Annotated in this window: 52 protein-coding genes, 1 tRNA gene and 1 riboswitch (2 of these 54 running past the window's edge); of the genes, 17 read left to right on the top strand and 36 right to left on the bottom strand. The window is 43.3% G+C overall.

Annotated features, from left to right (window positions below):
- On the bottom strand, nt 1–52 hold the 5' portion of the coding sequence (locus tag NST85_RS03260; protein ID WP_341188522.1) for a hypothetical protein. 734 nt of this gene lie to the left of the window's left edge; only the first 52 of its 786 coding nucleotides appear in the window; its start codon is at nt 50–52; its stop codon lies beyond the left edge, outside the window.
- On the bottom strand, nt 49–3,189 hold the full coding sequence (locus tag NST85_RS03255) for a DEAD/DEAH box helicase (RefSeq protein WP_307397907.1): 3,141 nt from the start codon (nt 3,187–3,189) through the stop codon (nt 49–51). The genes NST85_RS03260 and NST85_RS03255 overlap by 4 nt, the downstream gene beginning before the upstream one ends.
- Nucleotides 3,190–3,398: 209 nt before the next feature.
- On the opposite strand from NST85_RS03255, the gene NST85_RS03250 reads away from it, so the two are divergent.
- Complete coding sequence (locus tag NST85_RS03250; protein WP_127190051.1) at nt 3,399–4,154, top strand: TspO/MBR family protein; 756 nt, start codon at nt 3,399–3,401, stop codon at nt 4,152–4,154.
- A gap of 84 nt (nt 4,155–4,238) precedes the next feature.
- Here NST85_RS03250 and NST85_RS03245 read toward each other — a convergent pair whose 3' ends face one another.
- Nucleotides 4,239–4,616, bottom strand: a complete 378-nt coding sequence (locus NST85_RS03245) for a RidA family protein (protein WP_127190050.1) — start codon at nt 4,614–4,616, stop codon at nt 4,239–4,241.
- A gap of 771 nt (nt 4,617–5,387) precedes the next feature.
- On the opposite strand from NST85_RS03245, the gene NST85_RS03240 reads away from it, so the two are divergent.
- From NST85_RS03240 to NST85_RS03225, 4 genes are all read left to right on the top strand, one after another.
- Entirely contained in the window at nt 5,388–6,275 is an 888-nt protein-coding gene (locus NST85_RS03240) for an FMN-binding protein (protein WP_341188521.1), read from the top strand.
- A 55-nt stretch (nt 6,276–6,330) separates the two neighbouring features.
- Nucleotides 6,331–8,208 (top strand): NAD(P)/FAD-dependent oxidoreductase, encoded by a 1,878-nt coding sequence (locus NST85_RS03235; RefSeq protein WP_127190048.1) that lies wholly within the window; start codon nt 6,331–6,333, stop codon nt 8,206–8,208.
- Between the two features lie 273 nt (nt 8,209–8,481).
- Complete coding sequence (locus NST85_RS03230) at nt 8,482–8,928, top strand: hypothetical protein (RefSeq protein WP_127190047.1); 447 nt, start codon at nt 8,482–8,484, stop codon at nt 8,926–8,928.
- A gap of 62 nt (nt 8,929–8,990) precedes the next feature.
- The gene (locus NST85_RS03225) at nt 8,991–9,971 is read left to right on the top strand and encodes a polyprenyl synthetase family protein (protein WP_341188520.1); all 981 of its coding nucleotides are present in this window, start codon (nt 8,991–8,993) and stop codon (nt 9,969–9,971) included.
- 426 nt (nt 9,972–10,397) lie between these two features.
- On the opposite strand, the gene NST85_RS03220 is transcribed toward NST85_RS03225, so the two are convergent.
- The 8 genes from NST85_RS03220 to NST85_RS03185 form a co-directional block, all read right to left on the bottom strand.
- Nucleotides 10,398–11,273 (bottom strand): UbiA-like polyprenyltransferase, encoded by an 876-nt coding sequence (locus NST85_RS03220; protein WP_341188519.1) that lies wholly within the window; start codon nt 11,271–11,273, stop codon nt 10,398–10,400.
- Nucleotides 11,274–11,352: 79 nt separating this feature from the next.
- On the bottom strand, nt 11,353–12,639 hold the full coding sequence (locus NST85_RS03215) for an aspartate aminotransferase family protein (protein ID WP_341188518.1): 1,287 nt from the start codon (nt 12,637–12,639) through the stop codon (nt 11,353–11,355).
- A gap of 85 nt (nt 12,640–12,724) precedes the next feature.
- On the bottom strand, nt 12,725–14,719 hold the full coding sequence (locus NST85_RS03210) for a peptidase U32 family protein (RefSeq protein WP_341188517.1): 1,995 nt from the start codon (nt 14,717–14,719) through the stop codon (nt 12,725–12,727).
- Nucleotides 14,720–14,793: 74 nt separating this feature from the next.
- Entirely contained in the window at nt 14,794–15,594 is an 801-nt protein-coding gene (locus NST85_RS03205) for an energy-coupling factor transporter transmembrane component T family protein (protein WP_127190042.1), read from the bottom strand.
- Between the two features lie 3 nt (nt 15,595–15,597).
- Nucleotides 15,598–16,482, bottom strand: coding sequence for an energy-coupling factor transporter ATPase (locus NST85_RS03200; RefSeq protein ID WP_341188516.1), 885 nt, complete (start codon nt 16,480–16,482; stop codon nt 15,598–15,600).
- Nucleotides 16,458–17,300: an ATP-binding cassette domain-containing protein gene (locus NST85_RS03195; protein WP_341188515.1), complete on the bottom strand. Its 843-nt coding sequence runs from the start codon at nt 17,298–17,300 to the stop codon at nt 16,458–16,460. Before NST85_RS03195 ends, NST85_RS03200 begins: the two co-directional genes overlap by 25 nt.
- Before the next feature lie 50 nt (nt 17,301–17,350).
- On the bottom strand, nt 17,351–17,905 hold the full coding sequence (locus NST85_RS03190) for a Gx transporter family protein (RefSeq protein ID WP_211350020.1): 555 nt from the start codon (nt 17,903–17,905) through the stop codon (nt 17,351–17,353).
- Nucleotides 17,889–18,278, bottom strand: a complete 390-nt coding sequence (locus NST85_RS03185) for a NusG domain II-containing protein (RefSeq protein ID WP_127190039.1) — start codon at nt 18,276–18,278, stop codon at nt 17,889–17,891. The genes NST85_RS03190 and NST85_RS03185 overlap by 17 nt, the downstream gene beginning before the upstream one ends.
- Nucleotides 18,279–18,491: 213 nt before the next feature.
- Here NST85_RS03185 and NST85_RS03180 point away from each other — a divergent pair, with 213 nt between their 5' ends.
- Together NST85_RS03180 and NST85_RS03175 are read left to right on the top strand one after the other, a co-directional pair.
- On the top strand, nt 18,492–19,586 hold the full coding sequence (locus NST85_RS03180; RefSeq protein WP_341188514.1) for an FAD:protein FMN transferase: 1,095 nt from the start codon (nt 18,492–18,494) through the stop codon (nt 19,584–19,586).
- Nucleotides 19,587–20,148: 562 nt separating this feature from the next.
- A complete protein-coding gene (locus NST85_RS03175) occupies nt 20,149–20,307 on the top strand; it encodes an asparagine synthase (protein ID WP_127190037.1) in 159 nt (52 codons plus the stop codon).
- A gap of 117 nt (nt 20,308–20,424) precedes the next feature.
- Here the strand turns inward: NST85_RS03175 and NST85_RS03170 are convergent, their stop codons facing one another.
- Together NST85_RS03170 and NST85_RS03165 are read right to left on the bottom strand one after the other, a co-directional pair.
- A complete protein-coding gene (locus NST85_RS03170) occupies nt 20,425–20,550 on the bottom strand; it encodes a hypothetical protein (protein ID WP_341188513.1) in 126 nt (41 codons plus the stop codon).
- Between the two features lie 25 nt (nt 20,551–20,575).
- Nucleotides 20,576–20,875: a hypothetical protein gene (locus tag NST85_RS03165; RefSeq protein ID WP_127190036.1), complete on the bottom strand. Its 300-nt coding sequence runs from the start codon at nt 20,873–20,875 to the stop codon at nt 20,576–20,578.
- A gap of 187 nt (nt 20,876–21,062) precedes the next feature.
- On the opposite strand from NST85_RS03165, the gene NST85_RS03160 reads away from it, so the two are divergent.
- Nucleotides 21,063–21,524, top strand: a complete 462-nt coding sequence (locus NST85_RS03160) for a GNAT family N-acetyltransferase (RefSeq protein WP_341188512.1) — start codon at nt 21,063–21,065, stop codon at nt 21,522–21,524.
- A gap of 115 nt (nt 21,525–21,639) precedes the next feature.
- Here the strand turns inward: NST85_RS03160 and NST85_RS03155 are convergent, their stop codons facing one another.
- Entirely contained in the window at nt 21,640–22,728 is a 1,089-nt protein-coding gene (locus tag NST85_RS03155) for an FAD:protein FMN transferase (RefSeq protein ID WP_341188511.1), read from the bottom strand.
- Between the two features lie 204 nt (nt 22,729–22,932).
- Between NST85_RS03155 and NST85_RS03150 the strand changes: the two genes are divergently transcribed.
- Together NST85_RS03150 and NST85_RS03145 are read left to right on the top strand one after the other, a co-directional pair.
- Nucleotides 22,933–23,277 carry a DUF4234 domain-containing protein gene (locus NST85_RS03150; protein ID WP_127190033.1) on the top strand — a complete coding sequence of 115 codons (345 nt, stop codon included), beginning with the start codon at nt 22,933–22,935 and terminating at the stop codon, nt 23,275–23,277.
- A 9-nt stretch (nt 23,278–23,286) separates the two neighbouring features.
- Nucleotides 23,287–23,715, top strand: a complete 429-nt coding sequence (locus NST85_RS03145; RefSeq protein WP_127190032.1) for a DUF2752 domain-containing protein — start codon at nt 23,287–23,289, stop codon at nt 23,713–23,715.
- Nucleotides 23,716–24,314: 599 nt separating this feature from the next.
- Here the strand turns inward: NST85_RS03145 and NST85_RS03140 are convergent.
- Nucleotides 24,315–24,386, bottom strand: a tRNA-Thr gene (locus NST85_RS03140).
- 97 nt (nt 24,387–24,483) lie between these two features.
- Complete coding sequence (locus tag NST85_RS03135; RefSeq protein WP_127190031.1) at nt 24,484–24,783, bottom strand: MTH1187 family thiamine-binding protein; 300 nt, start codon at nt 24,781–24,783, stop codon at nt 24,484–24,486.
- Between the two features lie 200 nt (nt 24,784–24,983).
- Nucleotides 24,984–25,215: riboswitch (cobalamin riboswitch) on the top strand.
- A 171-nt stretch (nt 25,216–25,386) separates the two neighbouring features.
- On the opposite strand from NST85_RS03135, the gene NST85_RS03130 reads away from it, so the two are divergent.
- The 5 genes from NST85_RS03130 (at nt 25,387) to NST85_RS03110 (ending at nt 32,742) form a co-directional block, all read left to right on the top strand.
- On the top strand, nt 25,387–27,363 hold the full coding sequence (locus NST85_RS03130) for an anaerobic ribonucleoside triphosphate reductase (RefSeq protein WP_341188510.1): 1,977 nt from the start codon (nt 25,387–25,389) through the stop codon (nt 27,361–27,363).
- Nucleotides 27,360–27,878: an anaerobic ribonucleoside-triphosphate reductase activating protein gene (gene nrdG / locus NST85_RS03125; RefSeq protein WP_341188509.1), complete on the top strand. Its 519-nt coding sequence runs from the start codon at nt 27,360–27,362 to the stop codon at nt 27,876–27,878. Before NST85_RS03130 ends, nrdG begins: the two co-directional genes overlap by 4 nt.
- A gap of 184 nt (nt 27,879–28,062) precedes the next feature.
- Complete coding sequence (locus NST85_RS03120) at nt 28,063–30,396, top strand: ribonucleoside-diphosphate reductase subunit alpha (protein WP_307397958.1); 2,334 nt, start codon at nt 28,063–28,065, stop codon at nt 30,394–30,396.
- Nucleotides 30,397–31,031: 635 nt separating this feature from the next.
- Nucleotides 31,032–32,063, top strand: a complete 1,032-nt coding sequence (locus NST85_RS03115; RefSeq protein ID WP_127190027.1) for a ribonucleotide-diphosphate reductase subunit beta — start codon at nt 31,032–31,034, stop codon at nt 32,061–32,063.
- 175 nt (nt 32,064–32,238) lie between these two features.
- Nucleotides 32,239–32,742 (top strand): hypothetical protein, encoded by a 504-nt coding sequence (locus NST85_RS03110; protein WP_341188508.1) that lies wholly within the window; start codon nt 32,239–32,241, stop codon nt 32,740–32,742.
- A gap of 42 nt (nt 32,743–32,784) precedes the next feature.
- Here the strand turns inward: NST85_RS03110 and NST85_RS03105 are convergent, their stop codons facing one another.
- From NST85_RS03105 to ssuE, 13 genes are all read right to left on the bottom strand, one after another.
- Nucleotides 32,785–34,605, bottom strand: a complete 1,821-nt coding sequence (locus NST85_RS03105) for an ABC transporter ATP-binding protein (RefSeq protein WP_127190025.1) — start codon at nt 34,603–34,605, stop codon at nt 32,785–32,787.
- On the bottom strand, nt 34,571–36,349 hold the full coding sequence (locus NST85_RS03100) for an ABC transporter ATP-binding protein (RefSeq protein ID WP_341188507.1): 1,779 nt from the start codon (nt 36,347–36,349) through the stop codon (nt 34,571–34,573). The genes NST85_RS03105 and NST85_RS03100 overlap by 35 nt, the downstream gene beginning before the upstream one ends.
- A 20-nt stretch (nt 36,350–36,369) precedes the next feature.
- Nucleotides 36,370–39,693 carry an FtsX-like permease family protein gene (locus NST85_RS03095; protein WP_127190023.1) on the bottom strand — a complete coding sequence of 1,108 codons (3,324 nt, stop codon included), beginning with the start codon at nt 39,691–39,693 and terminating at the stop codon, nt 36,370–36,372.
- A 6-nt stretch (nt 39,694–39,699) separates the two neighbouring features.
- Nucleotides 39,700–40,401: an ABC transporter ATP-binding protein gene (locus tag NST85_RS03090; RefSeq protein ID WP_127190022.1), complete on the bottom strand. Its 702-nt coding sequence runs from the start codon at nt 40,399–40,401 to the stop codon at nt 39,700–39,702.
- A 256-nt stretch (nt 40,402–40,657) separates the two neighbouring features.
- Nucleotides 40,658–41,692, bottom strand: a complete 1,035-nt coding sequence (locus tag NST85_RS03085) for an LCP family protein (RefSeq protein ID WP_127190021.1) — start codon at nt 41,690–41,692, stop codon at nt 40,658–40,660.
- 48 nt (nt 41,693–41,740) lie between these two features.
- Entirely contained in the window at nt 41,741–42,343 is a 603-nt protein-coding gene (locus tag NST85_RS03080; RefSeq protein WP_246053929.1) for an undecaprenyl-diphosphatase, read from the bottom strand.
- Nucleotides 42,344–42,393: 50 nt separating this feature from the next.
- Nucleotides 42,394–43,518: an FtsW/RodA/SpoVE family cell cycle protein gene (locus tag NST85_RS03075; RefSeq protein WP_127190020.1), complete on the bottom strand. Its 1,125-nt coding sequence runs from the start codon at nt 43,516–43,518 to the stop codon at nt 42,394–42,396.
- Nucleotides 43,519–44,658 (bottom strand): putative lipid II flippase FtsW, encoded by a 1,140-nt coding sequence (gene ftsW, locus NST85_RS03070; RefSeq protein WP_127190019.1) that lies wholly within the window; start codon nt 44,656–44,658, stop codon nt 43,519–43,521. It lies immediately after the preceding gene.
- A gap of 45 nt (nt 44,659–44,703) precedes the next feature.
- The gene (locus tag NST85_RS03065) at nt 44,704–45,237 is read right to left on the bottom strand and encodes a hypothetical protein (RefSeq protein WP_127190018.1); all 534 of its coding nucleotides are present in this window, start codon (nt 45,235–45,237) and stop codon (nt 44,704–44,706) included.
- A 66-nt stretch (nt 45,238–45,303) separates the two neighbouring features.
- Complete coding sequence (locus tag NST85_RS03060) at nt 45,304–46,713, bottom strand: sensor histidine kinase (RefSeq protein WP_341188506.1); 1,410 nt, start codon at nt 46,711–46,713, stop codon at nt 45,304–45,306.
- Between the two features lie 4 nt (nt 46,714–46,717).
- Nucleotides 46,718–47,422 carry a response regulator transcription factor gene (locus tag NST85_RS03055; protein WP_211350018.1) on the bottom strand — a complete coding sequence of 235 codons (705 nt, stop codon included), beginning with the start codon at nt 47,420–47,422 and terminating at the stop codon, nt 46,718–46,720.
- 216 nt (nt 47,423–47,638) lie between these two features.
- A complete protein-coding gene (locus NST85_RS03050; protein WP_127190015.1) occupies nt 47,639–48,244 on the bottom strand; it encodes an AAA family ATPase in 606 nt (201 codons plus the stop codon).
- 155 nt (nt 48,245–48,399) lie between these two features.
- Nucleotides 48,400–48,957 (bottom strand): NADPH-dependent FMN reductase, encoded by a 558-nt coding sequence (ssuE, locus tag NST85_RS03045; RefSeq protein WP_127190014.1) that lies wholly within the window; start codon nt 48,955–48,957, stop codon nt 48,400–48,402.
- A 709-nt stretch (nt 48,958–49,666) separates the two neighbouring features.
- Between ssuE and NST85_RS03040 the strand changes: the two genes are divergently transcribed.
- Nucleotides 49,667–50,572 (top strand): hypothetical protein, encoded by a 906-nt coding sequence (locus NST85_RS03040; RefSeq protein WP_341188505.1) that lies wholly within the window; start codon nt 49,667–49,669, stop codon nt 50,570–50,572.
- A 98-nt stretch (nt 50,573–50,670) separates the two neighbouring features.
- Here NST85_RS03040 and NST85_RS03035 read toward each other — a convergent pair whose 3' ends face one another.
- From NST85_RS03035 to NST85_RS03010, 6 genes are all read right to left on the bottom strand, one after another.
- The gene (locus tag NST85_RS03035) at nt 50,671–50,895 is read right to left on the bottom strand and encodes a YezD family protein (protein ID WP_127190369.1); all 225 of its coding nucleotides are present in this window, start codon (nt 50,893–50,895) and stop codon (nt 50,671–50,673) included.
- Between the two features lie 45 nt (nt 50,896–50,940).
- The gene (cysW, locus tag NST85_RS03030; protein ID WP_341188504.1) at nt 50,941–51,801 is read right to left on the bottom strand and encodes a sulfate ABC transporter permease subunit CysW; all 861 of its coding nucleotides are present in this window, start codon (nt 51,799–51,801) and stop codon (nt 50,941–50,943) included.
- Nucleotides 51,802–51,834: 33 nt separating this feature from the next.
- Nucleotides 51,835–52,665 carry a sulfate ABC transporter permease subunit CysT gene (cysT, locus tag NST85_RS03025; protein WP_307397993.1) on the bottom strand — a complete coding sequence of 277 codons (831 nt, stop codon included), beginning with the start codon at nt 52,663–52,665 and terminating at the stop codon, nt 51,835–51,837.
- Nucleotides 52,666–52,735: 70 nt separating this feature from the next.
- On the bottom strand, nt 52,736–53,809 hold the full coding sequence (locus NST85_RS03020; RefSeq protein WP_127190010.1) for a sulfate ABC transporter substrate-binding protein: 1,074 nt from the start codon (nt 53,807–53,809) through the stop codon (nt 52,736–52,738).
- Nucleotides 53,810–54,220: 411 nt separating this feature from the next.
- Entirely contained in the window at nt 54,221–55,288 is a 1,068-nt protein-coding gene (locus tag NST85_RS03015; protein ID WP_341188503.1) for a lactonase family protein, read from the bottom strand.
- A 46-nt stretch (nt 55,289–55,334) separates the two neighbouring features.
- Complete coding sequence (locus NST85_RS03010) at nt 55,335–55,790, bottom strand: Rrf2 family transcriptional regulator (protein ID WP_127190008.1); 456 nt, start codon at nt 55,788–55,790, stop codon at nt 55,335–55,337.
- Between the two features lie 167 nt (nt 55,791–55,957).
- Between NST85_RS03010 and NST85_RS03005 the strand changes: the two genes are divergently transcribed.
- Nucleotides 55,958–56,446, top strand: a complete 489-nt coding sequence (locus NST85_RS03005; RefSeq protein ID WP_127190007.1) for a CcdC family protein — start codon at nt 55,958–55,960, stop codon at nt 56,444–56,446.
- Here NST85_RS03005 and NST85_RS03000 read toward each other — a convergent pair.
- Nucleotides 56,443–57,671, bottom strand: the 3' portion of a protein-coding gene (locus tag NST85_RS03000) for a sensor domain-containing diguanylate cyclase (protein WP_341188502.1). 226 nt of this gene lie beyond the right edge of the window; the window shows 1,229 of its 1,455 coding nt (coding positions 227–1,455); the start codon falls outside the window, past its right edge — the gene reads right to left on this strand; its stop codon occupies nt 56,443–56,445. The genes NST85_RS03005 and NST85_RS03000 overlap by 4 nt on opposite strands.

The following is a 57,671-nucleotide window of genomic DNA, read 5'->3' as shown; positions in this document are numbered from 1 at the left end:
CCGGGAGAAATTCCATATGATGGTTACTGTGGTTCGCATTTGCTCCACTCATCTTCCATCCTCCTCCCCAATACTTCCCGCTTGTAGAGCAACCAAGTTTCGTAGTTCCTCATTCGACATTTCCGTCAACCACTGCTCACCAGAACCCACGACCTGTTCAGATAGAGACTTCTTGCGTTCAATCAGTTCATCGATTCGTTCTTCAAGGGTTCCCTGGCAGATCAACTTATGAACCTCTACATTCTTATTCTGTCCAATCCTGAACACTCGGTCTGTTGCTTGATTCTCAACAGCAGGGTTCCACCAACGATCATAATGAACAACATGATTAGCCCTAGTCAGATTTAACCCAACTCCCCCCGCTTTAAGGGATAGTACAAATAAAGGCGAGCCATTACCTTCTTGAAACGCTTGAACCATTTGATCTCGTTCACTCTTAAGTACGCCACCATGCAAGAAGAAAGGGGCTACGCCATATCTTTGAGCTAACCGTTCCTTCAATAATTCGCCCATATGCACATACTGAGTGAAAATCAACGATGCTTCGCCATTATCCATAATCAAATCGAGTAGCTCAGTTAATCGCTCCATTTTACCTGATCGGTCAGCAATGTCCCCTGCATTCGTCCTACCTACTGCAAGCAGAGGATGATCGCAAATCTGCTTGAGTCGCGTAAGGGAAGTCAATACCAAACCTTTGCGAGCAATACCGTCTCTAGTTCCGATCTGAGACATCAATTCCTCCGTCACAGTTTGATACATCCTTGCCTGCTCTGGTGTCAGTGTACAGTACGACTTAAGCTCAATCTTCTCCGGAAGGTCCTTACGGATATCAGGATCACTCTTGAGGCGGCGAAGAAGGAATGGGGCTACCAATTTACGAAGCTTGCCTAGTTCTGCACTCTGGTTCCCACCCGTTCCAGTGTAACGTGACCGGAAAGAGGCATGTGATCCTAAATAACCCGGATTGAGAAATTGGAAAATAGACCACAACTCACTCAGTCTGTTCTCCACTGGAGTACCCGTCATGGCAATCCGATGAGGGGCTGCAAGCTTCATTACGCTTTGGGCCTGTTTCGTACCGAAGTTCTTAATATACTGCGCCTCATCAAGCACAATAGTATCCCACTTCACATCACGTAGCTCTTTCGCATCTCTACCCGCCAACTGATACGTGGTCAATACAACATCCCGATTCTCACATGCCTCAAGAAAACGGTCTCCGTGGAGTCGATCACTACCGTGATGAACGTACAACCTCAATTCTGGGGCAAATCGGGTAAGTTCCCGCTCCCAGTTTCCCAGTAATGATGTAGGACAAATAATCAGGCTTTTACCCGCCCCTTCTGCTAATCCATCCAGTAGAACCGTGATCACCTGTACCGTCTTACCGAGCCCCATATCGTCCGCTAGTAATGCGCCAAATCCCAGTTTTCGCATAGTTGACAACCACTGATAACCTCGCTCCTGATAAGGACGCAGTGTGCCTTGTAACGAAGCCGGAACCTGCTTATACTCCGGTCTTCTTATTGCTTCTCCGTCCATCAGCATGGAGAGCAGTCCCGTTGATTCCACTCGCTCGACATACATTCCGTCCAAACGATTATCATCTTCATTATCAGATGTTAGATACATTAGTTCGCGGAATGTCATCGTTCCTTGCTCATGACGCTTCATGAACTTTAGGACCTGCTTTATTTCTTTTACATCAATCTCTATCCATTCACCCCGAAAAAATACAAGCGGAGATTTCGAGTTTGAAAGTAATACTAGTTCTTCTTGGGTAAGTTCATGTCCGTTGATAACGGCTTCTGCCTGGAATGAGACTAATTGGTCCACCCCAAACTTCGGCAATCCAGCATCTTCGTTCTCACTATCCCACCCGGCTGCCTTAATCTTAACTCCAGCCTGACGGCGCCCCTCTTTGGTCCACCGAGAAGGCATTTGCACTGCAACACCGTTCTTGCGCAGTAAAGGTACCGATCTGCTCAAGAAGGTATATACCTCCTCAGGTCCGAGGGTTGCCCCCTCTGGGCGCTGCGATTCCATGGCAATCGACACTTCAGCAGATAACTCTGACGCCTTTTTGAGACGAAGGAGTAAGTTTTCCTGTATGTCCTTATATATGCGCTCCCGGACTTCCATCTCACGTTCCGGATAGCTCCAGATAAACCCGGCCGGAAGCAGAAGCGCTGGGTCTTCGACCCCTTCAGCCCAGAATGTTAGGACCCATTCAGGAACGCCTTCCGGTCTATTCAATAAATGCCCATCTATATTCTCCGCAGGTTCTAAACGTAGACATAGACGAAATGTTCCTACACCCCGTCCGTCCTGCTCATCATCTGTAACCTGAGGCTGGTCTCCGCCAGCAGCTGAGATATCCTCAGCCAACTGAGAAATTTCTACAAGACTTCCTTGAATATCGGGTGGCTGACCAGGAGAAAGTAGGCTATTCCACCACAATTCGTGAAGCGGAGAATAACCTCGGCGGTAATCAGCTTTGGAAGGATTTAGCTTGCGTCCAAGATCCCCAACCGATTTGCGAGTCTCGTTATCAATTATCGCCGTCAGGAATGAATAAAGGATTGAAATTTGCATCTGCTCAAGCGAACTTTCCTCCTGTGCAGCTACAAGTTGAACCGCCGATAAACAAATCGGAGGCATTGCGCCCGCCAATTGACGGAACTTTTCGTCATCCTCCTCATTACTTAGTAGCGGTCCCCATGCGGCACGTAGTGACGATTGCGCACCCCGCCGTCGACCACCTATCCTCGCCACTGGTCTCATTCCAGGGGTAATTTTACCCTGTAACATCAGCTCAAGTGCAAACTGTGAAACCACACTCCAGTAGTTCATCTCAACTCCGGGAATGATTCCTTGTTTCACTAAAAGTGATTCATCCCAATGAAGCAATAGAGACCATGCCTCGGGAGCCGGCAGTGCAAGTCCCTCTAAAGTTCGCCCGATTAACCCCTTACGCTCTCCACTTCGCGCTGCTCTGCGCGCCGAAGAGACAGGATATCGCACCTCCGCAAGCCTTAGCGCAGCTTGCTGAAATGGTCTGATCCCTTCAGTAAGCTCAATCGCTCTGATCGAAGCCGTCCAGGTATCTACTTTTGACTCTGATATTTCACCCGAGAAGCAAAACAACACATCCCCGAGCCATATTCCATAAAGACGTTGATTCATGGTGATCTCCCGTCGTTTCTGATTCCATCATTTAATTACATTTTATACGAAAATCAAACCATATAAAACCGATACCACATTATCCTGCAATATAGACTGGAACCCATGATATTGTTTTTACCATAAATGGATACAATTATATAGTAAACTCATATGACTAATTACTATCTTCAGATCACCGAATCCCCTCCAAGAAAGGAAACTATAACATGGTCCGAAAATATCCAATATGGAACTGTATATTCTTTGTTGCTGTAGTAGTCATGAACGCATTAGCTCAATTCGTTCCACTCGGTGGCAAGCGTACCGGAGAAATCTCTGATATGCATCATACGCTAATTACACCCGCAGGATACGCCTTCACGATATGGATCGTCATTTACACCTTATTGGCTGGATTTATCGTATACCAATTTCGTAGCTATAATGGATTAACTGATTCCGTGCTCCCTCTACGATTCTGGTTCATACTGTCCTGTATATTTAATATAGCCTGGATTCTACTCTGGCAATACCAATTTATCGTCTTATCCCTAATCGCGATAATCATGTTGCTGATTACACTCGCGGTATTGTACTTACGAACTCAAAAAATTCTCTTCCCTACTAGAGGAGAGCGTTGGTTTATTATTCTACCCTTCAGTCTGTATTTCGGTTGGATTTGTGTCGCAACACTTATCAATATACAAATTGCGCTATATTACACCGATATCGGCATTAACTTACATTCCAACGAGCTATTTGTAGGGGTTATTATACTTATCTTTGGCGTGCTAGCTTCTTTCCTCATTAGCTACCGTTCACTTAACGGTATTATTCCGCTCGTATTCTTCTGGGGGTATTCCGCGATAACTGTAGAACAGAAAGAGCATACGACAGTTTTTCTTACGGCTGGAATATTGTCTTCCATCCTTTTGGTATATGCATTGTGGATCACGTTCATGCGTGCATGCGAACGAGATTAAAAAAACCGAAGCGAAGAGAACCAACATGTTCTTCATCCGCTCCGGCCCCTTACCGGATTTATGCTTTTGCCCTTGCATCAAAGACTATTTCAGGGCTATAACTTCGATCTCAACTAATCCGTCTTTCGGTAGACGAGCTACCTCAACCGCACTACGCGCCGGATAGGGTTGTGCAAAGAAAGTACCATATACCGCATTTACCTTAGCAAAATCATTCATATCTTTCAAATAAACTGTCGTCTTAACAACCTTATCAAGCCCACTACCTGCCGCTTCAAGTATTGCCTTAACATTGTTTAGGGATTGCGCTGTCTGCGCTTCAACACCCTCAGCAAATTGTCCTGACTCCGGAATCAAACCTAACTGCCCCGATGTGAACACGAGCTCTCCAATTTGCATCCCTTGTGAGTAAGGTCCGATCGCCCCTGGCGCTGCATCAGTTGAAATAACATTTTTAGACATTTACTATTCCACCTTTTTATAATTAATTCGACTAATATAAATCTCTCCACTGAGAAGCTTCATTATATTGCCATTATTTTAACCTTCTAAATATATTAACATGGTGAACTACAAAAGATAAACTGAACTCACAGTATTTACTTTCGTCCTTTTGCATGAGCCGTTTTCTTGATCCATTGTATAATAACGAGTAAATAATAGAAATCCAACTTTTTACTGCCTTCCTGTCATCTATATGATACACTCTAATTTGGTTATGAAAGCTACCTATTGATCTAAAACCTTATAAGCACGCCAGAAATCATCCTCACAAGGCGTTCACTATTCATTATTGTTTTCTACTATAATAAATAGGAATGTCTTTATTGTTTGTAATATTTGGATCGGCGACTTCCGTTGCCCTGTAATAATTAGGAGTTTTATTCATTAAAAGTCGTCACAAACTATGTGAAAAAAATCGCCCAGAATTATAGTTAATGTGATATAATAAAAATAATTCTTCACAAAATTTAAATTTTAAAAATTCGAACAATCTTTTTCGGCTCTTTAACTCCGATCGTTTATCCTATAAATTGGAGGTAACAGGGATAGCTATGTCACACGGTAAGTGATTTATTTCACATAACCATTCCTGTTTTTATGTTAGAATTCCAACGACTACTGCTCTCCGTTCTCGATTGTACCGTATATTTCCTAGCTGCTTCACATTTCTTCTGTTATTAAAATGGTTCACATTTTAATATATATAATACATTTCTGGAGGTCATAATTATGAAAAAAGCTTCTATTATTCTCAGCAGCGCATTGCTGCTAGGTCTTCTCGCAGGTTGTGGATCCAATGATGCTAAAAATGCTGAGAAAGCAAATAACACACCACCGGCAGCAACAGAAAACAGCACTAATACTCCTGCTGCAGAAGGTCAATATCAAGATGGTGTTTACTTTGCACAAGGCGAAACTGATGAAAGCTCCGGATGGCGCCCATTCGTTACATTGACTGTATCCGGTGGTAAAATCACTGAAGCTAAATGGAATGCAACAAGCGCAAAAGCACCAGTTGATAAAGTTACTTATTCAGAAGAAGGCAAATACGGTATGAAAGCTGGCGGCGCTGCTTCCGAATGGCATGAGCAAGCAGCTGCAGTTGAGAAATACTTAATTGAGAAACAAGATCCTAAAGATATCACTTTGACTGAAGGCAAAACGGACGCTATTTCTGGCGTATCTGTACACGTTAGCGAGTTCTTTGATCTGGCTAGCACAGCTCTAACTGCTGGTCCGGTCCAAGTTGGTCCATACAAAGATGGTACCTACCACGCTGAAGCTGCTGCATTCGATGAGCACTCTGGCTGGAAAGAAACTGCCGACATCGTTGTCGCTGCTGGTAAGGTTTTAAATGTAAACTTTAGTGGCATAAATGATAAAGGTGAAGACAAGAAACAAAACTCAATTGACGGTAAATACGGTATGAAAGCTGGCGGTGCTCAATCCGAATGGCATGAACAAGCCGCTCTAGCTGAACAATATTTGCTTGAGAAACAAGATCCAGCTGCATTAACTTTTAATGAAGAAGGTAAGACTGATGCGATTTCTGGCGTTTCAATCACATTGAAGTCCTACTATGATCTTGCAGCTCAAGCTCTAGAACAAGCTAAATAAGAATTTCTTTTCTCTCAGCTCCATGAATACCAACCCATATTAAGAGGTGAATCTTTTGAAGAAAATAGTAGTTCTAGGCGGCGGTTATGGTGGTGTTGTCACTTCCAAGCACCTCGCCAAATTGTTCAAAAAAGACAAAGATGTACAAATTCAATTGATCGACCGCAATCCATATCATACGCTTCTGACAGAATTACATGAAGTAGCGGCAAATCGGGCTCCGGAAGATTCAATCAAAATTGAATTAAAGAAAATCTTTGCCGGACAAAAGGTAGATGTCGTTCTCGATTCAATCGACAACATTGACTTCGCATCTAAGCAACTTACGTCTGAGAAGGCCACTTATAAATATGACTATCTAGTCATCGGTACAGGTTGTAAACCAACCTTCTTCGGTATCCCTGGAGCTGAGGAACACGCTCTAACATTATGGTCTTATGAAGATGCTATTCGTCTGAAAGAGCAAGTTCGCCGCATGTTTGGCGAAGCAGCTAAAGAAAGCGATCCAGCTAAACGTCGTAAGAAACTTTCCTTCGTAGTTGTTGGTGCTGGATTCACCGGTGTTGAATTAGTTGGCGAGTTGGCTGAATTCCGCGATGAGCTTTGTAAAGAATTCTACATTGATCCTAGCGAAGTTCGTCTAGTTGTAGCGGATATGGCTCCTAAGATTCTGCCTATCCTTCCCGACAAACTGATCGATAAGGCGGTTAAACGTCTTAACAAGATGAATGTCGAGATCGTTACTAACGCTAAAATTACTGGTGTTACTCCTTCTAGTGTAACTTTAGGTGATACTGAACTTGAAGCCGACACTATTGTATGGACTGCTGGTGTTGAAGGCTCTGACCTCGTTGGTAAGCTTGATGTACAACAACAAGGTCGTAAACGTATTGTTACTAACGATAAATTGCAAAGTGTTGACCACAAAGATGTCTACATCGTAGGCGATAACATCTTCTACATTCCTGAAGGTGAAACTCGTCCGGTACCACAAATGGTTGAGAATGCTGAGCAAGCAGGTCCGCTCATCGCTCACAACATTCATGCAGTTATTAACAATAAACCGCAAAAATCTTATAAACCAGGTTTCCACGGAACCATGGTCTGCATCGGTAGCCGTTACGGTGTTGCCAATGTTGGTCTTCCGAATAAAATGTTCATGCTTAGCGGCTTCATGGCTATGGCCAGCAAGCATTTGATCAACCTTTACTACTTGTTCACTGTAGCTGGTTTCAGTAAAGTTTGGACTTACATGATGCATGAATTCTTCCATGTAAACAACCGTAGAAGCTTCCTTGGTGGCCATTTCTCCAAACGTTCACCAAACTTCTGGTTGGTACCACTTCGTATCTTTGTTGGTTATAAATGGTTGACTGAAGGTCTCGATAAGTTGCCTAAGATTTGGAAGGATCCTTCTAACATCTTCTTGATCCCGGCATCCCCTAATGCTGGCGATGCTTTATCAGCAGCCAGTGAAGCTGCCGGAGCAGTTACTACGACAGTAGATGCTCAAACAGCGGCTTCTGCCGTAGAAAGTGCATCAACTGCAGTTACAGCGCTTCCTGTTCCTGGATTTATTAAGAGTATTGTTAACGGAACTATGGACATCTTCTTCTACACGAGTGATGGTGGCTACACTACTCTTGCAACGATATTCCAATTCTTTATGGTATTCGCAGAAATCGCTATCGGCGCAATGCTTATCGTTGGTCTGTTTACCGCAGTATCATCGGCTGTTACAGTAGCACTTGGCGTCATGATCTGGTCTTCCAGCATGGCTTCCTCCGAAATGCTCTGGTACATGACAGCAGGCGTTGCCCTCATCGGTGGTTCAGGTAGTATGTTCGGCCTTGACTACTACGTTCTTCCTTGGCTTAAGAAACAATGGAAGAGAATTCCGTTAGTACGAAGATGGTATCTATACACTGAATAAATATTGTAACCATTATTTATTCCCAATACGGAGTAATGTGCGCTAGCCGCACATTACTCTAATTTTTACCTCTAATTTTATCTCAAATTTCAAGGATACTAAAGCTGATTACGGCATTATACCGAAGAAGAACTTTCTTATTTCAGCACTTTTTTTCTCACTCATTTAATCAAGCTGCTAATTAAGTTTATCGAGAATCCGGTTACGGAAATTTGCCAATATCGGTATCAGGGTCCCTGCTAACCTACCTGCCTCTAAGGAGTGTGTACCCTTATGAATATTAAACTCTTCCATGAAGCTATTCACTTGTTGCAGGGCGAATTATCGCCTGAAACTGGTATTATTCTAGATCTTAAGGAAGAAGACGTATTACCTATGGCGGACCTGTTGGTTCGATATGATCTACCCTCAGATCGTCAAAGTCGTCTACTCTCCATTTACATTGCAATCAAGCTCGCCCTTCTGCGACACAGCAGCTGTGAAGGCTCTGGTGAATACCTCACCCGTCAGGTATTGGATGGCGACTACTTATACAGTTTTTATGTTCAATTATGTCTTCAATGGGAAGAATACGAATTACTTTCTCACTTGGCACCTATCATCAAACAAATTCAGATCAAAGCCATTGAAGGTACTCCTGAAGAAGAACGCTTATTAAAGGGATGGGAGTTATTTCTACAACTTGAGAATACCCACAGCCGAGCTAGCCAAGCCATCTAATAATCCAGAGCACACTATTTCGTGTGGGGACTGCACAGAATACGACATGAGGAGGTTCATCTATGAAGCTCGATGAAGCCTTAAACATCCCTCTAAGAACGGTAGACAAAGAGATCATAAATATAGTCAAGTTTGATAAAGATGTTCCCCGCTCTTCGGTTCTTGCCAAGAGTATCGTAGATCTGGTCCGATCGGGTGGCAAACGCGTTCGTCCCTTAATGGTAATCGTCGGAAGCCGTTTCGGCCCTTCGCCTGATAAAAGTAAAGTATGGCGACTCGCTGCAGCTGCAGAATTTATTCATGCCGCCTCTCTAATTCACGATGATATTATAGACGATTCCCCTGTCCGGCGCGGTCAGAGTGCGCTTCATGTCAAATTAGGCGTTAAGGGAGCTCTGCATGTAGGTAATTATATGTCAGCGAGAGTCATTGAACTGATTTCTGGTTATTCAGCTGAACGTGAGAGATATGCTTACGACCTATCCTCTTTAGCAACAACCCAGTTATGCCTAGGCGAATATCAGCAATTATCTTATTTATATAATTACGATATCACGATTGAACAATACTTGGATAAATCCATAAACAAGACTGCACAATTAATCGCCACATGTCTTAAGATAGGCGCACAATCTGCTGGTGCAGATGAAGAAATATCTAATCTACTGTACACTTTTGGACAGAAGCTCGGTATATCGTTTCAAATTCGTGATGACATACTTGATTTTACGCAATCTTCGGATAAGTTAGGTAAGCCAGCTGGTAGTGATCTACGACACGGCCAAGTCACACTTCCTGTATTGTACGCGCTTGAGGATCAGCATTTAGCTTCTTCTATCCGTGCAATCTCTAGTGAGACCCCAGTTGAGGAAATCGATGCTGTCATCGCAAGTATCCAAAGTAGTGGCGCTCTTGAAAAGGCTGAGGACCTCAGCCAACAATATTTAAATGAAGCGCAGGAAATTATTGATCAGCTTCAAGAGTATCCCGCTCACCATGATCTTCAGATATTGCTTAATTACTTTGGGGGCCGTGATAGTTAATGGGATGAAAGAGTAGTGAAGTGCACTCGCTTCGCATGCCGTTTGATCTTTCGATCGCTGTTATCCTCAGATTTCTTTAACCCTACTATTTAATTGAACTAATTATTGTGATTATTGCCTCCGAGAGCGAAATGTTCTTACGATCGCTGTTGTCCCCGAATTTCCTGATTGAATTGTTATTACGGTTGAAATTCGGGGACAAAGGCGAACGCTGCGCTTCTTCAGAATCATTTCGCTCTCTCCGGTATATCATCATTTTTTTAATTTATATATAGCGGTGGAAATCAGAGGAATACGGTCAACGCTTCTTCAGATTCAAACGGCCCGCTACGCTAGCTTCTTTACTACTCTTTTATGTAAGAAGAAAAAAGGCAGGGTAACAAGTAGATTGATCTACTTGTTACCCTGCCTTTTTGTTTGTATCGCTTAGGATAATAAGAAGTAATCAGCCAATGTAGAGAATAAGATGACCATGCTAATTACTTGATTTAAATTGTACGAAGCGACGTTCATGCGCTTTCGGTTACTTGGTTTGATAATTTTATGTTCGGTCAGCAATAGAATTGTGGCAATACCAATGCCTGCGATATAAAACCAACTTAGGTCCCTTATCGGAATAAGTGCGATCAGTAACAGTACCATAATGAAATGCAGCCCCGCTGCGATCCTCAGACCATTTTTCAGGCCAAACACACTTGGAATAGACCAAAGCCCATGATTCTTATCGAATTCGATATCTTGGGAACCATAGATGATATCAAAGCCCGCGATCCATAACATGACGATGGTTCCGAGTATGAATGGGGTGATAGCAAATTGCCCTGTTACAGCAAACCATGCTCCGATTGGGGCAGATGCAATGGTGAAACCGAGATATAAGTGACTCAAATAAGTAAATCGCTTCGTGTAAGAATACGACGAAATCAGGAATATAGCTACCGGTGACAAAATGAAGCACAGCATATTCAGCATGGCAGCAGCGAAAATAAAGATACCGTAATTGACCACCACGAACAATAATACTTCCTTCGATTCCAATAACCTCCGTGGTAGATGGCGATGGGCGGTACGTGGATTTTTCTCGTCAAATACGCGATCTACTACACGGTTAAAAGCATTTGCGCCGTTTCTAGCACCAATGAGTGCAATTAGTCCCCATAACATCACACGCCCGGACGGCCAACCCTCAGCGGCCCATACCATTGCAATGATGGCAAATGGCAGTGAAAATAGCGTATGCGAGAACATCACTAGTTCACCGTAAAGTTTAATTCTATGCGTAATTTTTCGGGCATGTTCCATTATAATTCACTCTCCTTGTTCCAAACGAGTTAGGGGTATCATTCCCCTACTCGCCTTCTTACTCTTGTAGCGGCGTACTCTAAAAATATAATTTCGATAACGTATCCTCTAATGCAGCGAGCATCCCACTAATATCATCTTCTGTGATCACTAATGGAGGTTGGAAGGCCAACACATTACGATCTACCCCATTCTTACCGATGATGTAGCCGCGATCCTTCATCTCTTCTAGTACATCATCAACTAGCTCAGCTCCGCGCCGGGTATCGTCCCAACACAACTCCGCACCGATCATTAGTCCAGCTCCCCGTACCTCACTCACTATCGCTGGATAGCGATTAGCGATGTCCTGGAGCCCTTCTTGTAATTGTGCGCCAAGCTGCTGCGCCCGTGTGGGCAGATGGTGTGACTCGATATAATCAAGTACAGCAAGGCCAGTTGCAGACGATACTGGGTTACCACCAAAGGTAGAAGCCGATGGGCGATTATAGCTTGCCGCAATTTCATCCGTAGTAGCAAAAGCTGCCACAGGTATGCCGCTTCCAAGTGCTTTGGCCATCGTAATAATATCAGGCACAACACCTAGACGGTCCATAGCAAACATAGCGCCAGTTCGGCCAAACCCAGTCTGAATCTCATCGGCAATAAGCAGAACTCCATACTGCTCTAGCAGTGCCTTCACCTCAGCGAAGTACCCTTCTGGAGGAACAATGATTCCTGCATTGCCCTGAATGGGCTCCACAATCATAGCAGCGATCTCCTCACCCTTCTCCTCAAGCACAGTCTTCAATGCTTCCAGTGAACGGCGAGCCGCTATCTCTGTATCTACACCTCGTTCATACGGTCGCGGAATAAAAGTAACATCACGCTCGTGTTCAAGCTGGGGATCGGTACGCCACATTTGTATTCCCGTGACGCTCATTGTTAAGTATGTCCGTCCATGTAGCCCCTGCTCCAAGGCAAGGAAGCCTCGTCGGCCTGTATGGAGACGAGCCAATGTCAACGCACCTTCATTCGCCTCTGAACCACTGTTCACGAAGAACGTACGGTTCACCCCTCTAGGAAGGACACCAGCCAGACGTTCTGCTAAATCAACATTAGGTTGTGTTAAATAGATCGTACAGGTATGTTGCAGCATCTTCAGTTGCTCCGCTGTACGTTCTGCTATCTCCGGATTACAGTGGCCACTGGCTACAACCGATACACCAGCGAAGAAGTCGCAGTAACGCTGACCATCATGACCATACAAATACTGCATTTCCCCTTTTACCAATTGGGGTGGATTACGATAGAAATGGCTGGTACAGGGATAGAAATATTGTTTGCGTTTCTCGAGAACATTCTGAGGTCCAATGTAATTTTGCATGACTCTCGCTCCTTTTCCTGTTCACAAATGTGTGAAAATCTTCACCTACCTTGTGGTCAAGAACTCACTAGACAGGTAATATGAATTACAAAACCACTTCAGCTTCCGTCTTACTCTCCGTATCCGAGTCCTTAGCCTCGCCATTTTGATCTCCATCAAATTGCAGTGCACCGAGTGTAAATCCCGCATATACCGGATTCAATTCCTCCAACTGTGGTTCTCCCGTCCCTACCTTATCCAATGCGGATCTATAGGCGCGTACTATATTCTTTAGCTGTTCTGGACGATACGTTGCCCCTTCAATCCGACATACAGATAATCCTGCGGCACTGAGTTCCTCTACCACCGATAGGAGACATAATTCCTTAGCCAAAGTTAGATGACAGCGCCCATGAACGTCACGGTATACCGGGTTCTCACCTTTATCCGTCATCATCACTAGCACACTATTATCTACATATTGATTATCTTCCTTAGCGATTGGCTCAAAAGCTTCCGTATTCTCATACAAATCATGTTCCATATACATAATAACGGACGAACCGTGTACAATCGCTTCTAGCGGCACCTGAGTATTCTTCAGTAAGGATACATAATCGTTCAGTTGAAGTTCCATAGATGCAGTAAGTCTCTCTACTCCAAGAGAATTATAGAACTCTGCCGATAGTGGATTCGATATATTCAAGTTGATATCACCCACAAGTGGGTAACCACTGGAAGCAAACTTATGAATCGCACCGAGATTCGTCGCCAAAATTCCATCGATCGGTAAACGTTCACCTGATAATAAAGCATCATATATTTCAAATTGAAGTTCGGTCATCATTCGTGGCAATCCCAAATATACCTTAGCATTCCCCTTCAACGCGCCAAGTTCCAACAAATCCGCTTTGGAAAAAGGACGGTCTGGCTCAAACACATCTCCTGATAAGTAAATATGATCTGCGCCTTCTTCTAACGCAACCTTAGCTTGTGCCATATTGTTCACATGGACGGATAATTCCGCTACACGTGAAGTCTCCGATTGTCTAATGCTGGTCAACTTCTCCGAGATCTTCTCTAACCTTGTGGCGCTAAGTTCACGCTCTACCGTCGGTGTACTAAATACCTTGCCTGTACTATAGAATTTTCCCGTTCCTTCATAACGTTTATTGATATACGATAATCCAGGACGACCAAATGCATAACCCGTGGAAAAATCACGTTTACGATTCTCAAATAACAAACTCGTATCCCGGCTTCGTTCAAAACCAATTGGATCTTCAATGTAACGGTCGATAGCATCTCCATAAGCATTCACTAACATCAGCACAAAAGCGGAATCGCGCATGCGACCTTCGATCTTGAATGAGGTTATTCCACCATGGATCAGTTCTGGAATATGCTCATACATGAACATATCTTTAACAGCAAGAGGATACTCGGAAGGATACACATTGCCATCTTTCTTGATTCGATATTCCCAACGACATGGTTTCAGACATTTACCACGATTACTACTCATTCCAAATACGGAAGAACTGAAATAGCAGTTAGCTCCATGTACCGAGCACATATCCCCATGAACAAAATACTCTAGCTCCATGCCGGTCTCTGCCAGAAGATGCCGCGTTGTCATCAGATCCATTTCTCTCGACGTAACAACCCGTGTGACACCCATTTCCTTAAGGGCCTTAACCATCTCCACGTTGTGTACGTTCATCATGACTGAAGAATGGACATCAAGAGACAAATTCATCTCCTTAATCAATGCGATGACAGCGAAATCCTGAACTATGAGCGCATCAGGTCCTGCCGTTTCGAGAAATTTTAAATAATCCCGAGCTTCAGCTAGTTCGCCCTCACTAAGTAAATTGTTAACCGTAATATACACTTTTTTACCCAAGCCATGAGCGATTTGTACAGCTTCAGTAATCTCGTCCAGCGTGAAATTGTACCCCTTGCGCATTAGACGCATATTTAAACTCGGACCTCCGAGATATACAGCATCACAATTAGCCTCTATTACTTCCTTGAAAATATCAAACGTACCTACCGGTGCAAGCAATTCAACTTCTTTTCCATTAAAATAGCGAGCCACAGCGTTTCCCCCTCTGTATGTGTAGTATGTGTGAGCGTTCAAAAGATCAATAAAAATCGATTCCACATCTTCTTCTATATAAATCTGAGATAAACAATGATAGCGACTAGCATCACATACGATAGAATAAACCCAGTATCACGTTTACTCCAGCTCAATAGATGATATTCCGAGCGTGGTGCCCCGACTATATAACCACGTGACTCCATAGAAAGGACTAACTCTTCAGCACGGCGAAATGCTCCAACCGTCACCGGGACAAGCAATGAAACTAGCAACCTGCCTTTTTCCTTCCAGGGTAGCTCCTTCATATCCGCTCCCCGAGCCGCTTGTGCCTTCATAATTTTGTGAGTCTCATCTAGAATCGTCGGGATGAATCTTAATGCAATGCCCATCATAAGAGTCAATCGCTCCGCCGAGATCCCTACTTTACGCAGTGGCTTCAAAACACCGGATAAGCCTTGATTGAGAAGTCCTGGTGTCGTTGTAAACGTGAGAATAGCAGTAAAAGATACCAGTAGGGTCATCCGCAAGGCAGCGATTAACCCGCTGCTCAGCCCACCGGAGTAAAGTTCCCATGAACCTATGTGCCATAAGACGGTCCCTTGCTTAATCGACAGACTTTGAACAACAAAGATAAATACCATAAGAACCCACAGTGGCTTGGCGGCTTTGGCATAATACTTCAGTGGGATACGGGTAGAAACCATATACGCTAGTGAGAAGACCGTAGCTAAGCCTAACGCGACCCATGAATTAACAACTAAGAGAGCGATAAGATAGAGCACCATACCGGTTAGCTTTGCCCTTGGGTCCACACTATGGACCCAAGAGCCCGTATCAATGCTTCTCCCGAATAGCAATTTGTTTCGCATCCTTTAACCGCCACCCCCTTCTGCCGTATCATGAACTTGTAGCACCCTCTCTAACCTTTCCGCCAGAGCCTCTACAGTCAAACAAGGTTCTTCCATTTCCAGTCCGAATCGGGTGGCTATTTGATTCCAATAGGAAATGCAGGACGGGAGTGCAAGGCCACTAGCTTCAAGTTTCAATGCTTCCCGAGTAAGCTCCGCAGCTGAGCCTTGAAACGTCTTACGCCCATCTTGCATCACAATCCATTGATCTACATATGGCAGCATTTCTTCCATTCGGTGTGTTACAACAATTACCGTCTTTCCCTGATCCCTCCGCAGACGGTACAGTAGTTCCGCAAGTTCCGCCCTACTCTGCGGGTCTAATGTCGCCGTGGGCTCATCCAGCACAATCACATCTGGATCCATCGCAAGTACGGTAGCAATCGCTACTTTACGCATCTGCCCTCCGCTCAGATGGAACGGATTTCGTTCAAGGAACGAGTCGTCCAAGCCCACCATAGAGAGTGCCTTACTAGCTTGCTCCTTCGCTTCCACCTTGCTGCTTCCGAAATTAAGTGGTCCAAAACAGAGATCCTTCTCTACCGTATCTTCAAAGAGCTGATGTTCAGGGAACTGAAATACCAATCCAACTCGTCGACGAAGTTCCATCAATTTAGGTGTTTTTTCTCCAGCGGACATGATAACGTCAAGAACTTGAACCTTGCCTGTCGTGGGCATCAGAATACCATTGAGGTGCTGCAGAAGCGTTGACTTTCCCGAGCCTGAAGCACCGGCGATCGCCACAAATTCACCCTCATTTATCTTTAGGTCTATATCTTCCAATGCTCCATGTCGCCAAAGATTCTTAGCATCATAAGCAAAACTCACTTGTTGAAAAGTAATGGCCATAGGGTCCCCTCCACCTCCTTATCAGCATTGGGAAAAGGAGGAACTTTAATCCCTCGTCCTTCAAGTTCCTGAATTAACCGAATGTGGTAAGGAGCAATCAACCGACAAGAATCCAACAAAGCATCGTCTCTAAATAATGTATCCGGATCTACATCAGCGGCAACGGTCCCATCCCGAAGTACAATCACTCGGTCCGAGGCCATAATTTCTTCAGCATCATGTGTGATCGACACCATGGTGTAATCTCCATTGCTTCTCATGTCTCGCAAAATATGTAACAATTCACCGCGGGCCTGCTCATCCAACATAGAAGATGCCTCATCAAAAATAATAATTGCAGGCTCCATTGCTAGAATCGCAGCCACTGCTACACGCTGTTTCTGTCCTCCTGATAGCTCGGATGGATGTTTGGAAAGTAGATGCTGTATCCCTAGCTTCTCCGCGTATTGCTGCACTCGAGACACCATTTCTACACGTGGTAAACACTGGCCCTCCAGTCCAAAAGCAATGTCTTCTTCAACGGTAGCACCAATAAATTGATTGTCTGGATTTTGGAATACCATGCCGATACGGGGCATAATAAGTGAAGCCGTCTCCCTAAGCAGCGGGGTACCCTCTACAATGATCTTTCCGGCATTCACAGCAAGAAGCCCGCCAAGTAGCTTGGCGAGCGTCGATTTTCCACTACCGTTGGCACCAACCAACGATACCCAGCTTCCAGAGGTAATGCTTAGTGTCACATCGCTGAGGACCGGATGCTCCGGTTCGTAGGCGAAGGAAACCTGCTGCAGATCATAGGCTAGTTTTGTTCCTTCCATAACCCTCTTCCCCCTTCTTGACCAGCTAGGAACTGGTCAACTACACCCGATCAAGATGTTTTAGCCAGAAAACTATCAAATAGAGACAGTTTGGAGAGTGCCGGTATTAAATATCTCACCGCGATACCTACTGCAATCCCCGTCAGAACTCCCATAATCATAAGCATAGGCAAATAATAAAAAATATTTAAAGTTCCAAAGTAAAGTGCTGCTGCAGTGAGTTGTCCGAAGTTATGCGCAATCCCACCGATAATACTAATTCCGATTACACTCAGTTTATCTCGTCCCACCAGTAGCAGGAACCACATCGCAGCAAAGCTGAACAACGCTCCCATAATACTGAATAAAAAGCTAGAAAAAGTCCCAAACATAAAAGACGTTAACAAGGTCTTAAGTATGACCATCATGAAAGCGTCCCTCGTCCGTAAAAAATATAGACAGGTCAGCACCATAATATTAGCGAGGCCTAGCTTCGCGCCTGGAACACTCATATTAACAGGGATGTACATTTCCACGAGACTAAGAACTACAGACACAGCGGCAAAGATCGCAATGATCACCGTTCTTTTTAATGCGATACTAGATTGCTCATTTAACGATGACATCGACATCATCACCTTCCCCAGGAATCCCCTCGATTTCAACTAGCACTCGATGAGGCAAGCAAACAATAGTGCCCCCATTCCGCTCAACAAATCCAAACGACAGACATACTTCATCAGGGCAATCTGCTTCGATCATCTCGATCCCGTAATCGTGAACCTTTAATATATTATACCCAAATTCTGTTTTTACATCGATTATCTGCTCTTCTTTTGTCAATTCAACGGTTTTAAATAACTTTCCATCAACTGTAATATTAGCAACCTTTGGTGTCTCGTTGTGATTTTTTTCACTAGATTCAAACCACCTAGGAACTAGAAATGCAAGCGCAACGATAACAATCAAGCCGATTAATAGCATATCTCCGCGTTTCATGGGGTAAACTCCCTTATTTTTTGATTATATAAATCTTATTCATTATACATGGAACTAGATCAACCTTCAATGAATAACGTCTGTTATTGTGTTTATTTCACCTCTTTTCACAAAACTCTCACTTCGGAAGTCGTCTTTTGGAATCCAATTTGTGTAATAAAGGTCGATCTGCTAAAATCAATGACGAACTGACAGGAAGAAAAGAGGCTTCTAATGAAAAAATACAAACTTACAATCACACTTACCACCCTAGCTCTATTCGCCAGTCTGTTAAGTGGCTGCTTTGGCAATAACAATAATGCAGCGGACTCTACCCAAATTACGAGCGGCAATTCATCTCAGTACGAAACACTCGAGCCACTATCCCAAACCTATTTTATATTCGATACGGTTGTAAATGTCAAAATTTACGACACACGAGCGACCAAGGACAATTTACAAGACATTGAGAATATACTGAAAAATATTGACCAAAAAATTAGCCGCAATCAAGAAAACAGTGAAATATCTAAGGTCAATGCTAAATCAGGTATTGCAGCTGTTAAAGTATCAGAAGATACGTATGATCTCGTCTCCAAAGCACTAGAATACGCCGAGCGTACAGATGGCTTGTTCGATCCCGCGATCGGTAAGCTCGTTGGACTATGGAACATTGGGCATGAAGGTGCGCATGTTCCCGCTAAGGAAGACATCGCAGAGGCATTGCTGCTAAGTGACTACCGTAAGGTTGAGATGAACGACGATACACATGAAATTTATTTACAGGAAAAAGGCATGGACATCGACCTTGGTTCTATTGGTAAAGGGTATGCAGCAGATGTCATTTACGATTATCTCGCTGGCAAAGGGTTCAACAGTGCCATTATCGACCTCGGCGGCAATGTCTTTGCTATGGGTAGTAAACCCGGTGGCAAGAAATGGACCGTTGGTGTTCAAGACCCCACCCAAGAGAGAGGAATTTCTATTGGTACCATCCAAGTCGAGGATAAGACCATCGTCACTTCAGGGATATATGAACGCTTTTTTATAGAGAATGGCAAGTTGTACCAGCATATCCTTAATCCGACAACGGGATACCCTGTAGACAATAATATCAATAGCGTAACCATCGTGACCAATCGTTCAACCGATGCTGATGCCTTATCTACTACATTATTCGTGCTTGGAATCGAAGAGGGGCTCAAATTTATCGAAAATACACCCGACGCCGAGGCGTTGTTCATTTCGAAAGATAAGAAGCTTTATGGCACTTCTGGTTTCAAAGAATTGTTGAATAAAACGAATGACAGCTATACATTTGCGAATTAGATAAACAACTATTATATCAAATGTTTAACGGGTAAGTTGATACATTAATATCAACTACCCGTTTTTCTTTGTCGTGCTATTGACATACCTGTGCATATTGTTATATAATATAATTTGATTGATTATCCTCGGTTTTAGATTCCTCAACGTACAACCCTTCTATATACCGTTTCAGGTATAGCATTCCTATTCTATTGACCCAAGAGTAAGAATTTGTTTCTGATTCACACTGGCGCGGTCTTCGGAGCCGCAAGGATGAAAGAGAGGTAGGGCTTTTGTCGTTTTAGAAAAACAGGTACTTGTACAAGTAGGAATACCGATGTTGATGTCTTTTAACGTGTACATAAAAGACAGATTATCATACAGCATTATAACTAAGTCCGGTCCCCCATTATCCACTTCATTGGAACCGGAGCTAGGCAATCGCCCTGCGGATAATCCGCAGGGCGATTTTCTATTTAATAATTTATTTTCAATGAATATCACTCTACGCACGAATAACAAACCATAATTGAGCCCAGAATAACGATGTCTTCCAAACTAACTCAAAGAGGTGTTTCGTATGCGTGAAGGTATGATTCCTACTGTTCTCGGAGCTGTAGTATCCGCTTCTGCTGCATCACTGCTTGGAAGCAAGTATAAACTTGCTGCAACGGGAGCTCTTGGTTTTGGCCTCGCACATGTCGTGCTAGGTGCCATTGACCTGTTTGACCGACGCTAGCTTTGGAGGGTGACCCGGGAGGAATTCCTCCCGGTATATACACTTTTTTCTTTAGCCTGTCCCAATCTCATACGCACCAAAGTCTAAGCCCTCGCATAGAAAATCCCCCTCTATTTATTAGTCCGCTGGTGTAGGCCCTGTTGATAAATCCCCAATATCCTCAGAACCAAAGAAAAATAGGGCTATTAATATCACTACAATGACTGCCTCTGCGAAACCCTCTCCATCAAATGAATTACTCATAATTCACCTCTTCAGTCAGATGTCTTTATCTTCCACTCTTCTTCTTCAAAGCTGCAAATACTTCATCCAAAGTCATTCCACCATTTTCATCTAGAAATTGTGTCATCTTCCCTATATTTGGATTACTCAAGTCACCAAGAGTATTGAATTTACCAACTAGACTAATAACGGTTGATGCTTCCCGAAAGAGTTCTATAGAATCCACTTTTAATTTACCAGTTAACAGTAGCGAGGCTACAATGATCTCTAAATTTTTACTCTTCAGGGAGGACTTTGGCGTTGAACGTTTACAATTCTGCTTCTTATTTCTATCAAGGGGAGCCATACGGTACCCTCCCATTTCATTTAAGTCATATTAGACATCTTATGCTGAAAATAAAAATGCGTACGTGGCATTCATGCTTTTAAAAAACGTTAGTTTTGTTTTCATTGACAATAAGTAGATGCACAAGAGATAATTTCAACTTAGATATTTCGGCTCTAGCACTTGAATGAAGGAAGGAATGGGTAAAATGGACAACGTAACATTGGTGCAGGTCACTGCTGATCATCCAGATTTGAACGGTATAATAACAAAACTTGATCATTATTTATTACAGGTCTACCCACCAAGTGAGATATTCGGGCTAGATCTTACCGATTCTAAGAATAACAAGACCATCTTTATCGTTGCATATTTTAACGAAATTGCAGTTGGATGCGGCGCAATCAAACCTATTGATGGTGAAATCGTAGAATTGAAGAGATTTTTTGTAGACCCTGAATTTAGAAATCGTGGAATAGCGACAGCGATTCTTAACGACCTAGAAAATAGAGCCCTAGCTTTGAATTACTCAACCATTAGACTAGAGACTGGAGAAAAACTCCCAGAAGCCATAACTTTGTATCAGAAGCACGGGTATTATCCCATCGATAAATACGGAGAGTATGTGGATTGTGGGTCCAGTCTTTGCTATGAGAAACAACTACGATAATATATCCTTCCTTAACATGAACAAGAGGATGTCCCTTAGCTAATTTATATGGCTTAAAGGACATCCTCTTGTTATTCACCCTACTTTTTTTGAGAATTAAATTAATATGCTACTTTCAATTTGCATAAGTATAACTATCATTGGTTTTATTCAGCATTTCCTTAAATCCAGAAGAAGCATACAGTTTCTTGTCCTTCGTAATAAAGAGGACTTCCGCATTGGGGATATTCTCCACGAATTTCAGCCCCTCTTCGATTCCTAGAAGTACCAGGGCTGTATCCATAGTATCCGCATCAGTCGAGCGGTCAGTTATGATTGTTACGCTGCTGATATTATTGTCGACCGGATATCCCGTTTTCGGATTAATAATATGTGGGTACATCTTTCCATCTTCAATGAAATAACGCTCGTAAATACCTGCGGTCACAACGGTTTTGTCATTAATGCGAATTGAACCAATGGGAATGCCACGCTCCTGGGTTGGATCCTGAATCCCTATGTTCCAATCTTCACCTGTAGGTTTCTGGCCCATGGCAAAGACATTACCACCCAAATCGATAATTGCACTGCTGAATCCTTGCTCCGCCAAATAATCGTAAACGGCATCTGCGGCATAACCTTTACCGTAGGAACCTAGGTCAATTTCCATGCCCTTATCCTGTAAATAAATCTCATGAGTTTCTTCGTTCATTTCAATCTTGCGATAATCGCAAAGTTGTTGCATAGGAGCGATCTCTTCTATAGGAAGCACATGAGCACCTTCGTGGCCAATATTCCACAGGGTAACGAGCCTCCCAATCGATGGGTCAAGCAAACCGTTTGTCCGTTTGGCATAATCTATCGCAATTGAGACAAGTTCGAACGTATCTGGAGAAACCTGTACGGGAGCTATCCCGCTATTCGCATTAACCTTGAAAATTTCACTTTCACTATTCGTGCGGCTGATTTTGTTATCAATCTTATTGAGTAGATCCTCGATATCTTTAAGGTTTTCTTTGGTCGCCCGATCATCGTAAATGGATACATTCACAACGGTATCAAAAATAAAAAAGGTTTCCTTCATTGGCCCATTATTCTGTTGTGCCTGTGACTGCTCCTTATTTGCTGTGGGTTCCTTCGCATTACCGGAATTTCCGCAGCCCCCGATTAGAGTACTAACAATAGATATGATTACCAGCAAAATTGCTGATTTGTTCCTCTTCATAAGTGAACCTCTTTTCTCTCTGTCATTTTCGTCCTTGATTGTAGCAGAAAAGAAACAGGACTAAAAGTGTAAAAATTCACGTTTGCATACATTATCTTATTTATTTTTTGGTGAAGTAGATAAAAGTACTACCATTTTGGCTTCTGATACCTTATCATATGTGAAAATAGTAGTATTTTGTAAAATTGAGAGGAATGATGACTTTTGGTTCAACAGCGTAGTATTGGTTTGGGTATTCTTTTTTCTATTATCACATGCGGAATTTACGGGATTTATTGGATGTACAAAGTCTTGGATGAATCAAGAGAGATTAGCCGAGATAATGAAGGCAGCGCAGGTCTAGATTTGATATTAACAATAATCACTTGCGGAATTTACGGGTTCTTTGCGTTCTACAAAGCAGGTTCACGTATATATGAAGCGGATGTTGCTCGTGGAAATAGGTATGCAACTAATGATACGGCATTGATCGTTATCTTGTATTTATTTGGTTCGATTGTTTCTGTGGCAATTCTTCAGCACAAAATTAATAAGTTTATAACAGCTTAATCATTCTATATGATTAGTGCATTGAAACAATTGGACCGGAAGAGGTTCCTGCCCATCTTCGTTTTTGGTGTCGTGGGACTCCTTAGTATTGCGGTAAATCTTCTGTTCCAAGGGAGTATTTGTATCTTTACAAATGTATTTGGTATTCCTAGTCCTGCTTGTGGTATGACGAGAGCTTATATGAGTCTCTTTCAAGGGGATATTGGAGCAGCATTGATATACCATCCGTTATTCATCATGCCTATACTGATGTGCATACTCGCAGCTTATAAAAAATTAAGTCAGCCAATTATTATCCTATTTATTATTTTGCTACTAGCAGTGTGGATTTTACGATTAATCTTCATGCTTCCCGATCAAATCGAGCCGATGGTGTACAATCCGGATGCGTTGATCCCCACCCTGCTCACTATTGTGAAGCAATGGATTGGGTTGTAGTAACGATAGTTTAAGGGTAACAGGTACAAAGATTTGGAGCATGGTTTCTCGGAAACGGGAGATCATGCTCTTTTTTCTATAACTATCATGTGGGTGATAAGAAGGAAAGGTAAATTTCATAAAAAAGGGCCATACGGAGAATATCCGCAGGCCAGCGCTAATTATGTATGTTCATAACGTGATAAATATCCTGTTTAAGAGTCCTAGAACTTTACCAGACGATGCACCATCAATTACTGTAAATATTGAAAAAATAACATAGTTATCGCGTTCACTAGTAGCCTCAATAACAGATCTTCCCAACGAGTTAGCAATTCCTTGTACTATTACACCGTCACTTTCATTCGTAATTTCCTTCACGATATATTCGCTGAAATCCTCTATTGTTGGGTTCGTTATCGCTAGTAAAATAGCTACTAGTAATAAGACAATTACTGTAGCATTGCGTGTTCCCCTACCTTGTGCAGTAATTTGGATCCCTCCTAAACTATCGTATAACTTATTATATCCTCTGTTGGGATAAAATGTATATATAGACCATGTGAAATATCAAAAAAACCTCCCACGAATTTCGTAGAAGGCTGCGTATATTATAAAGATGCTGGTGAAGGGAATTGAACCCCCGGCCTACGCATTACGAGTGCGTTGCTCTACCCCTGAGCTACACCAGCATGGTGCTTGTTATGCGGGAAACAAAAACAATTATACAACGCTCAGAAATTATTGCAAGCATAAGTGCCTAATGATTCCCTCTATTCAATAAAGTTCCTATAACTTCTCACGCACTGAGCGTAGCTTTTGTTCCGAAGAGCTAATTTTGTCCCGACGATCATCTATTTTGATCGAGGTGGACACACGCTGGGCATCAGATTGAAAAGGCGCTTCATGTATGGCCCGGATTGCCGCAAAAATATGATCAAGTGAGCCTTCAATAATCGTACTCATCGACGTCAATTGATACTGTATTCCCTCTTGTTTCTCCAATACTCGCTGTAATTCTGCTACATAGGGACTGAGACTAGTCGTTCCCGTTCCGATCGGAATAACCGTTACCTCCGCAATTGCCATCGTAAAACCTCCTTAATTATTTTCACCTCTCTCTATTGTAACCACTCCACAGATGCAATAAAAGTTCACAATTTTATTTTGTCCCCGCGAGCCCGCATCATGAAGCCAATCCTTCACTTTCAGACCATTATCCGATCGTTTATTTTGTAAATTTTCCGTTTACAAACACAATATATTGGGTTACTCTTGTAACAACGCAACCAAATATAGTGTAAACAGGTGATCCAGCGGGAAATCCCGCTGCGACTTAAAAAGGGAAGTGCGGTGCAATTCCGCTGCGGTCCCGCCACTGTAACCGGAAGCTTCTAGGGTTAATATGGACCCTCTAAAGAATCATCCGACAGAATGCCACTGCAGTTATTTCTATCCTGCGGGAAGGCGTCGGAGGACTATTCCGGAAGCCAGGATACCTGCCTGTTTAGACGACACCGGAACAATCCTGCGAGGAACGGGTATGGTGTCCGCTTGCAGCTGACATTCAGCTATTTTTTGAAATGCCATTAGGCTTTTCTTGAGATGCATTCGGGCATTTTTGACCTAGTAGGGTTGAGAATGCTTTTTATATTATATTAATGCTGAGTTTTTTGGGAGGAGAACTTTGAAATGGCGTTGTTAAACCCTATTTTTACCGACCGTGAAATAATGCTTGATGAAGTAATTACTCTGGGCGATGAAATCGTTGAGAGTCGAAATTTGGAGATGCTTCGCGAAAACGCCAATTTGAACGGGGAAAGTTTCTCGGGCAAAATGAGTAAATTCGGTAGTGAATACGCCAAATGGTATGCAGGAAACTTCGTTATGCCAAAACGGTTGATACAAGCAATTAAAGATAATGTTGTTTATGTCCACGATCTTGATCAATATGCGATCGGCACGACCAACTGCATTTTTATCCCATTCGACAAATTACTCCGTGAAGGTTTCAATACCGGCAATGGGAGCGTACGTCCTCCAAACTCAATAATGACTGCTATGGCTTTAGTCGCTATTATTTTTCAATCCCAGCAAAATTCACAATATGGCGGCGTTTCAGCTAATAAAATAGATTTCGACCTGGCTCCTTTTGTAGCGAAGTCGTTCTTCAAATATTTCCGCAAAGGTCTGGATTACTTTGATGAAGGTAGCTTGGATGACAGCATGGGCTACATCTCAATGAGCCGTAGCGACTTACAAGAGAGTTATCCTAAATCATTTAAATTTGCACTCAAAGAAACCGAGAGTGAAACACTACAAGCTGCTGAGAGTCTTATTCACAATTTGAATACGATGTCGAGCCGTGCAGGTGGGCAAATTCCATTCACAAGTATAAACTATGGTACCGACACCTCACCGGAAGGCAAGCTCGTTACAGAGTCACTACTGACAGCTACGATGCGCGGACTGGGCAGTGGCGAAACACCGATTTTCCCCATTCAAATTTTCAAATGTAAACAAGGCGTCAATCAAGCACCAGAGGACCCTAACTATTCGCTATTTCTAAAAGCGGCAGAATGTTCCGCTAAAAGGCTCTATCCAAACTTTGCGAACCTAGATGCGCCGCTAAACTTGATGTATTACGTGCCAGGTGATCCTGATACGGAATTCGCAACAATGGGATGTCGTACACGAGTACTACACGACCGCTTTGGACGTAATCATTTGTCCGGCAAAGGAAATCTCTCCTTCAATACGATGAATCTTGTGAAGCTTGGTTTGGAGCATGGTACCGTATTAGGACAACGTAAAGTAGCTGATGAGCGCGGATTCTACCGGGAGTTAGATCATTATCTCGATATCGCACTTGAAGGACTACTGCACCGTTACAACATTCAAAAGGCCCAGAAAGCCAAAGCCTCGGACTTCATGATGAGAGAAGGCGTATGGGAAGGCGGCGAACATCTTCATCCAGAAGAGCCCGTTGGCGAACTCCTTAAACATGGCAGCTTGTCCATTGGATTCATTGGTCTCGCAGAATGTATGAAGGCTATGTACGGCAAACATCATGGCGAAGATAACGACATATACAAAAAAGCTTTCGAATTAATTTCCTATATGCGTAATTATTGCGACCGTCAGAGTGAGCGCCACAACCTGAACATTACCCTGTTCGCCACACCGGCAGAAGGCTTGTCCGGCAAGTTTACTAAGCGGGATAAGTCCACTTATGGTTCGATCGCAGGTGTAACGGATCGTGAATACTATACGAACTCTTTTCATATTCCAGTCTACTATTCTATTAGTGCTGCTAGAAAGATTGAACTAGAATCCGCTTTCCACGATCTATGTAATGCAGGAGCCATCTCTTATATTGAGCTGAACGGTAATGCCCGGAGTAATCCCGCAGCGTTCTTGAAAATCATTCAATACGCTCTATCGCAACAGGTCAGCTATTTCAGTATCAATCACCCGATTGATCGCTGCTCAGCCTGCGGCTTTGAGGGAATTATCGGAGCAACCTGCCCTTCTTGCAATAGTCATGAGAATGATGTGCACATCCGCCGTCTACGCCGTGTTACTGGGTATCTTACTGGAGATTATCAGACTCGATTTAATTCTGCCAAACAGGCTGAAGTTCGGGATCGGTTGAAGCATAACACATGAACATCTGTGGCTACTATCCGGAATCAATTAATGAGGGTGAAGGCCTAAGAGCCTCCATCTTCGTTAGCGGATGTCGCCATTTCTGCAAGGGCTGCTTCAGTCCCGCCACCTGGAATTTTAATTATGGCGATCCCTTCACGAAGGAACGGGAAGCGGAGATTATAAACGACATCAAGAACAACCCATTACTCAGTGGCGTCACAATTCTTGGAGGAGACCCCTTCTTCTCTGCATCAGAGGTTAGTGCATTCATTGATCGACTAGTTCAAGAAGTAGGTCCGATATCGATTTGGATATATAGCGGTTATACTTACGAAGAATTAATAGAACAAACAGATTCGCCGGAATACGAGTTACTTCGTCGTTGCCAAGTATTGGTAGACGGACGTTTCGTCGAAAAACTACGTGATCCTTCACTACTCTATTGTGGTAGTTCCAATCAACGGCTAATTGATATCCAACAAAGCCTGTCCCATGGGGAAATTAAGCTATGGAAACCAACTTACTCTTTCTAGCTATTCAAGTTTCTAGTATAATTGAACTTCTGTGATACTTTTTAAGCCTAATGATTATATCAATTTCATCGGCGCTACTTTACTTAGCGCCTTTTTTTACAGGCTTTAATTCAAATTTAAAGATTTGAAAACTGAACTACTTCTTTCTATCCTATTACCCCATCCATGAAAGTGAGGATATCTCATGCCAATATTCGTAACTAAACCAAACAACCGCCAACTAGCCTTCGATCAGGAGCGCCTAAGCACTTATGCTGACCGCATTCTAGAGGGCTTAAATAAACTCGATAAGGAACGCCTACTACGTGGTGTTAATGCCAAACTTAGACGTGACGAAGTAACAGGTGAAGAAGTTAGTAATGCTTTTACCATGTCATCTCTGGAACTTGTCACCAAAGAAGAACCCGAGTGGAAATTCGCAGCGGCTCGTTCCCTACTTACCTCTCTCTATAAAAAGGCAGCCGTTCATCGCCGTTACAAAGCATATCCAGAGGAGCCTTACGGATCATTTCACCACCTAATCGTTGATCTGTGTAAAGCCGGAATCTACCGTGAAGAATTGCTAGAGTACTATACTAAAGAGCAAATTGAAGAACTCGGGGAAACTATTGATCCAACTCGTGATCTATTATTTGATTACATAGGGCTATTGACTCTTACCGAGCGTTATCTAGCGACTGATTTCGACGGTCGGACAATGGAATTGCCACAGGAACGTTACATGGTCATTGCAATGTATCTAATGCACAAAGAACCAGCGGATAAGCGCCTTGACTTGGTTAAAGAAGCCTACTGGGCAATGAGTAACATCTACATGACTGCCGCAACTCCAACGATGTCTAACGCTGGTAAAAAAGTCGCTGGGCAGCTCTCCAGTTGTTTCATCGACACCGTAGACGACTCGCTTGAGGGAATCTTTGATTCCAATACCGACGTAGCTAGACTTAGCAAAATGGGTGGTGGCATTGGTGTCTACCTAGGTAAGGTACGGGCACGTGGCTCGGATATCCGCGGTCACAAGAACACTAGCTCCGGCGTCATCCCTTGGATTCGCCAGCTTAACAATACAGCTGTTAGTGTGGATCAGCTTGGTACACGTAAAGGTGCAATTGCTGTCTACTTGGATGTTTTCCATAAAGATATTCTCGCTTTCCTTGATTTGAAGCTTAACAATGGGGATGAGCGGATGCGCGCACATGACGTATTCCACGGCATCTGTATACCCGATCTCTTCATGGAAGCAGTAGAAGCACGTGGTGAATGGAATCTCTTCTGCCCACATGAAGTGAAGAAAACAATGGATTGGAAAGACGCGAATGGTCGCCCACTTGGTTTGGAAGACTTTTACGATGACAAACTTGGTCAAGGGCAGTTCCGTGAAAAATATGAGGAAGCTGTTAATCACCCAACTCTATCACGTATCACAATGCCAGCTATTGATATCATGAAACGAATTATGAAATCGCAGCTTGAAACAGGTACACCATATATGTTCTATAGAGACACGGTTAACCGTGCGAATACTAACCGTGCACACGGGATGATCTATTCGTCAAACCTGTGCACTGAAATCATGCAGAACCAATCACCTACGGTTATCGAACATGAAGAGCTTGTGACCAAAGATGGACAGACCCGGATTGTTATCTCCAAAATTCCAGGCGATTTCGTTGTCTGTAACCTAAACTCCATCCACTTAGCACGCGCAGTACCAGCAGGAGTTCTAGATCGACTCGTGCCGATCCAGACACGTATGCTAGATAACGTAATCGACATTAATAATATTGAAGTGCTGCAAGCACAATACACCAACAGCCAATACCGGGCCATCGGACTCGGAACATTTGGACTGCACCATCTACTCGCCCTCGAAGGCATCAAGTGGGAATCTAACGAAGCTGTTGCATATAACGATGCATTATATGAGAAGATCAACTATCTTCTCGTCAAATCAAGTATGGAACTAGCCAAAGAAAAAGGCCGTTATCCTAAATTCGGTGGTTCTGATTGGGAGAATGGAAATTACTTCACCTACCGCAATTATACGGACGGCACACGCGAAGGAAAATTCGTAACCACAGCACAGTGGCAAGAGTTGCAAGCGGAAGTAGCTGAGAATGGTGTACGTAATGCATGGATGTTTGCTATCGCTCCTAACGGATCGACTTCGATCATTGCCGGTTCGACAGCCAGCATTGATCCACTATATGAACTTCTCTCCTATGAAGAGAAGACGACCTATAAAATTGCCAACCCAGCTCCAGACTTGTCTGAGAAAACAATCTGGTACTACAAAACAGCCTTCATGATCGACCAGAACTGGTCCATTGAAATGGCTGGTGCCCGCCAACGTCACGTTGATCAGGCTCAAAGCTTCAACCTATATGTACGCCCTGACATCAAGGCTACTGAATTCCTAGAACTTCATATTCACGCCTGGAAAGCCGGTTTGAAATCAACTTATTACGTTCGTAGCCGTGCATTAACGATTGAGGAATGTGAGAGCTGCGCATCCTGATAGGTCTCATCCCACCCAAACCCTCCCTTACCATAAGGGAGGGCCCCAAGGGCCTGCCGCCCTTTGGATTCCCGCTTAGATAACGTGGGAGATTCAGAGGCGCTCCTGCTCGCTGTCCCCTTCGGGGATGCGCTTAGGTTTGGTGCGTGGCACGCTTTTCCCCCTTCGGGTACGTCTTACTTTGGATGCACCCGAGTTACCAAGGTAACCACGCTGCAGACACTTCTGCTTTCGTATCCACCCGGGTAGCCTATGTGCAATGAGCCGCTTGTCGCCCTTCGGGCACGCTCTACTTTGGGCACTCCTGCAAGCTAGAGATTTACTTGAGAGCTACTTGGCGTTACTACATGCTTTGAGGCGCTCTCCCTACGGGATAAGCTTAGGTCCGTTCGGGGCACAGGATTTCCAGAGGGGATTGATATGTTAGATTCCTACTTGGAATAATATCGGACACTGCTACTTTGAGGACAGCGGAGAGAGCGAAATGATTCTGAAGAAGCGAAGCGTTCGCCTTTGCCCTCGGATTTCTACCGCTATAGGCGGTTATTAAATCAGGAAATCCGAGGGCAACAGCGATCGTAAGAACATTTCGCTATCGCAGCCTATCGAAAATTACTTCAAGGAGATGAAGATCAATGCAACTGCAAACTATTTTCAATACAGAAGCACCAAATAAATCTACACGTATTATCGGCGGAGAATGCTCAGGTATCCTCAACTGGAACGACATTCGTATGCCGCATATGTATAAACTATACAAAGTATTGCTACTAAACCACTGGATCGCGGACGAAATCCCGATGTCAAAAGATGCACAACAATTCAGACAACTTGATCCCGAAGAGCAACGCACATTCAAAATTAACATTTCGCTACTCGCGGTACTTGATTCCATGCAGACGATGTTCGTCGGCGACGTGAAGCGGTATTTTACGGATTCCTCACTAGAGGCCATCTCAGCGATTATCGGGCAGCAGGAAGTTGTTCATAACCAATCCTACTCCTATGTATTGTCCTCCATCGTATCCGATCAGGAACAGAAGGAAGTCTTTGAATATTGGAAGCAAGATCCGGTCTTACTTGAACGCAACAAATTCATCTCGGATATTTATCAAAATTTCCGTGACAATGCGACTCCTCAGACATTTTTCGAGTCACTCGTTGCAGATTTGATTCTAGAGGGGATTTTCTTCTACAGTACTTTTGCTTTCTTCTACAACCTGGCACGCGATCAGAAAATGATGGGTACGAGCCAAATGATCTCCTACATTCAGCGTGATGAGAATCAGCACTGCTACTTCTTTGCTGAAGTATTCAAACAACTTTTGGCTGACTATCCTGAGCTTAATACTGAGGAGAACATCCAATATACGTACCGCACGATTGACCGTGCTGTGGAACTTGAGATAAATTGGGCTCATTATACACTCAAGGATGTTCGTGGCATTGACTTGAACGAACTATCCGATTACATCAAGTACACCGCTAATAAGCGTCTTACACTAATGGGTATGGAAAAGGCTTATGAAGGCGTTGACGTCAATTGTATGCCTTGGATCAAACCCTTCTCAGATGACGCACTTAATGCGACGAAGACTGACTTCTTCGAAGCCAAGTCCCGTAACTACGGTAAGGTCGGCGATGACAATGGATTTGACGATTTGTAATAGAATAATTTAGTTCATATACACAAAAACCTTGAATCGGCTTTTCTAGCCATCAAGGTTTTTGTACTTGTATAGTCACTATTCATTCGGTAATCCATCAATATAATAATATCAATTTATAGTCCCTGAGATTATAATTTAATAAACGAATTACAAAAGATGGGAGTTGAATGAATTGAAAAAATACATAGTAACTATATCCTTTAGTCTTATCTTCATCGCTCTTATTGGTGTCCTATTTTATAATCAATCTCAAATTCGCCAAGTCCCAACGGTCTACGCCTTAGATATCGAAACTGACGATTTCTACATTAAGGATATTGAGTTTGTAGTTTTGCCTAATTCTATATATGTTGCGAAGCAATATCTAGAAGTCATTGGAGAAAATAAGGTGTTTGATGGTGTTAGTTATGGCCTATCTATCGGTGAAAATATGATTGTATCACTAAGTCAGGCAGATGATCCATTTCATTTACCTGATACTGCGAATGGTAAAATATATTACAACACCAACAATTTATTTGAAAATATGAAGGTTAGCAAGGAAGATTCGATTTATGTGGAGATTCATTACAAAGTAGATGGTGAATCTAAGGATATTGTTGGAGAAATCAAATTAAGCGATGTAGTGAAGCCCTTCACCTTAACGGGAGAGAGAAAGCCCATACATCTACAATGAAAAACAACATAGTCACTATATCCTAGATAGTAACTATGTTGTTCATCCCTGATACAGCCCACTATAGAACCCTTGCTGCTCCAATAGTTCATCATGTGAACCTTGTTCTATCAGACGTCCGTCCTTCAGAACCAAGATACGATCAGCCTGCCGAATGGTATTCAGTCGATGCGCAATAACAAAGCTTGTTCTTCCCTTCATCAGCCGTTCCAGGCCCTCTTGAATCTTGATTTCGGTCACGGTGTCGATACTGCTCGTCGCCTCATCCAATACGAGTATGGAGGGATTCGCTAGAATGGCTCGCGCAATGGCGAGTAATTGCTTCTGCCCTTGGCTGATCCCCGTTCCACCTGTTTCTAGCACCTTATCGTAACCACCTGGCAGACGCTTAATAAAGGAATGAGCATTAGCAAGCCTAGACGCTTCCTCAACCTCTTCATCGGTAGCATCCAATCTGCCGAAACGAATATTTTCCCTAATGGTCCCCTTGAATAGAAAGGAATCCTGCAATACAAACGCCATATGCGAACGCAAGCTTTCCCTGCGGATTGTTGTGATATCTCGCCCATCTACAGTAATGGTTCCTTGCCCCGGATTGTAGAATTGGGATAACAACTGAATCAGAGTTGTTTTACCTGCGCCTGTTGGCCCTACTAGTGCGATCATCTCGCCAGTCTTGGCTTCAAAACTGATATCTTCTAGCGTCTCTTCTGCTTCATCTTCATCATAAGAGAAAGAAACTCCCGAGAAGACAACAGCCCCTTCCACATGATCCAGCTTAACCGCATCTGTATCGTGCTTCTCCTCGACTTCCTCATCCATGATTTCAAATACCCGCTCGGCGCCCGCTATAGCTGACAGTAATGTATTCCATTGATTAGCCAAATCGTTAAGCGGTCTGGTAAACTGCCGTGCATATTCCACAAATACGATAATAACTCCAACCGTAATCGCACCTCGGATCGCCAGAATTCCTCCAACCCCAGCCACAACTGCAAAGCTTAAATTGTTAAGAGCATTCATCAGCTTCGGAATGAAGCCCGAGAATGTCTGAGCCCAAAATCCAGATTGGCGAATCGCTACATTTCGTTCCTTAAATTCACTAATGACTCGCTGTTCCTGGGAAAAAGCCTGGATTATCACTTGCCCGGACAACGTCTCTTCAATATATCCATTCAAATCGCCTAGGTTCTTCTGACGTTGCTTGAATAGTGGGCCCGTTCGCCGTGATATCCAGCGCATTCCGAGCGCCATAAGCGGCACAATGAGAAATGTTAATAGCGTTAACAATGGACTTAGATACAACATAACAATCAACGTCCCGACCAATGTAAGGACACTGGAGAAGATCTGAATCGCTGAGCTATTCAGGGTAGAGCTAACATTCTCAATATCATTGGTTAATCGGCTCATAATCTCGCCCTGTTGTCTCTTACCGTAGAAAGGAATCGGTAGCTGATGGAGATGACGGAACAAGTCTAGTCTCATCCGGTATACCGTCTCTTGAGAAATCTCGATCATCCATATATTTTGCAGCCATGAAGTCAGAGAGAAGCCTACATACGATAGCCCTAAGCCTGCTAGAAATAAAATCCAAGCCGTTCCCTCGCCGCCTTCTAAGAAGTCATCAACTGCTACTCCAACTAGATAAGGTCCCAGTAGCGCTAGTGCAGAGCTGCAGAGAACCATGAGTAGCACTAGCGTTAGCTTCGCTTTACGGAGGGCCAGATATCTCCAGATTCGTCCGAGTGTTCCAGACCAGTCCTTGGCCCTTGCCTTTGGTTTCCGCCCATTCGAGCTGGTTTGCTGGCGATCTAGCTTAGGAAATTCATGTCTGAAAGGTTCGGTGAAGGTCTTGAACATATCCCGTTTCCTCCCCCTTTCTATTCTGAGATTCATAGATTTTCCGATATAATGTGGAGTTGATTAATAACTCTTCGTGTCTGCCACTAGCAAGTAGACAACCTTCATCAAGTAGCAGAATGAGATCGGCTGCTGTAGTAGAGCTGATTTTTTGAGTAATCAGAAATGTCGTACAAGACAATTCCGTCAGCGCGTTCAGCAACGCAGCTTCAGTGCGCACGTCTAGGGCACTGGTGCAGTCATCCAATATAAGAATAGAAGGCTGCCGGACAAGTGCCCTGGCAATGGACAGGCGTTGCTTTTGCCCGCCGGACAGATTGACCCCACGCTGACCTAGCAAAGTGTCATAGCCATGGGTCAATGATTCGATCGTCTCGTGAATTTGAGCCCGTTTCGCGGCCTCTTGAATCTGTTCTAGGCTAGCACCCTCTCGTCCCCAGGCGATGTTCTCCCTGATTGTGCCTGTAAACAGCATCACTTCTTGTGGAACATAACCGATTGCACCACGAAGCTGCGTGCTAGGAATCTGACGTATATCGGTTCCATCGATTCGAATGATACCGCTAGTCGGCTCATATAGACGGGGAATAAGCCTAATGAGTGATGATTTTCCCGACCCAGTAGCACCCATAATAGCAATCCGTTGGCCCGGTAATGCTGTAAAAGAGATATCCTCTAGTACACTAATATCACTTTCAGGGTACCGGAAACCAACCTTCTCGAACTCAAGTTTTCCATCCACGGAATCATGACGATTTCCCTGAGCTAGCTGTTTATCAGAATGCTCATCTACCTGAACCGCATCTTCCATCATAAATACTTCTTGAACCCGATCCTTTGAAGCGGAAGCCCGGGAGTAGGAGGTCATAATCCACGAGAGTGCGGATAAAGCTCCCAGTGTGCGAAGTGTATAATTCAATACTGCGACCACCTCTCCAAGTGTCGCTTGTCCAGCCGCAATATCCTTACGTCCGAACCATAATATCGCTATAACTCCGCCATTCATCATGAGCAGAACAAATGGCATCATTGTCTCAGTTAATCGAATGGCAGACACTGTAGCTTTCATTAATTCCTTACTGTGCTTCTCAAATCGCTTGATCTCATGGCCCATTCGCACGAAGACACGGATCAACCGCATCCCAGTCAGATTCTCCTGAATGACCCCATTAACTGCATCCATTCGCTGCTGCACCTTCTTGAATAAACGAGAAGCTAACTTCATCATCCAAATGACGAATATAAATAGTATAGGAACCGTTACAGTTAACAGCAGACCGAGTTTCACATTAACAAACAAGGCCATAATCATACTACCAAATACCACAAGCGGTACACGCGTGGCAAAACGTAGACTCATGAACACCATATCCTGAAGCTGTGTAATATCTCCAGTCAGACGGGTAATGAGGGACGATGTCTCAAACTTGTTAAATACGCTATAAGAGAAAGATTGCACCTTATCATATAGTTTATCTCGCAGATCATAGCCGAATCCCTGACTTGCATGTGACGCAAAGAAGGAGCTAGCAATCCCCGCCCCAAAGGCAAGGATCGCGCTCCCCACTAGTACTCCGCCCCATAACCAAACTACAGATAAGTTTTCCTCACGAATCCCATTATCGATGATTTTGGAAATAAGCAGCGGTTGAATCAATTCTACGGATAGCTCGATTAGCATCATACATAATGCAGAAAGCGCGGCAATCCGGTATTTTTTCAGAAAAGATAAGATCATTGCCATTAGTATTCCTCCGGTTAAGCCTATTCAACGGATTTCAAAGCTTCAATCATATCGATATGCTTCAGCTTGAAGTGCATAGATAGCATAACAATTCCGGAGAATAGCAAAGTTAGTAAGGCAGCATAACCATAGCTCTGCCATTGAATAGTTGGACTGAACATCATCATATCAACCGCTGCAGTCTCGAGTACAAAACCGTGCAACAGTATACCCAGGAAACACCCTGCAATGATCCCAAGGAAGCTTAGGATAATATTCTCACGATATATATACATCGTTACTTCCTTGTCATAGAAGCCTAACACTTTAATTGTCGATAGCTCCCGAATCCGCTCAGACACATTAATATTGGTCAGATTATATAACACTACAAACGCTAAGGCTGCGGCTGAAATAATCAGAACAAGTACAACAACATCCATACTTTCCATCGTATCACCAAAGGCGCCTCCCGCACGGCTAGAGAAACTCACAAGCGCTACCCGCTCATTGTTAGTTAACTTCTCAGCTAAGGCATCCTCCCAAGGCTGATTTACTTCACTATAAGTAAGCAGTTGAGTGTTGTACGTAGGTATCTTACCAAATGTTTCTTCATAATATGTTGGTAACATATAAATATAGTGCATAGAATAGTTCTCGGTTATTCCCTCTACGTTGACCTCAAAAAGCTCATTGTCTTTATTTTGTAGCGTTAACTTACTTCCTGCCTCCAGATCGTACAGCTTAGCAAGCTTCTCTGTAACGATTACACCTTGTTGAGTCAGTTGTTTCCTCTCGCCAGACACTCGCTCCTGCAGCATTACAAAATCATCAAACTGATCTGTCGATTCAGGAACGAACAGCGTCACCTCCTGGTTGTTGACCCCTTTGGCTACTGTCGTCATTTTATCCTGCGCCACATTTAGCGTTCCTGTAATGTCTGGAACTCCAGCAATCAGCTCGTCATATTTCAACTTCTTCTGCGTACTGTTATTACTATCGTCATTAAATGCCACCAAAGCGTTGTATTTCATGATTTGGCCATACTGTAGCCCAGCAATATCAGCAATAGAATCCTTCAATCCAAACCCGGTCAGGATCAATGCCGTACAACCTGCAACTCCAAACACAGTCATAAACATGCGTTGCTTATAACGGAACAGATTACGCGCTGTCACCTTGCCAATGAAACCTAAGTTTCTCCATATCAAGGTAAAGCGTTCGAGTAATATCCGTTGCCCGCTCTTTGGAGCTTTGGGCCGCATAAGTGCGGAAGCATTACTGCGAAGCTCAACTCTAGTAACAATCACAGCCGTCATCGTTGTACAGAGCAGTGCAACAAGGACGGACAAGATACTATAACTTGCATAATAGCTAATTCGGACTTTAGGTAGGTTATATAAAGCCCCATATGCATTAAATATGATATTCGGAAAAATAGTAAACCCGACAGCCAGCCCCACAACAGCTGCGGCAAGGCTCGCTAGAGTTCCATAAACCAGGAACTTCTTCATAATATCGCCATTGCCATAACCAAGCGCTTTTAATGTACCAATCTGCAACCGATGCTCTTCTACCATTCGCGTCATCGTTGTCAAACTGACCAAGGCGGCGATGAGGAAGAAGAAAACGGGAAAGGCTGTCGCGATCGAAGCTAATCTGTCCGCATTATCACTAAACTCGGTATATCCGGGATTACTACTGCGGTCAAGCACATAGTATTTCGGCAACTCCAGTTCATCTAACTTTTGCTGACCTTCCGAGATATCATGCTCTCCATCCTTTATGTCCTGATCAGCTTTTTCTTTCTCTTCTTTATAAGTTGCCAAGCCTGCATTATAATCGGCCAGCCCTTGATCTAGCTCTACCTTGGCTTTGGCAAGACTTTCTTCTCCTTCTTGTTTGCTCTTCCCAAGCTTGGAGATACCCGCGGCGTAATCCGCTTCTCCTTGAGCCAACTTCCGCTCTGCTGCGGCAAGTTGTTTCAGACCTTCATCTATTACCTTCTGCTTCGAGTCGATTTCATCTTGAGCAGACTTAAGCTGCTGCTCACCTTGAGTTAGGCCTTGTTCAAAAGAGGTGATAGCCCCTCGCAACGTCTCTACATCAACGTTACCATTGAAGAATCCCGCCACAGCCTTGCCTAACTGAGCATCCGCCGCTTCTGCACCTGTGATTAGAGGTTGCTTCTGCTCTGCTGGGATACTATCCGGTGGTAAACTCATGACCCCAGTTAATGACTGGGCCAACTTTTTCCCTTGTTCAATCCGAGGCTCGGCACTTTTCTTTTGTGCATCCAAGGCAACTTGACCCGCCTTCAGCTGGGTCTGTCCCTCTTTCAGCGATTTTCGATTTTTCTCAAGTTCAGCCTTACCTATTGCTATTTCTTTGGCGGCCGCATCTAGCTTCGCCTGTCCTTTAGCAATTTCAGTTTCTAGCTTTAATGCACCATCGTCGTAGCTTTTTTGACCTTCATCCAGCTTGGTTTTTGCATCTGCCAACTCTTTCTCGGCTTCAGCTAACTTCTCTCTGCCATCTTTAATCTTAGCCTGCGCTTCATCCAGCTTCTCTTGTCCCTCAGAACGCACCTCCGCTAAACGTACATCAGGCTGCCCGCTTAAAGCTTGCTCCAATGCTATCTTATGTTTCTCTACAAGATCATCATAAGTAGAAGTATAGGCGGTCTGGTCTACCGTATCTTTAAAGCTTACATAAGCTTCTGTATATACAGATAAGTTGAAGTCCTCTTCCGGAATAAGGACGAATGCATCCGTTGTTCCTTTACCAATACGGCTGATTCCACGAGTAAGGGATTCAATATATTGTGGACTCTTGACTATACCTACCACTTTATAGCTGACCGTATTGAAAGTATCTCCCAAGTCGATATCCGGGTCCGGATTTGTAAAAGTAACGGTATCCCCCAACTTGAAATGTTTGTTCATGACGAAATTATCATCAATTGCGATTTCACCGGAGTGCTCGGGTAGTCTGCCTGAAGTCACCTTAACCCGGTTCAACGTATCTTCATTATTGTAGGAGGAGACTTTGGCAATCAGTCCGGTGTCGCCTAAGAATACATCTGCACTATACCCTGGCTGAACAACTCTTACCTCGGTTGCCTGCTCTAATATTGCAATATTGTCTTCCGTTAATCCATAAGACGAAACAACCTTCAAGTCCAACAAATCATGCTGTTTAAAATAATGGTCTGCTGTGTCCAGCATATCCGGACCCGTCGCTTTGATACCCGCAAAGAAACCAATGCCAAGCGCTATAATAGCGAAAATAGATAAAAATCTTGCTTTGGTACGCCAAATCTCCCGAAATATATCAGTCCAAAGTGCCTTTTTCTTCAATGTCATAACCCCTTACCACTCGATATCATCAACGGATACTGGACTCGGATTAATCACCATTTTACGAACCTTGGCGTTGTTAATCTCGATTACCCGGTCTGCCATCGGTGTTAACGCCGAATTGTGGGTAATTACAATCACGGTAGTCCCTGTATTACGGCAAGTGTCTTGTAGTAACTTCAGAACTTGTTTACCCGTGTTATAGTCCAAGGCACCCGTTGGCTCATCACAGAGTAGAAGCTTAGGTTGTTTGGCAAGCGCTCTGGCAATGGCTACCCGCTGCTGTTCCCCCCCTGATAGTTGTGCCGGGAAGTTATTAAGGCGATCTCCTAGTCCCACGTCCCTAAGCACCTGTTCCGCATCCAAGGCATGAGGAGAAATTTGTGAGGCAAGTTCCACATTTTCTTTCGTTGTTAGGTTCGGTACCAAATTGTAAAATTGAAACACAAAACCAACATCATTCCGGCGGTACCCGATTAATTCCTTGTTACTAAAGCGTGCAATATCTATCCCATCGACCAGAACCTGACCTTCATCCGAAGTATCCATCCCACCCAATATATTCAGTACCGTTGACTTCCCCGCACCACTGGGGCCAACAATAATTGCAAATTCACCGCGCTCAATCTCAAAATTAATCCCGTCGTTAGCAACAATCGTTGTATCACCCATTTTATATCTTTTGTACTCATCCTTAATCGTCACAAATGCCATTCCGATCCCCCTATCGATAGTTACCCAAACTGATCTCTATTCCGTACTTACACTTATTAGCTAGTGTATCACATAAAAATGCTGTACAAAAAAAAGCTAGGTTTAATCGGTTGAACTGGCCTAAGAATTTTTATTCTTTTAAGTTCTTTTCACAAAAAAAAAGAAAAGCTTAAATATCAAGCTTTTCTTCATTATGATGTCCACTCAGCAAATAGTCCTTTAACAATGAGGGTAACATCCTTAACGTTGCTTACATTTATTTATCCATCGTTCCAACGCCTTCAAGATTGATCGGGCTCTCTGAACTGATACCTGCTTCATCTCGTAGAGCGACTAATGCGTCTATCAAACCCTCTTTTTCTACGTAAACATAAGGGCTTTTCCATTGGGATTCTAAATGTAATGAACGAATATGATCCGGTTTGATTTTGGAGAAGTTGAAAATCCATTGATTAAGTTCGGATTGAGGAATATCTGACTTCACATTTTCGCCAATGATATCTATTACTTTTCCCCATTGGGATATTTGTTGGAATGCCCCCAACTTCTCTATGATTTGCTTGATCACTTGCTGCTGACGATCGTTGCGCGCGAAATCAGAGGATTCCCCAGTCCCTTGATTCGATTTACGATACCGCACGAAGTCCAGTACTTGTTTTCCGTCAAGTCTATGCAATCCCTTTTTCAAATCGATATGAGTCCCATCTGCAGAATCGTTATATTTCATATCCATATCAACATCGATTTCAAGACCACCAAGCGTATCTACCGTTTGGCGTAAGGCGTCAAAGTTCACCACAACCATATAATCAATTGGAAGCCCCAACAAATCGCCAAACAAATGCTTTGTGTTGTGAATGGCCGTTGACTTATCCTTTATTGAGTAATAAGCATAATAAAAATTTGCTTTACGCGAAGGTAATGATTTAGGTTTGAGTAGCAAATCACGCGGCAGCGATAATAGACTGGCGGAATGTGTTTGCGGATTAAAGCTTATCAGCATAAGGACATCTGTATTCAACAAGCCTGCACCTCCATCCCGACTATCAATTCCTGCCAGAAGCATAATCAGCGGTGGGGTCAGCTTCTTCTCCTCATCATCGGGCGAATTCTCGACTAAGGGATCCTTATGTTGAAGACTAGGTGGAGCAGCTATACGCTGAATGGCAGAATCCGCCTTGTAATATATGTACCCGCCATAGATTCCAACTCCGATGATGAGAGCAACTATGACAAGAGACATGATCAGAAAAACTTTACGAATAGCTATTCTCTTGGGTTTGACTGGCATAATTTCCTCCACTCCATTACATTTATATCTAAGCTATTAGAGATTGGACTACTGATCTTTTTTATGTCTTTCCCAAATCTTGTCCTCTATTTTTTCATATAGCTGAATCCCGGTGTTGACACATTGATGAAGTACAGACCATCGTTTAAACATTTGATACATTAAGAATGCACTGACTACTCCTAATAGTGCCCCCGCCATGATATCGGAAGGATAATGAACTCCATTCCAAACTCTTGAAAATGAAATCAACCCGGCTAATACAAGCCATACGGCTCCGTCTTTCTTACGAAATAACCATATTGATGTTGCGATGACAAACGCCCCTATTGAATGATCGCTTGGAAAGGAAGCATTAGCCGCATGTTCAATGAGTTGATTAACCGCATGTTGAACAAACGGTCGGTCCCTATAGAAAAAGTGAGAAATCATACTACCTGCACTAAATCCAACGCAAGCTGACAAGAGTGCTATGATCGCCATTTCCCTGTGCCTATGAATGCGAGTAAACCAATATACTATAATACCGAGGTAAAACAGATATTCAGCTCTCTCTGACAACAATTTCATAAATGGATTTAATGCTGAGAATGTTACGGCCCCATGATTGATGAACTGAAATACGAGATAATCCACATGAGATATATCCAAATGTAAAAACCTTCTTTCTATGTTTACGGAAAAGTCCGATTTTCCCTTTTTTATATATAATGAATCTCGTCTTTATGGACGTTAACACTCAACACCAATCCAATTGCAATCATATTGCTAAGTAGGGAGCTCCCCCCATAACTTATAAACGGTAACGAAATACCCGTCAGTGGTACCAGACCTATATGCATGCCAATATTAACGAAAATTTGAAAGATGAACATCCCCATAAGCCCAATAACAAGGTACGATCCGGCAAGTTCTCTACTATCCATAACGATTTGAACCATACGATACACAAGCAGAAAAAATAGTAATAACAGCACTGCTGAACCCATAAAACCATATTTCTCGCCTATGACCACATAAATCGAGTCGGAATAGGCATAGGGAATATATCCTTTACGCAAAAAAAATCCGTCACTTCCGGTCATTCCTCCAGAACCAATCGCAATGATCGCGTTTTTCACATGCCATGATTTATCGGGGTCACTAGTTGGATCAAGGAAAGTCTGAATTCTGGATAATTGATGAGGTTCTGTAACCTTGGATAATAGTTCAAAGTTGGCATAGTACAACCACAATATGGTGCCAATCATAACAGCCATAATACTGATGAACAGTATCATGTATAGTGAACGGATATTCCCCATCCACAGCATACTCAGCAGTACGCCCACAAAGACAAGAGCAGTACCTAAATCTGGCTGTTGCATGATTAAGAGAATAGGGATCATAAAAATAATGCAAATCGGTATTAAATCTTGTAAAAGACGGAGCTTCTCTCCCTCTCGCTTACTAAGTACATGAGCAACCAGCAGCACTGTACAGATTTTAGCTATTTCAGACGGCTGTAGCTGGAAATGTCCAATACTTAGCCAACGAACTGCACCGTTAATATGCTCTCCGGTAAACTTGACAAGCACCAGCATTCCAATGCCAATTCCATAGAAAAGGTAGGCAAGCTTACCTAACAGAATTTGATAATCGAACAGTGCGAGAAAAAGCATTGGAATGCAAAATGCACCGAATAGGTATAAATTTGTCCTGTGGAGACCTTCTAATTTTGTCTCCGTTGTGGCTCCATAAATAGCAATGGTACCTATTGTAATTAGACACAACACAATGAATAACACGAGTTTATCCAACTTTGCGATTTTACGGATGATAATCATTTAAGAACCTCTATTTTGTTGAATTCTGGTGGCTTCTTGACGTCTTCGATTGTTATCCCTTGAAATACTGAGCAGAATACCGGTACTCGCTAAACACAACACTAGCGAAGAACCTCCATAACTAATAAAAGGAAGCGGTACTCCCGTAATCGGTAAGATGCCGGTTACAGCTCCAGCATTCAACAAGAATTGAATGAATATCATCATAATGACGCCTATTCCTAACATGATACCGAATGGATCATAACTGCTTATCGCAGCCATAAACCCACGCCAGATAAACAGGAAGAACACGAAGATGAGCAGAGATGTACCTACAAATCCTAATTCCTCACCAATCACAGCAAAGATAAAATCGGTATGTGCCTCCGGTAGATAAAATAATTTTTGCACACTTTGTCCAATTCCTACCCCCGTAAGACCTCCATGTCCTAATGCATACAGTGACTGAATAAGTTGATACCCTGAGCCTTGGGGACTATCCAGCGGATTTAGAAACGAGGTGAGTCGCTGGAGACGATAACTCTTACTGACCGCAAAATAAACAATGATAGGGATGAGTCCCATACTAAAAATGACAAGATGACGGAGGTCAGTACCACCGATCAGTAAGATCGTTGCAGCAATAAAGAGCAAGATTAACATCGTGCCGAAGTCTGGCTGTTTCATGACAAGCAGCAGAATGATAACTACAATCGCCAAAATCGGAAGTAGCCCTTTCCGAAATTCCCGGATACGTTCACCCTTTTTACTAATTACTGCGGACAGATATACGATGATGGATAACTTAGTAAACTCAGCCGGCTGAAAATTAAAAGCACCTAGAAAAAACCAACGTCTAGCTCCATTTATGCTCGTTCCCCCAATTAATACCAGGGTGAGCGCCAATAATGAGAAGAGCAGGAGAATTGGCGCAGCCCTCTTCCACCATGTAAATGGAATACCCATAAAAGTGAACATCACAAATAATCCGATGAGTGCAAACACGCCTTGTTTCATGACGTAATGCCACGGATTATCGTGTTGTATCAACGCCAAGTGAGAGCTGGCGCTAAAAATCATAATCAATCCACTACCTACAAGTAAAATAGTCAAAAAAAGCAGGAGAAAATCAGGGCGGCCTCTTATATTACCGCTCAAATCATGGGACACCTCCATCTCTATAACCATAATCCTTACGGATGATTACTCAAGATCGAGCTGGCCGTGGTAATCTTCCCTAGACAACAGCTTCAATTCATCACCGCTAAACCCATATACATCCAGGCCACCTCCAGCCTCCCCCAATGACCAGCCTAGCACAAGCTCGGATCGACCATCATGATCGAGATCTGGAAATCCAGCATACTCTAAGCCGTAACCAAAACCCTCAACTTGAGAAATAATTCGCCACTTCTCATTATGTTGCTTGAACAATGCCGCTTTTAGCATCTTACCTGTAGCTTTGTTTTCTTCATACACCACGACAGCCTCATTGATACCGTCTCCATCCATATCTCCAAATGAGATGTCATTGCTCTCCCTTCCTTGCAGGGGAGCAATCAATTGAACTTCGACAGGAAGCAAATTAATAAGTTCAATGCTTATTTTATCTCGCTGAATACTCCCCTCAGCTATTGGAGGCTTAATCATATCGATGGGAGTCACGGGAATCCCACATCCTCCAATCAACACTAACGTAATCAGCATGATCCCTACTCTAAAGAGCTTGTTGAACATTCTGATATCCTACTCCTCGCTTATCACGATTAAGTACTATTCTATCTTTGGAAGCGTACAAAGTGGTTATGAAATAGTTAAATTTCGTTTTTCTTCTGTCGGAAGATAGATAGATACCTTCGTTCCCCTTCCCATCTCACTAGTTATACGTAATTCTCCATAATGTAGCTTGATGATTTGAGCGGATATAGAAAGACCCAAACCACTGCCAGAAGCATTTTGATTTGCTTTGTAGAACTTTTGCAGCACATACTCTAAATCCCCCTCTGCAATTCCTGAACCTGTATCCTCAATAGTAATAACAATCTGTCCCGGAGGAGTATGGGCTTGAACAACAATTCGACCAAAAGGGGCAGTAAATTTAAGTGAATTATCAATAATATTAATAAATACTTGCTTCATACGATTCTCGTCAGCTTGAATAACTGGAATATTCTTATCCATTTCAATTTCGAATGAAATTCCTTGCCGAGTAGCCCTTGGGGCAAGTTGTCTACCAATATGATCAAGTAATTCTGGTAGATGAACAGGTCCGAAGTGCATGACAATTCTTCCGTTATCCATTTTAGAGAAATCTAATAGTTCATCTACCATATGTGCTAACCTGTCACTTTCCGAATCAATAATCTCAAGTCCCTCAAGAAGTAGAGGCTTGTTGTCCGCTCCATTCGATTTCATCGTAATAATCCAGCCTTTAATCGACGTTAATGGGGTACGCAGTTCATGCGATACAGAGGAAATAAAATCATTTTTAAGTTGTTCACTCTTCAAAATTCTATTTGCCATCATATTTAACGTATCGGCGAGAGAACCTAGCTCATCCTGGTAGCGCTTACGAACCTTAATGCTGAAGTCTCCCTCCGTCATTCGATCTGCTGCCCGTTTAAGGTCCCTAATAGATCTCGTAATTGTCCATGATAGCAATAATCCGAGGACAGTAACTATCGCAATAACAAGTAAACCAACACCGATTAGAATGGCGGCAATTCTATTAATGGTATTTAACGTTTCCGTTAAGGAAGTAACAAACCTGACTACCCCTACGGTAATGCCATTGGTTTGTAAGGGAAAAGATACCGCTAATATGTCTTCTCGAGTTGAGGCAACCTTACCTTTCCAGGTACTGGGTTGCCCAATGATAGCCTCTTGGACATCCGTATACTCGGCCATAGTGTTGTTGCCCGGAAGTCCGCTAGAGTCTTGCAGAAGTCGCCCCGATGGAAGAATGATCTGCACTTGTGCCTCGGAATTGTGGGCAAATCCTTTCAACAATCGATCTGATTGTTTCTCCAAATCTTCACCCGTAAAATATTGTTGAAAAAAGGAAGCTGATAATTCCGCCTGGTTCCAAAGGGCTCGCTCTACATTATGTAAATAATAATATCTCACCGAAATAATGAGAAAAATCTCAAGAATAAGTACTGTGATGGTGATGACCGTCACATAACTTCCTACTAATCTTTTCTGAATTCCCATTTCTTCAGTCGTCCTCCCTAAAGCGGTAACCTAACCCCCATACCGTCTCGATCCAATAAGGATTCGAGCTATCATCTTCAATCTTCTCTCTTAACTTTCGTACATGAACATCTACTGTTTTAGGATCTCCAATGAAGTCCTCTCCCCATACGAGGTTCAATAATTCATTCCTGGATAATGCTGTGTTGGGATGTTCTAAAAAAGTTTTTATCATGTGGAATTCCTTCGGCGTTAATTCAATACAATCGTCACACTTAAACACCTTATTCGAATTCAGATCCATCCGAATTGGACCTGATTGAAGTACTAGTCTTTGCGGTTGTAGAGCGATATCTGTACGACGCAATATCGCTTTGATTCTTGCTACAAGCTCTAGTGGATTAAACGGTTTAACAATATAATCGTCAGCGCCGATTTCAAGTCCTTTGATCTTATCCAGATCTTGTCCACGTGCAGTTAAGAAAACGATGATAATCGCTGGTTCCCTTTCCCTTAGCTTTCGGCAGATCTCAAACCCATCGGCATCAGGTAGCATAATGTCCAGAACAACTATATCAGGCCTGCTCAATTCGAAGCTCAGTAACGCTTCTGCTCCTAATGCAGCCTCATTTACCACAAATCCATTACTTGTTAAATGAATCGTTATAAACCGTCTTATGTTATCATCATCTTCAACGAGAAGTATTTCATTACGATTATTATTATCCACGAAATCCTCCATCAAAATCAGTTCTGTTCTTGTTCAAAGGTCTCAGCAAATTGGGCGAGCACACTCCCTCTAGTATCAGATTAGCTTAGCCTATTATTACACTAAACACAAAAAAATAACGCATTCACTGAATCCAGTTTATGCGTCATTTTGAATAGTATAGGCTAATATTTATCTATCATATGTTCTTCAAGTAGCTCGATCTTAGTACATGTTTCAGGACACACTACTATCTGAACCATTCACAAACTGATACACGCTGTTAATCTTCTCTTCTGTCAGTTCTCCGCTATTATCGAAAACAAGAATCGAAGTGGAAGAAATATCCCAGTTAATGTCCGGTACAAATTGAACGCGTTGCTTAAAGTCATCCCAATGCTCTAGCTTGTACGTGTCACGTTCGGTTTGTCTATCAATAATCCGTTTGCGCTGTGTCTCCATGTCGCTAAGAGTAACGGCTATTACCTTAACATCTACTTCTTGCTTTGTTAGGCCCGCCGCTGAAATGACCTCTTCGATCCATGCCTTATTTTTCAACTCTGCTGTAAAAGGTGAAATCATAAATACGTTTTGCCCTGCCGCCAGATTCTCGATACAGATGTCTTTCGTCGTATCATACTCCAAATCACGGAGGTGTTTCTTATAAAAATCAGAATCGCGGTCATTTACATCCAGTCCGTTCATCTCCAACATCTTCTCAACAAATCTACCGCCTACTGTATCACGGTCTAGAAAAGTAGCCTGCATACGTTCAGCAAGTCCCCGAGCGACTGTCGTCTTCCCAGTTCCCGCAACCCCAACAAAAAACACTAATTTCAGCATTGTTGCGCCCCCTATGGTTTTAAAATTCATCTGCTTTCATTGTACTATTCGTCCATTCCAATTCCAACCGTTAGCAAATAATAATAAACCGGATCATTTTCTTTGGATATACTCCAAAGTGTGCTGACCCGGTGCAACAACAACGCGGCAATTTACTATTCAGATAATGAAGCATAGTGAATACGAATCTTTGTTTCCTCCGCTAATTCTTTCACATTATCTTTAACTCTTCCTACTAGCTCCTCCGTAATTTCAAAACCACCCTCTTCAGTTCGGACCACTTGAGAGTCTACAGTATAGACACCTCCCAAGATATGCCTTGCACCCAGTACAGACAACACGGGTTTGAGAGAATAGTCTATTGCGAGCAGATGCGCGAGACTCCCCCCGATGAAGAGCGGTAAAATCACTTTCCCCGCCAAGCCTTTTTCCGGAACGAGATCTAGAAATGTCTTCAAGACCCCTGTGTATGAAGCCTTATATACTGGACTAGCCACAATGACCGCATCAGCCCCGGCTACCAAGGCATTCGCCTTGACGATGGCTTCGCTCTCGAATTTAGTATGTATCAGATCTCCTGGTGGAAGTTCACCCACATTGACGTGTTGTACTTCAAAGCCCTCTTTAATCAGCAACTCTTCCGCTAAAGAAATTACGGCAGTCAATCGTGAGCCCGGTGTTGGACTACCATTTATTATCGTAGCTTTTGCCATGATGACACTCCTTTTTAATGTTGTATAATCCTAATGTGAACTTTGCGGCGTTTGTTTATGAGTAATTAATGTACTTAATATCCCTCCGACAACCATACATAGTCCCTTGGGTATCTTAGGTACCGGATAAAAACAAGTGGCATAAGCCTAAGTAGCTAGACGGACATGAGATACCTTATTTCGCTCAAAAGCATCAATATAGAAGTAGTAACGGACATAGGATCCGTTATTCGTCGATATAGTGCTGATTTATCCTCAATTTAGGTCAATAACGGAACCCATGTCCGCCAAATCTGAATTTCGGGGCGTTTTTGAGTAATTAGCGTACACAGTGTCCGCTTACCCTACATGGTGTCCACCATCTGGACTCGGATCATCCACCTTCTAGGCTCATTTCCATACACTATGCTTTGCGACAACGCACGGCGGTTCAGATAGTATGCAGATAGTGGGTTAATCCCTCACTATTTTAAGTAGTCTAGCATTGATTTTGATTCTGAACCCTTCATTTTATTTAAAAATGATGCTATCAATATTTTAATTACCTGTCAATCTCGTAGGAAACTGCTTACATATACAAACTTTCATATATATTCACCGTTTATCACCCTATTTCTGCAATCTCTTGACCTCATTTCATCGTAGAGTCTTGAAATACGCCCCAAACGTATGTAATAGTGGAGAAAGGAAAATCGAAAGGGTGATCAGTGTGTCACTTTCGGAATGGATAACCTGGCTTCAGCAACACGAGAGGACAGCTTTAGCCTCCTTCCTTGCACTTGCTCTATTTCTTGGATTATATGGTGTATCGGAGCGCAAGATGGCGCGCAAGGAACGCTCCAGGTTAGATCATCTCAGAATTAGCTTAGAACTGTTCTCCGCTGCCGCAGGACCGTTGATGCGCAAGGTTCATAAATTGGAGACCGCTTCTTACGAAGAAGAACTATTAAGCGACAGACTACTTGCCTGTAGAGCTGCTCCTTACATAACTGCTGATCTGCTAGTGCAAATCGGAGCTTATATCAATGATCAAGACCCTGCTCGCCTCCCTCTGCTTCAAAAGACGTTGGAGAGAGAAAGCGAGCGCTTAATTGAAGAACGCGAGAATCTGCTTAGTGGGATTGAACGCCCCAGCTGGGGGCAGTCTCTATGGCAGCAAGTACGTCCTATACTACCTTTTCTATTCGCATCGGCCCTACTATTCTGTTTTGGTTGGCTATTCAAACTCATCATAGATCTCAGTGTCGGAACAACGATAGAGGGACGAATACTGCTAAATAACTGGACATGCTTTGTGTCCGTCATCTTCTCTCTGCTGCTACTCTATCCCGCACTAATGGGTGGCCGTAGAAAAGTGGAAGGGGCAGCATTACTTCAAGCCCTATCTATCTTTATCGCCCTCATCAGTTTGATTCATTGGATTAGTCTAGATTTATCCCCGTACATCCTTGGAGCCCAGGCGCTACTCTTCTTTGTAGGCTTTGTGCTGGCAGGGAATAAACCACGGAGATCGCGCCCCTTTGCAGGCCACTATGATCAGATGAACAACGAATCAACTGGAAGAGCAACAGGAGACCTGCCTACAGATACGGAGTCAGAAAGTTCAACTAATTAAACGAAGGCCATCTTTACAAAAACCCCGATTTCCGTGAACACCAGGCTCCATAGCCCAGGCGTAACCGGATATCGGGGTTTTCTGTTTAGGTTCATTCTCTATCTCGTTCCTGATTCGCGCAGAGGCTTGACGACATTCCGTGGTCCACCAGATGACTTGACGCCCCCGGATTGACCCAGTTCATATCGTTTCCGTTCTGTACGTTCCACCTGAACAATTTGCCCTTCATGAACGATGATATTTAACGATCCGAATTCCATTTCATTCAGCATTCCTGCGATCCGCTCTAGCCACACGTTATCGACCTGTAATGGTTTTGACATCATGCAATCTCCTTTCTCCTCTGGCGATTCAAGTCAAAACAAATCTTAATGATGACTCTTACGAGTAAACCAGTTCTTCAACAATAAGGTAACAAGCGCTAACAGCAACAGCAGCGAAGATACCGCAAAGGACGCGGAGAACTGGTACTCGTTATACAAAATTTCTACATGCAGTGGAAGCGTGTTGGTCTCTCCCCGAATATGACCCGATACAACAGACACAGCTCCAAATTCACCCATGGCTCTAGCATTACAAAGAATAATTCCGTACAATAGACCCCATTTAATATTAGGCAACGTTACTTTCCAGAAAACCCTAAATCCCCGGGCACCAAGTGTAACAGCCGCCTCTTCCTCTTGCTGACCCTGATCCTCCATCAACGGGATTAATTCCCTAGCTACGAACGGAAACGTAACAAATAATGTGGCCAGAATAATTCCAGGAAGTGCAAAGATTATTTTTATATCATGCTCCTGTAACCAGGGACCGAACCAACCATGTGCCCCATAGACGAGTACATAAATTAGCCCACCGATTACAGGTGACACCGCAAAGGGCAAATCGATTAACGTAACGAGTATCCCTTTACCCCGAAACTTAAACTTCGTAATCGCCCAAGCTGCTACCACGCCAAATATCGTATTCAGCGGTACTGTGATGAGGGCAACTAGAAGGGTCAACCGTAACGCAGACAATGCATCGGGATTAGTAATAGCCTCCACGTATACTCCCCAGCCCTTTTTCAGGGCTTCAGCCAGTACGATCGTAAGTGGTAATACAATTAACCAGAGCATAACTAACACAGCAGCCCCGATCAGTGTCCACTTCACAGCAACCGATTCATTCGCCACTCGTTTTCTTGCCGTAGAAGGTTTATTTGAAGCTAAAGGTACTGAACCGGCCATTTTCTTTATCCTCCGTTCATCGTCATATCCAGGTTAACGTGCCGTCTTGCGGACGCGGCGTTGCAGTGAATTTATAAGCAACAGCAACGCGAACGAGATCAGCAGCAGCAGTAAGGCCACGGCGGTTGCTCCAGCATAGTCGAACTGTTCGAGCTTCGACATAATAAGTAGCGGAGCAATCTCTGTTCTCATCGGCATGTTACCTGAGATGAAGACGACCGAGCCATACTCCCCAATTCCACGTGCGAAGGCCAGTGCAAAACCCGTCATAAGAGGTGGCAACAATTCAGGCAACACCACCTTACGGAAGGTGCGATACCGACTTGAACCTAGTGTCGCCGCCGCTTCCTCCACTTCTGCATCTAGATCCTGCAACACGGGCTGTACCGTGCGGACGACAAACGGAATACCGATAAACATAAGTGCGAGCGTAATCCCTATCGGTGAGAAGGCGATTCGTATCCCAAGTGGTTCAAACAGTGAACCAATCCAACCATTAGGGGAATAAATCGCCGTTAGTGCTACCCCCGCAACTGCAGTAGGAAGCGCAAATGGAAGATCGATCATGGCATCAAAGATACTTTTCCCCGGAAAATCATATCTCACCAGCACCCAAGCGAGTAGCAGACCAAGTACTACGTCAATTAGTCCTGCCGCTGCAGCGGTTAAGAAGCTAACTTTAAATGAAGCAAGTACTCGCGGATCCGTTGCAACATCCCAAAACTTGCTCCAAGTAAGTCCCGTTGAATTTAACAGCAACGCAGACAGTGGTATCAATACCACCAGACTGAGATAAAGAACGCTGTAGCCCATAGTCAATCCGAAGCCGGGCAACACCCCGCGCTTTGTCGTGGTACTGTGCATCAATCTTCATCCTTTCCTAATGCGTCCCTACTGCAAAATATAGAGACGCGCCTCCGTTTATTACGGTCGGTTATTTAGGCGCATAAATCTGCGTGAATATGCCTCCGTCATTAAAATGCTTCGGTTGTGCCTCAGCCCAGCCCCCAAATTCCTCGTCAATCGTATACAACTTGATTTCAGGGAACTGATCAGCAAACTTCGTCTTTACACTTTCTAATGTCGGACGATAATAGTTCTCCGCAGCGATTGTTTGCCCTTCCTCTGAATACAAATATTTTAGATACTCATCGGCGACCTCGCGAGTCCCTCTTTTATCAGCGTTCTTATCAACAATAGCTACTGGAGGTTCGGCTAGAATACTCTCAGAAGGATACACAATGTCGAACTTGTCGGGGCCAAGCTCCTTAACGGATAACCAAGCTTCGTTCTCCCAAGCAAGTAAAACATCACCTAATCCACGTTCCACAAACGTTGTCGTTGATCCACGAGCACCGCTATCTAGAACCGGTACGTGTTGGAATAGTTCTTTCACAAATTCTTTCGCCTTTTCTTCATCATTATTGTTGTGGTGTAGAGCATAGCCCCATGCAGCTAGATAATTCCAACGTGCTCCACCCGAAGTTTGTGGGTTGGGTGTAATGACTTCAACGCCTTCTTTAATGAGATCATCCCAATCCTTAATCTCCTTTGGATTCCCCTTACGAACAAGGAATACAATGGTTGAAGTATATGGCGAACTGTTCAGTTCATACTTTTGTTGCCATCCTTCATTAATTAATCCACTCTGCTGAATCGCATCGATGTCATATCCAAGGGCAAGTGTTACAACATCTGCTTCTAAGCCGTCAATGACCGCTCTACCTTGCTTGCCTGAACCACCATGTGATTGCTTAATCGTAACTTTCTGACCCTTCTCTTTAAGCCAATGTTCTGCAAATGCCTTATTATATTTCTCGTATAGTTCACGTGTGGGGTCATAAGATACATTTAAGATTTCGATGTCTTTCAGCTTTTCTCCACTGCTGGACGTATTGACCTCTGCGCTCGCTGCGTTGTTCTTCTTCTCGTTTCCGCAGGCTCCAATAACCATGGACATTACCAGAACCAAACTCAACAGAACCCCTTGCTTCAACACCTTTTTCATCTTATCACTCCCCATACTCTCTTTATTATCGTTCATGACTTCCAAATCTGAGCTCACAGGATGGTGTAAATTCCACATGGTATGGAAAATACGAGAAAAACGGAGAAACGCCCCTCCCCAATAGTCAAACCGAGCTACTACCCGTGTCTGCCTAGGTAAGTAGAGCGTTCTTCCGTTCGTACGGTGAGAACTTTTATTATTCCTACCTGTTTAGTGTGCTATGGGATTATTCTATATGCACCCTGTTTTGTTGTCAAACCTTTTTTGTAAAAATAATGAAAAACATATAAGTTATGCTTATAAAAGCCATCCTCCCAGCTAACACAAAAAACTCCAAAACCACTAGACGAGAAGTGGCTTGGAGGTTATTGGTATCCATGTTTACATTTGGTTATTTATCCCAATTAATTGTTACTCTGTTCCGCCATTCAACGGCTCGATGCACGAAGGAGCCTTTATCTCAAGTTCACTGCCCGTGACTGTAAGCGTACCCGTATCTCCATCTCGCTTAAATGCCACAATGTTATTGCTGTTCTGGTTCGCTACTAGTACATAATCCTCCAATACAGCGAAGTTCCGTGGCCATTCTCCTCCTGTGCCCATCCATTTTGGTTCACTGAGTAGACCAGTTGAAGGGTCAATTGCAAAACGCACAATACTGTCATGACCACGATTTGAGCCATATAAATAACGACCATCAGGTGAAAGGTGGATATCCGCAGGATAGCTCACTCCCGTAAAATCCTCAGGTATTGTGGTAATATGCTGAATCATTTCGAGATGACCATCCGTATAATCATAGGCATAAGTTGTTATTGTATTGTTAAGCTCGTTAATTCCATAAGCAGCAGATACTGACTCTTGGATAACGAAATGCCTTGGACCAGTGCCAGGAGGAAGTGCTACCTCTCCGCGTGCCTCGAGCTTCCCATCCTTCAGCGCATAAATCACAACTTGATCCTGGCCCAAATCAGAGACATAGGCATAACTACCTTCTTGATTCGGTACAATACTGTGTGCATGAGCTGCTTCCTGTCGGTCAGCAATGGCACCACTTCCGCCTATATGTTGTACTTGCGAGCTTATATCTGCAAGCGCACCGTTCTCATTTAACCCAAAGCTATTGATATGACCACTAGAATAATGCGATATGAGTATGTATCCAGATGAAGTAATCGCGAGATGACAAGGATCTGCACCTTCCATTACCTGTACACCCAGTTCAGACAACTTACCGTTATCAGGATTTATCGCATAGGCAGATACAGAACCCGTTGTCTGCTCGCTAACCACATACAGATGGGATGCCTCCTTATTTGCTACTAGAAAAGATGGATTGAGGATCCCTGAAGTACTGTCGATCATTGTGAGCAGCCCAGTCTTCCTGTCTAACTTACACAAATAAATACTTGGTTCATCCTTGGAGGCATAAGATCCTACATAGAACAGCAACTCGTCTTTCCCACTCTGATAATGCATTAAACAATCCCCTCTCATGATACCTATTATTATTTTTGAAGCTTAACTACGAGCCATCACTCATGTTGCTTCTGATAGCTTCCAATTTATTTCCCTCTAATAGCGCCTTAACATCAGACAATCTGATCTCAGCAAAATATGACTCCAGTCGTTCCTCACCACCAGCAAAGATAAGATTCATTACACCATGAATATTTGAAGAAACAGAACATGACGACACCTCGTTGCCCGAGCACCATCCTGGATGTAGTGAACCTCGTGCAAACAAACGGTAAAGATCTCCTAAATGAATATCATCCAAACTCACACTAAGTAGATAACCCCCACCCACTCCTTCTTTCGTTGCGACATACCCCTGCTTACGAAGAGAGCTTAATACTTTTCGCACCCTTGCCGGATGGGTCGCTACACTACATGCAATCTCTTCACTATTGGACATACACTCGTCCTTTTTGTACAGAAACAGAAGACAATGAATGGCAACTGTAAACTCGCTATTCACTCCTCACCTCTCCTTCCCTACTACATATATTTCGAAAAAATGACCCTAGATTTAAATATTCTCATCACAATCTTCATATTTTTATATTTCTAAGGTGATTATGATATAATGTTCTCGCTAAACTAATGTCATATCTAATTATTAGATTAAGAGAAGGGGACCACATTATGAATTTTCTACATTCCTCTTATATACCCATTATCGTTACAGTTGGAGCGTTTGTCATGGCTATTATGACGCTCTTTATCAGGCTCAAAGCAAGCCGTAGACCTGTAACCATCAAAGGGATTATTATCCCGCCACTGGGTATGTCGACAGGATTCTTTATGTTCGTTGCGCCTGAGATGCATATTCCTGTTCTCTGGGCCTTGATTGCTTTTGTAGTTGGAGCCTTGCTGTTCTCTTACCCACTCATCCGAAGTACTCACTTTGAAGTTGTGGACGGTCAAGTATATGCTAAGCGCTCTCGTGGATTCGCCTACATCTTAATCGGCCTACTCGTCATTCGATTGGGCCTTCATGAAGTAGTAGAGCAATATATTACTGTACTGCAAACAGGATCTGTATTCTTCATATTAGCTTTTGGAATGATCCTCCGTTGGCGCTTGTATATGCTGAAAGAATACCACAAGATTACCAACACTGCCCGTAATTAAATTTCAAAGTCGCTATATCCGTCGTACCACCCATTCACTATACTGCGATTGCGACCTTCATCCTTAGCTCGGTACAGACTTTCATCCGCCTTGCGGATCAGCTCATCTCCATCTATCGATTCATGCGGGGCCACAACATAACCTCCAATACTAATCGTCACACGATCGGACGCTATACAAGCTTCGTGTGGGATATTCAGTTCAACTATGCCCTCGCGGATCCTCTCGGCTATGAGTAGCGTTCCGATCGCGTCCAGATTAGTCAATACCACGGCAAACTCTTCTCCACCATAGCGTGCTACAAAGCCGCGAAACGGTTTCACCTCCGCATATATAGTCTGGGCAATGGTTTTTAGAATGTGGTCCCCGCCCAAATGTCCGTAATAATCGTTATATTGTTTGAAGTAGTCTACATCAAGCAACAATAAGGATAAAGATCTCTCTTCTGAACTTTCCAATTCCTTACTCAATACTTCGTCCATTTGTCTCCGATTTGGTATACCGGTCAGCCCATCCAAATTGGATAGCCTGGTAAGCTCCTCATTTGCTTCTTCCAATTGTCTTTCCGATTCGCTTAGCTTTCTATGCTGCTCAGACAATCTGATAAATAATCGATTAACCTCATTAACTATAGAATAAAAGACGACGGTACCCGCAAGTATAGAATTAACTCTAGCAAGATACCAACCGAGGCTAAACCGTGCACCTGCAAACAACGTAAGCGTCACATCAAGTGTACAGGCAAGGATGGCCACGGAGACCCAGAGATTGAGTACACTACGTCCCTGGTATTTGATAATAATAAGCATCAATGCCATTACATTTAGGATCCAGATTACCGGGCCAACTCCTGAACTAATGAGCTTACTGTAGTTTCCCTTAGAGATTATATTCGGAAACCAACCACTTCCCAGCGTTACCAATGCAAATACGATAAAGACAGATAAGATACTACCGCCAACAGCCATTAAGCCATACTTATTAATCCTTTGTTTCGAAATCAGAGGATCCTTCCATACAAGACCTGTAATCAAATATATGATGATCCCCGTAGGAAATCCCCCATGCCAGAACACCCACAACCAGACCGAGGTTTGGCCCCCATTTCCAAGTAATCCTGTCTCTGAGATCACGCCTGGAAATGTTAGAGCATAAGGAATTGCAATGAGTCCCATATAGAGATATGTACAAGAGAGTACAAGAAGGGGGATTGTGCCAGAAGCCC

This window comes from Paenibacillus sp. FSL K6-2524, from assembly GCF_038005525.1.
Lineage (GTDB): Bacteria > Bacillota > Bacilli > Paenibacillales > Paenibacillaceae > Fontibacillus > Fontibacillus anaericanus.
The sequence above is the reverse complement of the archived record's forward strand: the minus strand, read 5'-3'. Positions and strand labels throughout refer to the sequence as shown.

What these genes read in the sequence shown, in the direction of transcription:
- NST85_RS03250 (WP_127190051.1), top strand. Translation starts at nt 3,399, where the DNA reads ATGGTCCGAAAATATCCAATATGGAACTGTATATTCTTTGTTGCTGTA.
- NST85_RS03220 (WP_341188519.1), bottom strand. Translation starts at nt 11,273, where the DNA reads ATGGAACATGCCCGAAAAATTACGCATAGAATTAAACTTTACGGTGAA.
- NST85_RS03175 (WP_127190037.1), top strand. Translation starts at nt 20,149, where the DNA reads ATGCGTGAAGGTATGATTCCTACTGTTCTCGGAGCTGTAGTATCCGCT.
- NST85_RS03225 (WP_341188520.1), top strand. Translation starts at nt 8,991, where the DNA reads ATGAAGCTCGATGAAGCCTTAAACATCCCTCTAAGAACGGTAGACAAA.
- NST85_RS03135 (WP_127190031.1), bottom strand. Translation starts at nt 24,783, where the DNA reads ATGGCAATTGCGGAGGTAACGGTTATTCCGATCGGAACGGGAACGACT.
- cysW (WP_341188504.1), bottom strand. Translation starts at nt 51,801, where the DNA reads ATGGCCGGTTCAGTACCTTTAGCTTCAAATAAACCTTCTACGGCAAGA.
- NST85_RS03130 (WP_341188510.1), top strand. Translation starts at nt 25,387, where the DNA reads ATGGCGTTGTTAAACCCTATTTTTACCGACCGTGAAATAATGCTTGAT.
- NST85_RS03095 (WP_127190023.1), bottom strand. Translation starts at nt 39,693, where the DNA reads ATGACATTGAAGAAAAAGGCACTTTGGACTGATATATTTCGGGAGATT.
- NST85_RS03155 (WP_341188511.1), bottom strand. Translation starts at nt 22,728, where the DNA reads ATGAAGAGGAACAAATCAGCAATTTTGCTGGTAATCATATCTATTGTT.
- NST85_RS03020 (WP_127190010.1), bottom strand. Translation starts at nt 53,809, where the DNA reads ATGAAAAAGGTGTTGAAGCAAGGGGTTCTGTTGAGTTTGGTTCTGGTA.
- nrdG (WP_341188509.1), top strand. Translation starts at nt 27,360, where the DNA reads ATGAACATCTGTGGCTACTATCCGGAATCAATTAATGAGGGTGAAGGC.
- NST85_RS03195 (WP_341188515.1), bottom strand. Translation starts at nt 17,300, where the DNA reads ATGGAAGGAACAAAACTAGCCTATGATCTGCAGCAGGTTTCCTTCGCC.
- NST85_RS03230 (WP_127190047.1), top strand. Translation starts at nt 8,482, where the DNA reads ATGAATATTAAACTCTTCCATGAAGCTATTCACTTGTTGCAGGGCGAA.
- cysT (WP_307397993.1), bottom strand. Translation starts at nt 52,665, where the DNA reads ATGCACAGTACCACGACAAAGCGCGGGGTGTTGCCCGGCTTCGGATTG.
- NST85_RS03180 (WP_341188514.1), top strand. Translation starts at nt 18,492, where the DNA reads ATGAAAAAATACAAACTTACAATCACACTTACCACCCTAGCTCTATTC.
- NST85_RS03050 (WP_127190015.1), bottom strand. Translation starts at nt 48,244, where the DNA reads ATGCTGAAATTAGTGTTTTTTGTTGGGGTTGCGGGAACTGGGAAGACG.
- NST85_RS03240 (WP_341188521.1), top strand. Translation starts at nt 5,388, where the DNA reads ATGAAAAAAGCTTCTATTATTCTCAGCAGCGCATTGCTGCTAGGTCTT.
- NST85_RS03190 (WP_211350020.1), bottom strand. Translation starts at nt 17,905, where the DNA reads ATGTCATCGTTAAATGAGCAATCTAGTATCGCATTAAAAAGAACGGTG.
- NST85_RS03015 (WP_341188503.1), bottom strand. Translation starts at nt 55,288, where the DNA reads ATGCATTATCAGAGTGGGAAAGACGAGTTGCTGTTCTATGTAGGATCT.
- NST85_RS03165 (WP_127190036.1), bottom strand. Translation starts at nt 20,875, where the DNA reads ATGGCTCCCCTTGATAGAAATAAGAAGCAGAATTGTAAACGTTCAACG.
- NST85_RS03060 (WP_341188506.1), bottom strand. Translation starts at nt 46,713, where the DNA reads ATGGGAATTCAGAAAAGATTAGTAGGAAGTTATGTGACGGTCATCACC.
- NST85_RS03100 (WP_341188507.1), bottom strand. Translation starts at nt 36,349, where the DNA reads ATGGCAATGATCTTATCTTTTCTGAAAAAATACCGGATTGCCGCGCTT.
- NST85_RS03065 (WP_127190018.1), bottom strand. Translation starts at nt 45,237, where the DNA reads ATGTTCAACAAGCTCTTTAGAGTAGGGATCATGCTGATTACGTTAGTG.
- NST85_RS03085 (WP_127190021.1), bottom strand. Translation starts at nt 41,692, where the DNA reads ATGCCAGTCAAACCCAAGAGAATAGCTATTCGTAAAGTTTTTCTGATC.
- NST85_RS03170 (WP_341188513.1), bottom strand. Translation starts at nt 20,550, where the DNA reads ATGAGTAATTCATTTGATGGAGAGGGTTTCGCAGAGGCAGTCATTGTA.
- NST85_RS03075 (WP_127190020.1), bottom strand. Translation starts at nt 43,518, where the DNA reads ATGATTATCATCCGTAAAATCGCAAAGTTGGATAAACTCGTGTTATTC.
- NST85_RS03105 (WP_127190025.1), bottom strand. Translation starts at nt 34,605, where the DNA reads ATGTTCAAGACCTTCACCGAACCTTTCAGACATGAATTTCCTAAGCTA.
- NST85_RS03205 (WP_127190042.1), bottom strand. Translation starts at nt 15,594, where the DNA reads ATGCGAAACAAATTGCTATTCGGGAGAAGCATTGATACGGGCTCTTGG.
- ssuE (WP_127190014.1), bottom strand. Translation starts at nt 48,957, where the DNA reads ATGGCAAAAGCTACGATAATAAATGGTAGTCCAACACCGGGCTCACGA.
- NST85_RS03090 (WP_127190022.1), bottom strand. Translation starts at nt 40,401, where the DNA reads ATGGCATTTGTGACGATTAAGGATGAGTACAAAAGATATAAAATGGGT.
- NST85_RS03120 (WP_307397958.1), top strand. Translation starts at nt 28,063, where the DNA reads ATGCCAATATTCGTAACTAAACCAAACAACCGCCAACTAGCCTTCGAT.
- NST85_RS03185 (WP_127190039.1), bottom strand. Translation starts at nt 18,278, where the DNA reads ATGAAACGCGGAGATATGCTATTAATCGGCTTGATTGTTATCGTTGCG.
- NST85_RS03245 (WP_127190050.1), bottom strand. Translation starts at nt 4,616, where the DNA reads ATGTCTAAAAATGTTATTTCAACTGATGCAGCGCCAGGGGCGATCGGA.
- NST85_RS03255 (WP_307397907.1), bottom strand. Translation starts at nt 3,189, where the DNA reads ATGAATCAACGTCTTTATGGAATATGGCTCGGGGATGTGTTGTTTTGC.
- NST85_RS03200 (WP_341188516.1), bottom strand. Translation starts at nt 16,482, where the DNA reads ATGGCCATTACTTTTCAACAAGTGAGTTTTGCTTATGATGCTAAGAAT.
- NST85_RS03005 (WP_127190007.1), top strand. Translation starts at nt 55,958, where the DNA reads ATGAATTTTCTACATTCCTCTTATATACCCATTATCGTTACAGTTGGA.
- NST85_RS03215 (WP_341188518.1), bottom strand. Translation starts at nt 12,639, where the DNA reads ATGCAAAATTACATTGGACCTCAGAATGTTCTCGAGAAACGCAAACAA.
- NST85_RS03035 (WP_127190369.1), bottom strand. Translation starts at nt 50,895, where the DNA reads ATGTCAAAACCATTACAGGTCGATAACGTGTGGCTAGAGCGGATCGCA.
- NST85_RS03115 (WP_127190027.1), top strand. Translation starts at nt 31,032, where the DNA reads ATGCAACTGCAAACTATTTTCAATACAGAAGCACCAAATAAATCTACA.
- NST85_RS03145 (WP_127190032.1), top strand. Translation starts at nt 23,287, where the DNA reads ATGATTAGTGCATTGAAACAATTGGACCGGAAGAGGTTCCTGCCCATC.
- NST85_RS03160 (WP_341188512.1), top strand. Translation starts at nt 21,063, where the DNA reads ATGGACAACGTAACATTGGTGCAGGTCACTGCTGATCATCCAGATTTG.